Origin of the sequence: Halomonas sp. AOP25-F1-15 (assembly GCF_052378675.1) — a bacterium.
In the GTDB taxonomy this organism is placed as follows: domain Bacteria; phylum Pseudomonadota; class Gammaproteobacteria; order Pseudomonadales; family Halomonadaceae; genus Vreelandella; species Vreelandella casei.
Window position 1 is genome coordinate 403,312 of the sequence record NZ_JBQSXV010000004.1, and the last position, 56,602, is coordinate 459,913.

Annotated in this window: 57 protein-coding genes (2 of these 57 running past the window's edge); 20 read left to right on the top strand and 37 right to left on the bottom strand. The window is 56.2% G+C overall.

The window, feature by feature from the left end; translation table 11 throughout:
- The 5 genes in view from dapC to ACT3TF_RS10205 are tightly spaced (at most 59 nt apart) and all read left to right on the top strand, a layout consistent with a single transcriptional unit that may run on beyond the window.
- Positions 1–1,043: the 3' portion of a succinyldiaminopimelate transaminase gene (gene dapC / locus ACT3TF_RS10185; RefSeq protein WP_096282182.1), read on the top strand. Its footprint begins 154 nt before the window's first position; only the last 1,043 of its 1,197 coding nucleotides appear in the window; its start codon lies off the left edge, out of view; the stop codon is at positions 1,041–1,043.
- A 45-nt stretch (positions 1,044–1,088) separates the two neighbouring features.
- Positions 1,089–1,433, top strand: a complete 345-nt coding sequence (locus ACT3TF_RS10190) for a Spx/MgsR family RNA polymerase-binding regulatory protein (protein WP_096282183.1) — start codon at positions 1,089–1,091, stop codon at positions 1,431–1,433.
- A gap of 59 nt (positions 1,434–1,492) precedes the next feature.
- The gene (gene dapD, locus ACT3TF_RS10195) at positions 1,493–2,518 is read left to right on the top strand and encodes a 2,3,4,5-tetrahydropyridine-2,6-dicarboxylate N-succinyltransferase (RefSeq protein ID WP_441684008.1); all 1,026 of its coding nucleotides are present in this window, start codon (positions 1,493–1,495) and stop codon (positions 2,516–2,518) included.
- Positions 2,505–3,677 carry a succinyl-diaminopimelate desuccinylase gene (dapE, locus tag ACT3TF_RS10200; protein ID WP_444672176.1) on the top strand — a complete coding sequence of 391 codons (1,173 nt, stop codon included), beginning with the start codon at positions 2,505–2,507 and terminating at the stop codon, positions 3,675–3,677. The genes dapD and dapE overlap by 14 nt, the downstream gene beginning before the upstream one ends.
- Positions 3,674–4,063, top strand: coding sequence for a hypothetical protein (locus ACT3TF_RS10205; protein WP_096282186.1), 390 nt, complete (start codon positions 3,674–3,676; stop codon positions 4,061–4,063). Before dapE ends, ACT3TF_RS10205 begins: the two co-directional genes overlap by 4 nt.
- A gap of 86 nt (positions 4,064–4,149) precedes the next feature.
- Here ACT3TF_RS10205 and ACT3TF_RS10210 read toward each other — a convergent pair whose 3' ends face one another.
- Positions 4,150–4,689, bottom strand: a complete 540-nt coding sequence (locus ACT3TF_RS10210; RefSeq protein WP_096282187.1) for a cold-shock protein — start codon at positions 4,687–4,689, stop codon at positions 4,150–4,152.
- A gap of 112 nt (positions 4,690–4,801) precedes the next feature.
- Between ACT3TF_RS10210 and ACT3TF_RS10215 the strand changes: the two genes are divergently transcribed.
- On the top strand, positions 4,802–5,050 hold the full coding sequence (locus ACT3TF_RS10215; RefSeq protein ID WP_096282188.1) for a SlyX family protein: 249 nt from the start codon (positions 4,802–4,804) through the stop codon (positions 5,048–5,050).
- 24 nt (positions 5,051–5,074) lie between these two features.
- Here ACT3TF_RS10215 and ald read toward each other — a convergent pair whose 3' ends face one another.
- The 7 genes from ald to radC all read right to left on the bottom strand — a co-directional run bounded on the left by ald (position 5,075) and on the right by radC (position 10,632).
- On the bottom strand, positions 5,075–6,196 hold the full coding sequence (gene ald, locus ACT3TF_RS10220) for an alanine dehydrogenase (RefSeq protein WP_444672178.1): 1,122 nt from the start codon (positions 6,194–6,196) through the stop codon (positions 5,075–5,077).
- A gap of 190 nt (positions 6,197–6,386) precedes the next feature.
- Positions 6,387–6,821, bottom strand: coding sequence for an acyl-CoA thioesterase (locus tag ACT3TF_RS10225; protein ID WP_096282190.1), 435 nt, complete (start codon positions 6,819–6,821; stop codon positions 6,387–6,389).
- A gap of 17 nt (positions 6,822–6,838) precedes the next feature.
- Entirely contained in the window at positions 6,839–8,029 is a 1,191-nt protein-coding gene (locus ACT3TF_RS10230; protein ID WP_096282191.1) for a class I SAM-dependent rRNA methyltransferase, read from the bottom strand.
- 172 nt (positions 8,030–8,201) lie between these two features.
- Positions 8,202–9,062, bottom strand: coding sequence for a bifunctional DNA-formamidopyrimidine glycosylase/DNA-(apurinic or apyrimidinic site) lyase (gene mutM, locus ACT3TF_RS10235; protein ID WP_096282192.1), 861 nt, complete (start codon positions 9,060–9,062; stop codon positions 8,202–8,204).
- Positions 9,063–9,218: 156 nt separating this feature from the next.
- The gene (gene rpmG, locus ACT3TF_RS10240; RefSeq protein WP_096282193.1) at positions 9,219–9,374 is read right to left on the bottom strand and encodes a 50S ribosomal protein L33; all 156 of its coding nucleotides are present in this window, start codon (positions 9,372–9,374) and stop codon (positions 9,219–9,221) included.
- 51 nt (positions 9,375–9,425) lie between these two features.
- Positions 9,426–9,662 (bottom strand): 50S ribosomal protein L28, encoded by a 237-nt coding sequence (rpmB, locus tag ACT3TF_RS10245; RefSeq protein ID WP_096282194.1) that lies wholly within the window; start codon positions 9,660–9,662, stop codon positions 9,426–9,428.
- Positions 9,663–9,957: 295 nt separating this feature from the next.
- Entirely contained in the window at positions 9,958–10,632 is a 675-nt protein-coding gene (gene radC, locus ACT3TF_RS10250) for a RadC family protein (RefSeq protein WP_096282195.1), read from the bottom strand.
- Positions 10,633–10,822: 190 nt separating this feature from the next.
- On the opposite strand from radC, the gene coaBC reads away from it, so the two are divergent.
- The 5 genes from coaBC to slmA all read left to right on the top strand — a co-directional run bounded on the left by coaBC (position 10,823) and on the right by slmA (position 15,673).
- The gene (coaBC, locus tag ACT3TF_RS10255) at positions 10,823–12,142 is read left to right on the top strand and encodes a bifunctional phosphopantothenoylcysteine decarboxylase/phosphopantothenate--cysteine ligase CoaBC (protein WP_444672179.1); all 1,320 of its coding nucleotides are present in this window, start codon (positions 10,823–10,825) and stop codon (positions 12,140–12,142) included.
- On the top strand, positions 12,139–12,597 hold the full coding sequence (gene dut / locus ACT3TF_RS10260; protein ID WP_096282197.1) for a dUTP diphosphatase: 459 nt from the start codon (positions 12,139–12,141) through the stop codon (positions 12,595–12,597). The genes coaBC and dut overlap by 4 nt, the downstream gene beginning before the upstream one ends.
- Positions 12,598–12,654: 57 nt before the next feature.
- The gene (locus ACT3TF_RS10265) at positions 12,655–14,049 is read left to right on the top strand and encodes a phosphomannomutase/phosphoglucomutase (RefSeq protein ID WP_444672180.1); all 1,395 of its coding nucleotides are present in this window, start codon (positions 12,655–12,657) and stop codon (positions 14,047–14,049) included.
- Between the two features lie 96 nt (positions 14,050–14,145).
- Positions 14,146–15,045, top strand: a complete 900-nt coding sequence (gene argB / locus ACT3TF_RS10270; RefSeq protein ID WP_096282199.1) for an acetylglutamate kinase — start codon at positions 14,146–14,148, stop codon at positions 15,043–15,045.
- 19 nt (positions 15,046–15,064) lie between these two features.
- Positions 15,065–15,673, top strand: coding sequence for a nucleoid occlusion factor SlmA (gene slmA / locus ACT3TF_RS10275; RefSeq protein WP_096282200.1), 609 nt, complete (start codon positions 15,065–15,067; stop codon positions 15,671–15,673).
- Between the two features lie 152 nt (positions 15,674–15,825).
- Here the strand turns inward: slmA and rpoH are convergent, their stop codons facing one another.
- The 4 genes from rpoH to ftsY form a co-directional block, all read right to left on the bottom strand.
- The gene (gene rpoH / locus ACT3TF_RS10280) at positions 15,826–16,695 is read right to left on the bottom strand and encodes an RNA polymerase sigma factor RpoH (protein WP_441684021.1); all 870 of its coding nucleotides are present in this window, start codon (positions 16,693–16,695) and stop codon (positions 15,826–15,828) included.
- A 114-nt stretch (positions 16,696–16,809) separates the two neighbouring features.
- On the bottom strand, positions 16,810–17,853 hold the full coding sequence (ftsX, locus tag ACT3TF_RS10285; RefSeq protein ID WP_441684023.1) for a permease-like cell division protein FtsX: 1,044 nt from the start codon (positions 17,851–17,853) through the stop codon (positions 16,810–16,812).
- Positions 17,850–18,518, bottom strand: a complete 669-nt coding sequence (gene ftsE / locus ACT3TF_RS10290) for a cell division ATP-binding protein FtsE (RefSeq protein WP_441672939.1) — start codon at positions 18,516–18,518, stop codon at positions 17,850–17,852. Before ftsE ends, ftsX begins: the two co-directional genes overlap by 4 nt.
- Positions 18,515–19,804 carry a signal recognition particle-docking protein FtsY gene (gene ftsY / locus ACT3TF_RS10295; RefSeq protein WP_444672181.1) on the bottom strand — a complete coding sequence of 430 codons (1,290 nt, stop codon included), beginning with the start codon at positions 19,802–19,804 and terminating at the stop codon, positions 18,515–18,517. The genes ftsE and ftsY overlap by 4 nt, the downstream gene beginning before the upstream one ends.
- Before the next feature lie 90 nt (positions 19,805–19,894).
- On the opposite strand from ftsY, the gene rsmD reads away from it, so the two are divergent.
- Together rsmD and zapB are read left to right on the top strand one after the other, a co-directional pair.
- A complete protein-coding gene (gene rsmD, locus ACT3TF_RS10300) occupies positions 19,895–20,503 on the top strand; it encodes a 16S rRNA (guanine(966)-N(2))-methyltransferase RsmD (protein ID WP_096276026.1) in 609 nt (202 codons plus the stop codon).
- Between the two features lie 138 nt (positions 20,504–20,641).
- Positions 20,642–20,836 carry a cell division protein ZapB gene (gene zapB, locus ACT3TF_RS10305; protein WP_096276028.1) on the top strand — a complete coding sequence of 65 codons (195 nt, stop codon included), beginning with the start codon at positions 20,642–20,644 and terminating at the stop codon, positions 20,834–20,836.
- A 19-nt stretch (positions 20,837–20,855) separates the two neighbouring features.
- Here the strand turns inward: zapB and ACT3TF_RS10310 are convergent, their stop codons facing one another.
- The 8 genes from ACT3TF_RS10310 to ACT3TF_RS10345 all read right to left on the bottom strand — a co-directional run bounded on the left by ACT3TF_RS10310 (position 20,856) and on the right by ACT3TF_RS10345 (position 28,831).
- Complete coding sequence (locus ACT3TF_RS10310; RefSeq protein ID WP_096276030.1) at positions 20,856–21,308, bottom strand: GNAT family N-acetyltransferase; 453 nt, start codon at positions 21,306–21,308, stop codon at positions 20,856–20,858.
- Complete coding sequence (locus tag ACT3TF_RS10315; protein ID WP_096276032.1) at positions 21,298–22,167, bottom strand: hypothetical protein; 870 nt, start codon at positions 22,165–22,167, stop codon at positions 21,298–21,300. The genes ACT3TF_RS10310 and ACT3TF_RS10315 overlap by 11 nt, the downstream gene beginning before the upstream one ends.
- Positions 22,164–22,472 (bottom strand): BolA family protein, encoded by a 309-nt coding sequence (locus tag ACT3TF_RS10320; RefSeq protein WP_096276035.1) that lies wholly within the window; start codon positions 22,470–22,472, stop codon positions 22,164–22,166. Before ACT3TF_RS10320 ends, ACT3TF_RS10315 begins: the two co-directional genes overlap by 4 nt.
- 42 nt (positions 22,473–22,514) lie before the next feature.
- Complete coding sequence (locus ACT3TF_RS10325) at positions 22,515–23,918, bottom strand: MFS transporter (RefSeq protein ID WP_096276037.1); 1,404 nt, start codon at positions 23,916–23,918, stop codon at positions 22,515–22,517.
- 231 nt (positions 23,919–24,149) lie between these two features.
- Positions 24,150–24,530, bottom strand: coding sequence for a hypothetical protein (locus ACT3TF_RS10330; RefSeq protein WP_096276039.1), 381 nt, complete (start codon positions 24,528–24,530; stop codon positions 24,150–24,152).
- A gap of 84 nt (positions 24,531–24,614) precedes the next feature.
- Positions 24,615–26,153, bottom strand: coding sequence for a lysine--tRNA ligase (gene lysS / locus ACT3TF_RS10335; protein WP_096276041.1), 1,539 nt, complete (start codon positions 26,151–26,153; stop codon positions 24,615–24,617).
- Positions 26,154–26,187: 34 nt separating this feature from the next.
- A protein-coding gene (prfB, locus tag ACT3TF_RS10340; protein ID WP_096276043.1) for a peptide chain release factor 2 occupies positions 26,188–27,286 on the bottom strand; the annotation gives its coding sequence in 2 pieces (ribosomal slippage) (positions 26,188–27,210 and positions 27,212–27,286; 1,098 coding nt in all).
- A 165-nt stretch (positions 27,287–27,451) separates the two neighbouring features.
- Positions 27,452–28,831, bottom strand: coding sequence for an OmpP1/FadL family transporter (locus tag ACT3TF_RS10345; RefSeq protein WP_096276045.1), 1,380 nt, complete (start codon positions 28,829–28,831; stop codon positions 27,452–27,454).
- 279 nt (positions 28,832–29,110) lie between these two features.
- Here ACT3TF_RS10345 and ACT3TF_RS10350 point away from each other — a divergent pair, with 279 nt between their 5' ends.
- A complete protein-coding gene (locus ACT3TF_RS10350; protein WP_096276047.1) occupies positions 29,111–29,539 on the top strand; it encodes a MerR family transcriptional regulator in 429 nt (142 codons plus the stop codon).
- Entirely contained in the window at positions 29,536–31,821 is a 2,286-nt protein-coding gene (locus tag ACT3TF_RS10355; protein WP_444672182.1) for a heavy metal translocating P-type ATPase, read from the top strand. Before ACT3TF_RS10350 ends, ACT3TF_RS10355 begins: the two co-directional genes overlap by 4 nt.
- 60 nt (positions 31,822–31,881) lie before the next feature.
- Here the strand turns inward: ACT3TF_RS10355 and ACT3TF_RS10360 are convergent, their stop codons facing one another.
- From ACT3TF_RS10360 to ffh, 11 genes are all read right to left on the bottom strand, one after another.
- The gene (locus ACT3TF_RS10360) at positions 31,882–32,511 is read right to left on the bottom strand and encodes a YitT family protein (RefSeq protein WP_444672183.1); all 630 of its coding nucleotides are present in this window, start codon (positions 32,509–32,511) and stop codon (positions 31,882–31,884) included.
- 53 nt (positions 32,512–32,564) lie between these two features.
- Positions 32,565–34,376, bottom strand: coding sequence for a single-stranded-DNA-specific exonuclease RecJ (locus tag ACT3TF_RS10365; RefSeq protein WP_444672198.1), 1,812 nt, complete (start codon positions 34,374–34,376; stop codon positions 32,565–32,567).
- A gap of 7 nt (positions 34,377–34,383) precedes the next feature.
- The gene (gene thrC, locus ACT3TF_RS10370) at positions 34,384–35,772 is read right to left on the bottom strand and encodes a threonine synthase (RefSeq protein WP_444624424.1); all 1,389 of its coding nucleotides are present in this window, start codon (positions 35,770–35,772) and stop codon (positions 34,384–34,386) included.
- Positions 35,773–35,778: 6 nt separating this feature from the next.
- Complete coding sequence (locus tag ACT3TF_RS10375; RefSeq protein ID WP_096276055.1) at positions 35,779–37,095, bottom strand: homoserine dehydrogenase; 1,317 nt, start codon at positions 37,093–37,095, stop codon at positions 35,779–35,781.
- A gap of 81 nt (positions 37,096–37,176) precedes the next feature.
- The gene (locus ACT3TF_RS10380) at positions 37,177–37,980 is read right to left on the bottom strand and encodes a DsbC family protein (RefSeq protein ID WP_192536227.1); all 804 of its coding nucleotides are present in this window, start codon (positions 37,978–37,980) and stop codon (positions 37,177–37,179) included.
- A complete protein-coding gene (xerD, locus tag ACT3TF_RS10385; protein ID WP_096276059.1) occupies positions 37,955–38,836 on the bottom strand; it encodes a site-specific tyrosine recombinase XerD in 882 nt (293 codons plus the stop codon). Before xerD ends, ACT3TF_RS10380 begins: the two co-directional genes overlap by 26 nt.
- Positions 38,837–38,987: 151 nt before the next feature.
- The gene (gene rplS, locus ACT3TF_RS10390) at positions 38,988–39,344 is read right to left on the bottom strand and encodes a 50S ribosomal protein L19 (RefSeq protein WP_096276061.1); all 357 of its coding nucleotides are present in this window, start codon (positions 39,342–39,344) and stop codon (positions 38,988–38,990) included.
- A 173-nt stretch (positions 39,345–39,517) separates the two neighbouring features.
- On the bottom strand, positions 39,518–40,279 hold the full coding sequence (trmD, locus tag ACT3TF_RS10395) for a tRNA (guanosine(37)-N1)-methyltransferase TrmD (protein WP_441684552.1): 762 nt from the start codon (positions 40,277–40,279) through the stop codon (positions 39,518–39,520).
- A gap of 98 nt (positions 40,280–40,377) precedes the next feature.
- The gene (rimM, locus tag ACT3TF_RS10400) at positions 40,378–40,947 is read right to left on the bottom strand and encodes a ribosome maturation factor RimM (protein ID WP_096276063.1); all 570 of its coding nucleotides are present in this window, start codon (positions 40,945–40,947) and stop codon (positions 40,378–40,380) included.
- A 60-nt stretch (positions 40,948–41,007) separates the two neighbouring features.
- Complete coding sequence (gene rpsP / locus ACT3TF_RS10405; protein ID WP_096276065.1) at positions 41,008–41,256, bottom strand: 30S ribosomal protein S16; 249 nt, start codon at positions 41,254–41,256, stop codon at positions 41,008–41,010.
- Between the two features lie 247 nt (positions 41,257–41,503).
- Positions 41,504–42,931 (bottom strand): signal recognition particle protein, encoded by a 1,428-nt coding sequence (gene ffh / locus ACT3TF_RS10410; protein WP_096276067.1) that lies wholly within the window; start codon positions 42,929–42,931, stop codon positions 41,504–41,506.
- Between the two features lie 259 nt (positions 42,932–43,190).
- Between ffh and ACT3TF_RS10415 the strand changes: the two genes are divergently transcribed.
- Positions 43,191–43,988, top strand: a complete 798-nt coding sequence (locus ACT3TF_RS10415) for a cytochrome C assembly family protein (protein WP_441684526.1) — start codon at positions 43,191–43,193, stop codon at positions 43,986–43,988.
- A gap of 118 nt (positions 43,989–44,106) precedes the next feature.
- On the top strand, positions 44,107–45,381 hold the full coding sequence (locus tag ACT3TF_RS10420; protein ID WP_444624421.1) for an HlyC/CorC family transporter: 1,275 nt from the start codon (positions 44,107–44,109) through the stop codon (positions 45,379–45,381).
- 26 nt (positions 45,382–45,407) lie between these two features.
- Here the strand turns inward: ACT3TF_RS10420 and ACT3TF_RS10425 are convergent, their stop codons facing one another.
- Both ACT3TF_RS10425 and ACT3TF_RS10430 read right to left on the bottom strand, forming a co-directional pair.
- Positions 45,408–46,073: a 1-acyl-sn-glycerol-3-phosphate acyltransferase gene (locus ACT3TF_RS10425; protein WP_096276073.1), complete on the bottom strand. Its 666-nt coding sequence runs from the start codon at positions 46,071–46,073 to the stop codon at positions 45,408–45,410.
- Complete coding sequence (locus ACT3TF_RS10430; RefSeq protein WP_096276075.1) at positions 46,070–46,684, bottom strand: TetR/AcrR family transcriptional regulator; 615 nt, start codon at positions 46,682–46,684, stop codon at positions 46,070–46,072. The genes ACT3TF_RS10425 and ACT3TF_RS10430 overlap by 4 nt, the downstream gene beginning before the upstream one ends.
- Positions 46,685–46,875: 191 nt before the next feature.
- On the opposite strand from ACT3TF_RS10430, the gene ACT3TF_RS10435 reads away from it, so the two are divergent.
- Together ACT3TF_RS10435 and ACT3TF_RS10440 are read left to right on the top strand one after the other, a co-directional pair.
- Complete coding sequence (locus ACT3TF_RS10435) at positions 46,876–47,562, top strand: SOS response-associated peptidase (protein WP_441684527.1); 687 nt, start codon at positions 46,876–46,878, stop codon at positions 47,560–47,562.
- Positions 47,562–50,453: an insulinase family protein gene (locus ACT3TF_RS10440; RefSeq protein WP_444672184.1), complete on the top strand. Its 2,892-nt coding sequence runs from the start codon at positions 47,562–47,564 to the stop codon at positions 50,451–50,453. The genes ACT3TF_RS10435 and ACT3TF_RS10440 overlap by 1 nt, the downstream gene beginning before the upstream one ends.
- A gap of 43 nt (positions 50,454–50,496) precedes the next feature.
- On the opposite strand, the gene sbcB is transcribed toward ACT3TF_RS10440, so the two are convergent.
- The 4 genes from sbcB to minC all read right to left on the bottom strand — a co-directional run bounded on the left by sbcB (position 50,497) and on the right by minC (position 54,061).
- Positions 50,497–51,990: an exodeoxyribonuclease I gene (gene sbcB, locus ACT3TF_RS10445; protein ID WP_444672185.1), complete on the bottom strand. Its 1,494-nt coding sequence runs from the start codon at positions 51,988–51,990 to the stop codon at positions 50,497–50,499.
- Positions 51,991–52,084: 94 nt separating this feature from the next.
- Complete coding sequence (gene minE, locus ACT3TF_RS10450) at positions 52,085–52,336, bottom strand: cell division topological specificity factor MinE (RefSeq protein ID WP_096276083.1); 252 nt, start codon at positions 52,334–52,336, stop codon at positions 52,085–52,087.
- Positions 52,333–53,151, bottom strand: coding sequence for a septum site-determining protein MinD (gene minD / locus ACT3TF_RS10455; protein WP_096276085.1), 819 nt, complete (start codon positions 53,149–53,151; stop codon positions 52,333–52,335). The genes minE and minD overlap by 4 nt, the downstream gene beginning before the upstream one ends.
- A 154-nt stretch (positions 53,152–53,305) precedes the next feature.
- Positions 53,306–54,061: a septum site-determining protein MinC gene (gene minC, locus ACT3TF_RS10460; protein WP_444672186.1), complete on the bottom strand. Its 756-nt coding sequence runs from the start codon at positions 54,059–54,061 to the stop codon at positions 53,306–53,308.
- A gap of 188 nt (positions 54,062–54,249) precedes the next feature.
- Here minC and ACT3TF_RS10465 point away from each other — a divergent pair, with 188 nt between their 5' ends.
- On the top strand, positions 54,250–56,602 hold the 5' portion of the coding sequence (locus ACT3TF_RS10465; protein ID WP_444672187.1) for a DUF349 domain-containing protein. It continues 467 nt past the right edge of the window; only the first 2,353 of its 2,820 coding nucleotides appear in the window; its start codon is at positions 54,250–54,252; the stop codon falls past the right edge of the window.

Consider the following 56,602-nt stretch of genomic DNA (forward strand, 5'->3'; position numbering starts at 1 on the left):
TGGCGCATCAGCTGGAAATGGCCCGCTACCCGGCCACTAACGGCCTGCCTGCACTGCGCCAAACGATTGCTGCCTGGGCAGCCCAGCGTTTTCAATTGCGCGAGCTGGATAGCGAGCGCCACGTAGTGCCGGTTAACGGCACGCGAGAAGCTATCTTCGCCTTTGTTCAGGCGGCGCTGGACCGCACCCGCCCGGCCAAAGTTGCCGTACCCAATCCGTTTTATCAGATTTACGAAGGCGCGACGCTGTTAGCCGGTGGCGAGCCGCTTTACCTGGACTGCACCGCTGAGAATGGCTTTCGACCCGACATTAGCGCGGTGCCCGCCGCCACGTGGCGCGAGGTGCAGATCGTCTTTATTTGCTCGCCGGGCAACCCTACCGGTGCGGTCACGCCTCTTGATGAGTTCAAGCAGCTGATTGCGCTGGCTGATGAACATGATTTTATTATCGCCTCCGATGAATGCTACTCGGAGCTGTATCTTGACGAAGCCGCCCCACCGCCCGGCCTGTTGCAGGCCTGCGCAGAGCTTGGGCGCGACGATTACCGGCGCTGCGTCGTCTTTCATTCGCTTTCCAAACGCTCCAACTTGCCAGGGCTGCGCTCTGGCTTTGTGGCGGGCGATGCGGCATTACTGACGCCCTTTAAGCGCTACCGTACCTATCACGGCTGCGCAATGTCGCTACCACTGCAACATGCTTCTATCGCCGCCTGGCAGGATGAACACCACGTGCGCGCGAATCGCGACGCCTATCGCGAAAAGTTTAGCGCCGTTACCGGTGTACTCGCACCCGTAATGGACTTTCCGGCGCCAAAGGCTAGTTTTTATCTATGGCCTGCGGTACCGGGCGGTGACGACATCGCCTTTACCCAACGCCTATTCGCTGAGCAGCACGTGAGCGTTTTGCCCGGCAGCCTAATGGGCCGTACCGGCAGAAGTGGCAAAAATCCCGGAGCCGGCCGTTTGCGATTAGCGCTGGTCGCTGAGTTAGCGCCCACGCTTGAAGCGGCCCAGCGAATTCGCCAGCTGATAGAGCTCGGTTAACAGTGATTACTCACCGCGCCCTTATTTAACGTTCTTGGAGGTCGTATGCGAACGCTCTACATTATCAATAATTGCGACACTTGCCGTAAGGCACAAAAAGATTTAGAAGCGAAAGGTATTGCCTTTAAAAGCTATGATTTACGCAAAGATGGCCTTTCAGCGAGCTTGCTTGAGCACATCCTTGAGCGCGTAGCACTAGTGGAGGCAATCAATAAGCGCAGCAAAACCTGGCGCGAGCTTTCCGATGAGGAGAAAAACTACGACGCCAACTCGGCTCGCCAACTGCTGATCAAACATCCGACGCTGCTTAAGCGGCCGCTGCTCGAAGTAGACGACGCCACCATTTTAGTCGGCTATCGCGAGGGCGATTACGACCAGCTACGCGGCTAGCCGCGGCCACACACTGTTTATTTTTACGACCCTTTTCCCTAACCACAGGACGACGACTTATGCTGAGCTTTGCGCTTGGAATCGGCACTCAAAACACTCAGGGCAACTGGCTGGAAATTTATTACCCGGCGCCACTGTTCAACCCAGAAGCGAGTCTGGTGGAGGCCGCGCAACAAGCGCTAGATGCGCCTAAGGGCAATGCCGCCATCAGCTTTCTACCCGAAGACTGCACGCGGCTGGCCAAGGCGTTAGAAGCCGCCGGCCATTCTGCCCAAGCGGAGCTTGCTGAAGCGCTTTCTGCCAGCCAGCGCCCGCTGGTAGCCATGTTCCTGGACACAGACCAAGCTCCGCAAACCGTGCCTGAGGTGTATTTAAAGCTGCACCTACTGTCGCATCGCCTAGTCAAGCCTCATGGCCTCGATCTCACCGGCATGTTTGGCCTGCTGCGCAATATCGCCTGGACCAACGAAGGCGCGATTGATATTGAAGAGCTACCAACGCGCCGCCTGAAGGCGCGCATGGCCGGCCGCGCGCTGTCCGTTGACTGCGTTGACAAGTTCCCCAAAATGACCGACTACGTGGTGCCCACCGGCATTCGCATTGCTGACACCGCCCGCGTGCGTCTGGGCGCTTATTTGGGTGAAGGCACCACCGTCATGCACGAAGGCTTCGTCAACTTCAATGCCGGCACTGAAGGCCCTGGCATGGTTGAAGGCCGTATTTCAGCCGGCGTCATGATCGGCAAAGGCTCTGACCTTGGCGGCGGCTGTTCGACCATGGGCACGCTCTCCGGCGGCGGCAATATGGTTATTAAGGTCGGCGAAGGCTGTTTGATCGGCGCCAACGCAGGCATCGGCATTCCGCTAGGCGACCGCTGCACGGTAGAAGCAGGCCTGTATATCACCGCGGGGTCTAAAATTACGCTTTTGGATGAGCAAGGCCAAGAAGTGGATACCATCGCTGCGCGCGAGTTAGCCGGCCAAGATGACCTGCTATGGCGCCGCAATTCACAAAGTGGCCGCATTGAGTGCCTGACCAATAAAAGTGCGATCGCCCTCAACGAGGCGCTGCATGCCCATAACTGAGCCTGAATCACTGTCGCCCACGCTCACGCTCGCCTTTGAGCTGCTGCGCCGTGCGTCGGTCACGCCAGACGACGAGGGCTGCCAGCCGTTGATGATCGAGCGCTTAGAAGCGCTCGGTTTTCATATTGAGAGCCTGCAGTTTGGCGATGTGCAAAATTTTTGGGCAATACGCGGCCATCACGGCCCCGTCATAGCGTTCGCGGGGCATACCGACGTGGTCCCCAGCGGCCCGCATATCAATTGGCAGCATCCGCCATTTGAACCCTGTATCGACGACGAGGGCATGCTCTGCGGCCGCGGCGCTGCCGATATGAAAGGCAGCCTGGCCTCAATGCTGACAGCGGTTGAGCGTTTTGTTACCCGCTACCCTCAGCACGATGGGCGAATTGCCTTTCTGATTACCTCCGACGAAGAGGGCCCCGCAGTGGATGGCACCCGTGCGGTGGTTGAGCATTTACGCGAGCGCAATGAACGCCTTGATTATTGCATCGTCGGCGAGCCTTCCTCTACTGAGCGCCTGGGCGATGTGATTAAAAACGGGCGCCGCGGCTCGCTCGGCGGCGTACTGCACGTCAAAGGCATTCAAGGCCACGTGGCTTACCCGCATTTAGCGCGCAACCCTATTCATCAAGCGATGCCTGCGCTAACGGCGCTCATCAACGAGCACTGGGACGCTGGCAACGATTTCTTCCCGGCCACCAGCTTTCAAATATCTAACCTTCGAGCGGGCACAGGCGCCACCAACGTGATTCCTGGCGACGTGGAGGTGGTATTTAACTTCCGCTTTTCCACCGAGGTGACGCACGAGGAGCTCAAAACGCGCACACACGCTATTTTGGACCAGCATGCGCTTGAGTATCAGGTAGACTGGACGCTCAATGGCGAGCCATTTTTGACTGCAGAAGGCGAGCTTGTCGATGCGGCCATTAAAGGTGTTGAAGCGGTGACTGGCCTGAGGCCCACGCTTTCAACCAGCGGCGGCACGTCTGATGGCCGCTTTATTGCCACCCTGGGCGCGCAAGTGGTCGAGCTAGGACCGCTTAACGATACCATCCACAAGGTCAATGAGCGCGTTCGCGCCAGCGATCTAGACGATTTAAGCCGGATTTACGAAGCCACGCTACAGGCGCTGCTCACACCCGGCGAGGCAAACGTATGATGGAGCGTTACCCCGATATAGAAATTTACCTGAAGAGCATTTCGCTTGACGCACTCAATGCGTGGCTTAAAAGCTCGCTGATAGCACCGCCGCTTAGCCCAGCCGGTAAAGGCCAGTGGAAAACCCGCGGCCAATATCAGGGCGACTGTGTACCGGTTTTATTGGTTGATAGGGCTGCGGATGGGTTTGCTAGCCTTTGGTTTGATAGCAACCATACCCCCTGGCTAACCGACCAAGACTGCGCCCAGCAGGCAGCCGAAGCGCTGCAAACCGAGGTGCGCTGCTCGCTAGGCGGCTGGCATCCTGGCGATGACCCTGATCGCTTTTGGCAAGTATTCCCGGGCGGCAAAGAAGGTGAAATTGCGTGGCCAGATTCGGGCCGCTGATATCAGGCTCACTAAACCACCCAACGAGCTAAACGCAAACGACCCCGCCAAGGCGGGGTCGTTTGCTATCAAATAAGTGGTTAAACCTACTCGATAATACTCACATCGTCAGCTTGCAGGCCACGCTCATTTTTTATCACGTGGTAACGCACAATTTGACCTTCTGCCAACATACGCGGGCCACGACCACGAATGGCGCGAAAATGTACAAATACGTCTTCGCCATTGTCGCGGGTAATAAAACCGTAACCTTTGTTAGTGTTGAACCACTTTACATCACCTTCTTCACGGCCATCATTGGGGTCGATGATGTCTTCTTCCTCATCATCTTCCAAAGGAGCCGCCTGGGGCGGGCGCGACGCTGACTTGGAGCGTGCCATAGCGTCTGACGCCACCATTGAAGGCGCAAGCGCCGCTGATGCCAAGGTGCCGAGGAACAAAACAATAAAACACCCTATAGCAACGGCAATATACACACCGCTCATACCACTGATGGCTAACTCGGCCAACCATAGCTCAGCGAGCGCACTATCGGTTAGATGAACAATCCCCGCCAGCAGAAATGGCGTGGGGGCGGACAGTAATACACTGATTAAGAAACAGCGAAACACAACTTTTGGGTTCATAGAAAAAGAAAGCTCTCTTGTTGTATGGGTAACAGACGAAGGACAATACCCGAACTATCAGGCCCACTCCCAATAGCACCGGCATACTACTACATAAGGCTGCAATGTTATCATGACCCACGAATTAACGCCTGCTGAGCTAACTCAACTTCTTGAATCGTTAGAAAGTCGTCTCGCCTACCAAGAACACTGGCTGGACACGCTAGACCAAGCGGTCGTGCAACAGGAGCGGCGCCTGGAAAAATTAGAGCAGCTCAGTGGGCTAATGCGCGAACGCCTGCGCGAGCAACATCAGGCACTCCAAGATAGCGAGCCCCAGGGTGGCCGACGCCCTGAGGATGAGCTGCCTCCGCACTATTAAACCGACGGCCAGCGGGTGGACGGTTTAACTGGCGCTGATGACGCTGGCGGGATCAACACCATCAAGACCAAACGCTTGCGCCACCGCAGGGTACGTCACTCGCCCGGCATGGACATTAAGGCCCGGCAGAAAATGCGGGTCATCACGCAGCGCCTGCTGCCAGCCTTTATCTGCCAGCGCAATCACAAACGGCAGCGTTGCATTGGTTAGCCCTTGGGTAGAGGTCCGCGCTACCGCACCGGGCATATTGGCCACGCAGTAGTGCACAATGCCATCAACGATGTAGGTCGGCTCGGCGTGCGTCGTGGGTTTGCTGGTTTCAAAACAACCGCCCTGGTCAATCGCGACATCGACCAATACGCTGCCGGGCTTCATATTAGCCAGCATATTCCGAGTGATTAATTTGGGAGCGGCCGCACCAGGCACCAGCACTGCGCCAATGATCATATCGGACTCACGCACAGCGCTGTCTAATGCGTCGGTAGTTGAATAAACCGTTTTAATGCGCCCCTGGTAACGATCGTCCAGCACTTCTAGCCGGGCCAGCGACTTATCCAGAATGGTGACGTCAGCACCTAGCCCCAGCGCCATACGGGCCGCGTTTTCGCCGACCACGCCTCCCCCAATCACGGTCACTTTGCCCGGCGCAACGCCAGGGACACCGGGCAGCAGCACGCCAGCGCCCCCCTGGGCTTTTTCTAGGCTGTGCGCACCGGCCTGAACGGCCATTCGACCGGCCACCGTGCTCATCGGCGCCAGCAGCGGCAGGCCGCCACGCGCGTCGGTAATGGTTTCATAGGCGATACAGGTCGCGCCGCTTTCCATCAGCCCACAGGTAAGCGTTTGTTCAGCGGCAAGATGTAGGTAGGTGAACAGCGTATGCTTCGCGGTGAGCCGTGCCACCTCCTCCGACTGAGGCTCTTTGACCTTAAGAATCAGCTCTGCACCGCGCCACAGCGCCTCTACATCGGTTTCTATCTGCGCTCCGGCGGCGTGATAGTCGTCATCCGCAAATCCCGCACCCTCACCGGCACCGGCCTGAACACTGACGTGATGGCCACGCTCGACTAGCTCGCGTGCGCCGGCGGGTGTTAAAGCCACTCGATATTCATGATTTTTAATTTCTTTAGGGATGGCGATATTCATTGGCGGCTTCCTTTTTTATGTAACGTCGGCGCTCAGCAGAAAAATTAGCTCTGTTAGGCAAACTACATCACCCCTAACGTTGACCACCAGCCCAGAAAATAAAAACAAAAAAAACGCCGGTTAAGGCGTTTTTTAGGAGAAAAATCTAGCGAATGCCGTTTCTACACGAAAAATTCAACTTGTCCCTGCGTCACTCCACCACCACCGCGCCGCCATAGATACGCCGATACTCATCGGGCAGCCGCTTGGGCCGCCCCGTACTAAGCGCGACACAGGCAAAGCGCGTGCGTGCGTTTAGCAACGTTTTGCCATCCCGCGGTCGCTTAAGCTGAAAACGCCGGGTCAAACTGAACCGCTCATCACAATCGACAATCCAGGTCGCCAACAGCAGTTCGTCGCCTGCAAAGGCGGGCGCGAGATAGTCCAGCTCGTGGCGATGAACCACCATGGCACGATCAAGCTTACGATAACGCTCAAGCGACAGCCCGAGCGCCTCCGAGTGCGCCCAACTGATCTGCTCAACCCAGCGCAGATACTCGCTGTTGTTGGCGTGCTGATAGGCGTCAATCGCCTCATCAGCCACGCGGATATCAATCATGAAGGGATCAGGCAGCGCCCACTCCATTAGCTTTTTCCTTTCGATTAATCGCGGAACACACGCACGCCGAGTGCTTTTAGGTAAGACGTTTCTGGGATAGCCGGGTGTACCGGGTGATCAGGCCCTTGGTGGCCCTGGAAAATCACCTGGCCTTGACGGTCTTGGTGGCGTACCGCGCCACGCACGACATCCATTAGCCGATCATTCGCCAAGTGCATAGAGCACGAGGCGGACATCAGCAGGCCATCGCGACCCAGTAGGCGCATAGCTTCGCGGTTTAAGCGGGCATAGGCACGCTCGCCGTTGGGAATATCTTTGCGCTTTTTGATAAACGCAGGCGGATCAAGCACGATGACATCAAATTGCTCACCGTCTGCTTTCAAAGCCGCCAGGGCTTCAAAAGCATCGCCCTCACCCACGGCAACCTGCTCCTGAACACCGTTCAGCTCGGCGTTGCGAGCCACTTGCTCAAGCGCTGTCTTGGAAGAGTCTAAGCACAGCACATCTTTGGCACCGTGAACCGCGGCCTGAACACCCCAGCCACCCACGTAGCTGAACACGTCCAGTACGCGCTTACCCGACACTTGGCGATTGAGCCACTCGCGGTTCACCCGGTGGTCAAAGAACCAGCCGGTTTTCTGGCCGTTAATAACCGGCACAGCAAAGCGCGCGCCGTTCTCTTCAAGCAAGACTTCGTCAGGCAAAACGCCTTTGATCACTTCAACGTGAGCCTCTAACCCTTCCTGACGACGCCCGCCGGTATCGTTACGGAAGACGATCACTTCAGGCTTGATGACTTTTTCCAGCGCATCAACGATCTCATCTGCCAATGCCTGCATGCCGGCAGTATTGAGCTGAACGACGACCACATCGCCAAAGCGATCAACCACCAAACCTGGCAGCAGATCCCCTTCGCCGTGGATCAAGCGGTAATAGGGCTGGTCATACAGGCGCTGGCGCAGAGCAAGCGCTTGGTTAAAGCGGTGCACAAACAGCGAGCGGTCCAAGCGCATTTCGGGATCGCGTGACATGACCCGCGCCGCAATAAGCGAATGAGGATTCACATACGCCACCGCCATGACTTTGCCGTTGGAAGCTTCTACCAGAGCGGTTTCGCCTGCCGCAAAGTTTTTCAGCGGCGTCTCTTTAATATCGACCTCGTTGGAGTAGATCCAAAGATGTCCCGCTTTAAGGCGGCGGTCAGCGTGTTTATTTAGGCGCAGGCGTTGGGTCACAAAAATCTCCAAAAGCGCTGTTTTAGCGCTTTGTCTTAAAACGTTGCCTTAAAACTTAGGCTTGAAAAACCTGAGGCTTAGAAAATCTTAGGCTTAATAAAACCTAGGCATGGCAACAAACTTGAATAGGGCAATCATTTGAGGTGCAAAACAACAGTATTAGGGGCGGCCATTAGTGCTGGCAGCCGGGACAGAACACGCTGGCGCGCTGGCCAAGCGTAATGCGGCGCAGTTCAGCACCACAGCGAAAGCACGGCTGGCCATGGCGCCCGTAAACCTTCAGGCGCTGGGCAAAGTAGCCCGGCTCACCCTGGCCGCTCACAAAATCGCGTAGCGTAGTGCCGCCTTGAGTAATCGCAGCGGCCAGCACCTCTTTTACCGCTACCGCCAGCTGCTGATAGCGCGCGAGGGACACGCGGCCCGCTGCGCGCCGTGGATCAATACCGGCCATAAATAACGCCTCGGCCGCGTAAATATTCCCGGCGCCAACCACTACCTGGTTATCCATCAAAAACGGCTTAACCGCCACCCGCTTGTTGCGCGAGAGCGTGTATAGCCATTTACCGTTAAACGCATCAGACAGCGGCTCTGGTCCTAAGTGCGCAAGGCGCTTATCCAGCGCTGCATCCTCTTGCTGCCAATCCACAAAGCCAAAGCGGCGAGGATCATGGTAGCGCAACACATAGCCGCTGGCAGTCACCACATCGACATGGTCATGCTTTTTAGGCAAGTCCCCCACCCTAGCAATACGCAGGCTACCCGACATACCTAGATGCCATAGCAGCGTTGCATCCGCTTGTTGCGCGGTATCACGTTCGCCTTCTGGCGCTTGGCCAGCGTGAATGGGGATCTGCAAATATTTAGCACGTCGCGTCAACACGCCAATCCGCGCGCCCACCAACCTCTCAGCGAGATCCTCTGGCACCGGCACACGCAGCCGTGGCTGCCGCACCAACACCTCGGTAATTTCCTGGCCCTCAATATAGGGGGCTATCCCGCGTCGGGTCGTTTCAACTTCGGGGAGTTCGGGCATATTTGGACACTGTACCGGCCTATTGATGACAGCCTTGTGAAAGTGGCAAAGAGACGCATGTAACATGAAAGACATGCATGCAAAAACCCGGCTTGGGGCCGGGTTTTTGAACAGGCGCTAGCCTGCAGTGAAAGCCGATCTTCATCGCAACAGCGATTACTTGATCTTAGCTTCCTTGTACATAACGTGCTTACGGACGACCGGATCGAATTTTTTGAATTCGAACTTGTCCGGCGTGTTCCGCTTGTTTTTATCAGTGGTGTAGAAGTGACCTGTACCGGCACTAGACACCAACTTGATTTTATCGCGCATGGTTTAATCCTTCCAAAATGCTTGGTCCGAAACGCTTGGCCAAAAGCTGGCTTAGATAGCGTCGCCGCGCTTACGAATACCAACCAAAACTGCGTCGATACCGTTTTTATCAATAATGCGCATTCCTTTGGTAGAAACGCGCAGCTTGACGAAGCGGTTTTCAGACTCAACCCAAAAACGATGGGTGTGCAGGTTTGGCAAGAAACGACGACGTGTCTTACGCATTGAGTGTGAAACGTTATTTCCAGTTACCGGACGCTTACCGGTAACCTGACATACTTTGGACATGAGAGCCTCTCAACTGCTTGGCCAGGATATAATAACCTGAGTGTTCAAAACTGTCGGGCAAACCGGAGCAAGGAAGGCGTCGACGCGGTTAACCGGCCAAGCTTTATCCAAATCCGTTATTCAACCCAAGTTTAAAGGTGGCACTTTATACCAGAGCACCTGACTAGCAGCAAGCTAAACCGACCCAAAAGGCTAAAAAACAGCCTTTTTGCTCACAAAACTTAGCAAAACAAGGATGGCGCCATGTTCTACACCGCGAATCTCTTAGCGGCTAAGAACGATGCACCAATTGAGCTTATAGCCAGCCACGCTCGGCAAAAGAGACCACGTCTCCATCCCCCACCACGAAATGATCCAGCACGCGCACGTCAAACAGTGCGAGAGCGTCTTTTAAACGTTCCGTAATACGTCGGTCAGCATCGCTTGGCTCTGCCACGCCAGAGGGGTGGTTGTGAGCCAGGATAACGGCGCCAGCGCTAAGTTCTAACGCGCGCTTGGCAACTTCGCGGGGGTAAACAGATGCGCTGTCTAGGGTACCGCGAAACAGCGATTCATAGCGAATAATTCGGTGCTGAGTATCTAAAAAAAGCACCGCAAATTCTTCATGCCCTAAATGGCGCAGCTGTGAACTCAAATAGTGACGTACCAAGGCAGGTGACGTTAGCGCATTGCCGCGTGCCAACTGACTGGCCAAATGACGTCGCGACAACTCAAGCGTCGCCTGAAGCTGGGCATACTTAGCACTGCCCAATCCATGCGCGGCGCAAAAGCTTGCCTGATTAGCCTCTAGCAGGGGCCGCAAGCCGCCAAAGCTGCTGAGCAGGTCTCGCGCTAAATCAACCGCCGAGCGCCCTTGCACGCCAACGCGCAGGAAAATCGCCAGTAGCTCTGCGTCGGAAAGCGCCTGAGCGCCGTTATTTAATAATTTCTCTCGAGGCCGCTCACCTTCCGGCCAGTGATTGATTCCCATGACACCTTCCTGCCTTCATCTTTTTTGTGCGTATTGATATCCGCCTTATTGAGAATAGCCGCCCACAGACAAACCTCATTAAAACTAGCCCGGATAATGCTAGCTTAACCTTGTTTACCCCTAGCATGCCAAATCACGATGCCAATGGTATGGTAAGCCTCCTCACGAACGCTGACGTGGATCACTGCTCATGGCTTCTGGTACTTCAATAAGCGCGCCTGACAAGGCGTCGACGCTCACGGGAAAGCGCGTGCTGCTAGGGGTTAGCGCGGGTATCGCGGCCTATAAAAGCGCTCTTTTGGTGCGCTTGCTTAAGCAAGCAGGCTGCGAGGTACGCGTGGTGATGACCAGCGGGGCACAGGCGTTTATTACGCCACTAACGCTGCAGGCGCTTTCTGGCGAGCCGGTGCGCACGTCCTTGCTCGACCCTGAGGCCGAAGCGGGCATGGGGCATATTGAGCTAGCGCGCTGGGCAGATGTCGTGCTGATTGCACCGGCCACCGCCGACTTGATCGCACGTCTAGTACACGGCATGGCCGACGACCTGCTCACTACGCTGTGTTTAGCGTCTGATGCGCCTAAACTCATTGCCCCGGCGATGAACCAAGCCATGTGGCGCCATCCCGCCACACAGCGCAACGTAGCGCAGTTGGAAAACGACAAATGGCAACTGATAGGCCCCGCTGCCGGCGATCAAGCCTGTGGCGATGTCGGCCCTGGCCGCATGAGCGAGCCTGACGCGATTTTTAGCGCGATTGTCGACCTATTTATGGCATCTCCCGCCACGCCACGCCCTGCAGCGAGTGCTCCTCATATTGTTATTACGGCGGGCCCTACCCGTGAGCCGCTCGACCCCGTGCGCTACCTCTCCAATCACAGCTCGGGGAAAATGGGCTTCGCGCTGGCCGCTGCGGCGGCGCTTGAAGGCGCCAACGTGACGCTAATCAGCGGTCCAGTTGAGCTACCCACACCAAAAGGCGTCACGCGTATTGACGTAGAGTCTGCCGAACAGATGCACGCCGAGACTCAGCGGCTAGCGCCCCGCGCCGCGCTGTTTATTGGCTGTGCCGCCGTCGCCGACTATCGCGCCGCGGCCCCCGCCGAGCACAAACTCAAAAAACAGGAAGCGGGTGATACGCTTACCCTGACCCTGGTAAAAAACCCTGACATTATCGCCAGCGTCGCGGCACTGCCTGCTGAGCAGCGTCCGCTTGTGGTCGGCTTTGCTGCCGAAACCCAGGACATCGAGCGCTACGCACGTGACAAGCTGCAGCGCAAAGGGCTGGACATGATCGTCGCTAATGACGTCTCTTTAGCCGGCCTTGGCTTTGGCAGCGACCAGAACGCTGCTTGGCTACTGTGGCGCACGCCTCAAGGCGTTGAAAGTCGATCAGAAGCGCCCCAGCCAAAAACACAGCTGGCTGGCACCATTATTCGTCAAGCGCTCGCCCTACTAGCGACACACACAGCTGAAAAATCATCTAACACCGCTTCTGGAGACATCCTATGACCGCCCGACCTCGGCTACAGTGCAAACTGCTGGATGAGCGACTAAACGACTATTTGCCAACGTATGCCACCGAAGGCTCCGCAGGCATGGATCTTCGCGCCCTGCTAGATGAGCCGCTAACATTAGCCCCCGGCGAATGTCAGCTCGTACGCACCGGCATTGCCATCTATATTGAAGACCCTGCCCTTGCGGGCATGATTTTGCCGCGTTCGGGTCTGGGGCATAAGCACGGCATCGTACTGGGTAACTTGGTCGGCTTAATCGACTCTGATTATCAGGGTGAGCTGATGATTTCTGTCTGGAACCGTGGCCAAAGCGCGTTTACGCTCGCGCCCTTTGAGCGTCTAGCACAGTATGTGCTTGTGCCTGTTGTACAGGCCGAACTCTCTCTTGTGGACGCTTTTGAAGATTCTTCACGCGGCAGCGCAGGATTTGGCAGCACCGGCAGTCAGTAGCATTTGGCGGATAACGCCGCGATGAGCAACGCATGTTGCGTTTAGCTAGGAAGCCTTATGAATGCACAAACCGTACCCGCTTCGATTTTTCGCGCCTACGACATTCGCGGCATTGTTGACGACACGCTGACAGAAAGCACGGTCGAGATGATTGGCCGCGCTGTGGGCTCCGAGGCGGCCGCACGCGGTGAGTCCACGGTGGTGGTGGCCCGCGACGGGCGTCTTTCCGGCGCGCGGCTGCAAGCGGCCTTAATGCGTGGTCTAAACGCTGCAGGGCGCAACGTCATCGACATTGGCATGGTGCCCACCCCGGTGCTTTACTTTGCTACGCATCTGCTAGAGGGTACCCAGTCGGGCGTCATGGTGACCGGCAGCCACAATCCGCCAGATTATAATGGCTTTAAAATTGTGCTGGGCGGCGAGACGCTTTCCGGCGATGCCATCACTGCCCTGTTCGAGCGCATCCAGTCGGGCGAGCTAGTAGAGGGCCAAGGCAGCATCACTCAGCAAGATATTCGCGAAACGTACTTAGCGCGTATTTTAGGCGATGTTCGCCTCAGTAGGCCGCTAAAAGCCGTTGTCGACTGCGGCAACGGCGTCGCCGGAGAGCTGGGGCCACAGCTGCTGTCGCGCCTAGGCGTGGAGACAATTCCATTGTTTGCTGAGATCGACGGCAACTTTCCCAATCACCACCCGGACCCTGGCAAGCCGGAGAACATGCAAGATCTGATACGCAAGGTTCACGAAACCAGCGCTGATATTGGCCTTGCCTTCGATGGTGACGGCGATCGTCTAGGCGTTGTGACGCCTCACGGCCAGCTAGTTTTTCCCGATCATCTACTGATGCTATTTGCCACCGACATGCTCACTCGCCAGCCTGGCGCCAAGGTCATTTTTGACATTAAGTCCACGGGCAACCTGGTGAAAGTAATCAGCGAAGCAGGCGGCGAACCGGAAATGTGGCGCACCGGGCACTCGCTGATCAAGGCGCGCATGAAAGCAACGGGCGCCCTACTGGCAGGTGAAATGAGCGGGCATATTTTTTTCCAAGAACGCTGGTATGGTTTTGACGATGGCCTTTATGCCGCCGCCCGACTGATTGAGATTTTAGCTAACCAATCTGACGACGCTGATACGCTCTTCGCACAATTCCCCCAGGACGTGAGCACCCCGGAAATTAATATTGCGGTGACCGACGCTAACAAATTTTCTATCGTGGATAAGCTTGCTCGCGAGGGCGACTTCGGCGAAGGTATCAAAACCACGCTGGACGGCATTCGCGTCGACTATGCCGATGGCTGGGGGCTGTGTCGAGCCTCTAACACCACGCCTGCACTGGTGATGCGCTTTGAAGGCAAAGACGATGCCGCCCTAGCGCGCGTCAAAACTGTTTTTAACACCGCGTTATTACGCGCCGCGCCAGAGCTTAAGCTCGCCATTGAAGAAAGCTAGGCGCCGAAGGGATCGTGTGCACCAAGAAAGCACGGCCCTTATCACTGCATCAGCACAAATGTGATCAGCATAAAAACGTTCGCAAGGGACAACATAATGAGTTCAGCCAGTAGCGACCCCCAGGTCGTTGTGGAAGTGCTTTCTGAAGCACTTCCCTATATCCAACAGTTTTCCGGCAAAACCGTCGTGGTCAAATACGGCGGCAATGCGATGACTGAAAGCACCCTGATAGACTCCTTTGCACGCGATATCGTGTTAATGAAGGAAGTCGGTATCAATCCAGTGGTGGTGCACGGTGGCGGCCCGCAAATTGGCGACCTGCTAAAAAAGCTCAACATTGAGTCACGCTTTGTGAACGGCATGCGCGTCACCGACTCGCAAACCATGGACGTCGTTGAGATGGTTCTAGGCGGCCTGGTCAATAAAAGCATCGTCAATCTCATCAACCAGAGCGGCGGCAAGGCGATAGGCTTAACGGGTAAAGACGGCGCACAAATTCGTGCCCGCCAGCTCAAAGTTGAGCACCAAAGCCCCGAAATGACCGCGCCTGAAATTATCGACATTGGTCACGTAGGGGAAGTCGAGTCGATCTCAACCGAGCTAATCGAGATGCTCGCGGCTCGCGACTTTATTCCGGTGATTGCCCCCATCGGCGTTGATGCAAAAGGCCACAGCTACAACATTAATGCCGACTTAGTGGCCGGCAAGATTGCCGAAGCTCTTAATGCCGAAAAATTAATGCTGCTCACCAATGTGGCCGGCTTAATGAATGCCGAAGGCGAAGTACTTACTGGATTAACCACTTTCCAGGTAGATGCCCTAATCGCCGATGGCACGATTTATGGCGGCATGCTGCCCAAAATCCGCTGCGCTCTTGATGCCGTTAAAGGCGGTGTGAACAGCGCACACATTATTGATGGTCGCGTCCCCCACGCAGTGTTGCTAGAAATCTTCACCAATGCTGGGGTAGGCACTCAAATAATGGACGCGTACTAACCGCGACGGAGGGCACTTTATGAGTGATGACCAAAAGCCTCGCCGTCGCGAGCAAATTCTTCAGGCGCTGGCATTGATGCTTGAAGAGGACAGCGGAAAACGCATTACCACGGCGGCCCTGGCGCGCCAGGTGGGAGTATCCGAAGCGGCACTCTATCGCCACTTTCCTAGCAAAGCGCGCATGTTTGAGGGGCTGATCGACTTTATTGAAGAGAGTATTTTTGCCCGGATTACGCGCATTTTAGAAGACGTACCCGATGCCACCACGCGCTGCGGCACCATCCTTGCGCTGCTACTAGGCTTTGCTGAAAAGAACCCTGGCCTTGCTCGCGTGATGGGGGGCGACGTGCTTACTGGCGAAACCGCTCGGCTGCGCCAGCGCGTCAATCAGCTGTTTGAGCGCCTAGAGACGCAGCTAAAGCAGATCCTCCGCGAGGCAGAACTTCGCGAAGGGCTGCGGCCCACCATTCCGGCCCCGGCAGCTGCTAACCTGCTAACAGCCCAGGCAGAGGGACGCATTTCGCAGTACGTGCGCAGTGACTTTAAACGCCTGCCGACCGAGCACTGGGAAGATCAGTGGTCATTGTTGTCGGCTCACTTGCTACGCGCCGTCGCACTCCCTGCCTAAGCCAACGGGACGCGAGCCTTGCCCCATAAAACTTACCCATAAAAAAACCGGCCCTGCTTTTAAAGAGGGCCGGTTTTTTGTATTACACATACCATACTGCAACTTACGATATTGCAGCTTACGGTATTTAAACTTACGTTAGTTAAACCTAGCTATGCAGCAATGGAATCTTCACCCATTTTCAAGCGCAGCTTTTTCATGGCATTTTTTTCAAGCTGACGAATACGCTCTGCACTCACGCCGTAAACGCCGGCCAAATCATGCAGCGTTTCTTTATTTTCGGCTAACCAGCGGCGCTGCAAGATATCTCGCGAGCGATCGTCCAGCCCTTCCAACGCCAGTTGCAAACGACGCGTGGAGTCTTCTTCGAAATTGCTGTCTTCCAGCTGTGTTGCCGGGTCTGACGCAGCATCATCTAAAAAATGCACCGGCGCTTGATAAGCGCTGTCGTCATCGTCGCTCGGCGAGCCGTCAAACCCAGCGTCGTAAGAAGAAAGGCGGCCTTCCATATCGCGAACAATTTCAGGCTTAACGTCGAGATCTTTAGCAATAGCGGCGACTTCGTCGTTGTTCAACCATGCTAGGCGCTTCTTAGCGCTGCGCAAATTGAAAAACAGCTTACGCTGAGCCTTCGTCGTGGCGATTTTCACAATGCGCCAGTTACGCAGTACAAATTCGTGTATTTCAGCTTTGATCCAGTGCACCGCAAAAGAAACCAGCCGAACGCCGTGGTTGGGATCAAAACGCTTGACGGCTTTCATCAAGCCAACGTTACCTTCTTGAATTAGATCCGCTTGCGGCAACCCATAACCTGAATAACTGCGGGCAATGTGCACAACAAAGCGCAAATGCGACATAACTAAACGCCGAGCGGCTTCTAAATCGCCTTCATCGTGCAAACGATAGGCAAGCTCGCGCTCTTCATCGGCCGTTAATACCGAAATACCATTGACCGCGCGGATATAACCGCCCAGATCGCCGCCGGGTGAAAGCTGCCCCACCGGTAGAAGACTAGTGCTCATGTGCAGGTGGTCTCCCCTGTAAACCATCGTGGTTGACGTAGCACGCCTTAATTAACTTATACATTCAGACCCGATTGTGTGGATAAGGTTCAAAGCCTTTGCCACCCAACGGCATCATCTTGGACGAATACTTGAGAGATGGCGAGTCACCGCCAGCCAAGCGCCCAACCAGCCTAGTAGTGTACTGCAAGATAGCAGAATTGTAGAGCCTGTCACATCAAGTTGAGGCAAGGAGAAGCTCGCGCCGTAGCTTGCGGCCAGTGCCGCCACCGGCAGTGATAGCCAATGATTGCCCACGCCGAGTAGCCCCAGTGCTAACAGGCCGCCACCGACACCGTACCAAGCGCCACTATATAAAAATGGCCGCCGAACAAAAGCATGAGTAGCGCCAATCAGCATGACAACTTCAATTTCTCGGCGGCGGCTTTCTACGGACAAGCGAATAGTATTGCCAACCACCAGCAGCACCCCTAAACCGAACAGCGCTCCTAGCGCCAGGGCAACGCGCCGGCCAAGCTCGGCTAAGTTTCTGAGCCGCTCGACCCAGGCTAAATCGACTCGCACCTCATCAACGCCCGAAAGCGCTTCAAGCGTGTTAGCCAGCTGCTGCATGGCTGCAGGGTCAACGCTTTCTGGTCGCACTACGATGCTAATCGGCAGCGGATTATCGTCCAGGCCAGCCAGCGCATCATCAAGCCCCAGCGCCTGCTGAAATTCCACCATACCCTGGTCCGCGCTGATCAACTGTGTCTCAAGCACACTCCCCTCAGCATTGACGGCTTCTTCAATCCGCAGAGCCTGTGCGTCATCAGCGGCCAACTCTAGATACATCGTTAGCGTTGCGCTCTCATCAAGCTCCGCATCTAACAGGCGCGCGCTATCTAACGTTAGCCAGAGAGCGGCCGGCAGCACCAGCGCAATAGCAATGGCCAGCATTGTTAGTAGATTGCCAACCGGGTAGCGCACCAAGCGATAGAAGCTGTCTCCTGCCATGCTGCGGTGGTGACGACCCCAGGCCCGCAGGCGGCTTGAAAAGCGCGCCTGATGCGACCTGGCGCCTCGCTGCGAAGGTTTATTATCAGGTGCTTTGACGGGCGACCTGCGCGGCGTTTTTAACGCCGCTCCTTGGCGGCGCCTGGGAGTAGCCGATGGCTTCATAGCGCCCCCTCGTCGCCCACGAGACGACCGTCACTCAAGCGCAGAATACGATGACGCAGTCGTGCAATCAGAGCGAGGTCGTGGCTAGCAATCATGACAGTGGTGCCGATGCGATTAAAATCCTCGAACAGCGCCATGATATCCGCCGAAAGCTGAGGGTCTAAGTTACCCGTTGGCTCGTCCGCCAGCAGCAGCGCGGGCTTATTGACCACGGCGCGGGCAATGCCCACCCGCTGCTGCTCACCGCCAGACAGCTCTATCGGCAGCGCTTTCTCACGGTGCAATAACCCCACCTTATCTAGCGCCGCACGCACTCGACGAGCGGTTTCGCGGGATTCAATCCCTTGGATATCCAGCGGCAGCGAGACGTTGTGAAAAATACTGCGGTCAAAGAGCAGCTGGTGGTCCTGAAAGACGACGCCAATTTGGCGGCGATAAAACGGCACCTGACTGGCATGCAGCTGGGCAATATCGTGACCGGCCACTATGACACGCCCGCGACTGGGCTTTTCAAGACGCATGATTAAGCGCAACAGTGAACTCTTACCCGCGCCGGAATGGCCGGTAAGAAATACCATTTCACCTCGACCGACACGAAAATTGAGGTGCGCTAGCGCTTCAAAACGGCCGCCATAGCGCTTTCCCACATGCTCAAAAGCGATCATGCGCTGACATCATCCTCTTGACGGTCAAACAGCGCATGCACAAAATCACTGGCCTCAAAGGGGCGAAGATCATCAATGCCCTCCCCCACGCCAATAAAGCGAATCGGCGTTCCTAGCTGCTTAGCCAGCGCGAAAATAATGCCGCCCTTGGCGGTGCCATCCAGCTTGGTCAAGGTGATACCGCTGATAGGCACGGCATCGTTAAAGGTACTGGCCTGAGAAATAGCGTTTTGCCCAGTTCCCGCATCGAGTACTAGCATCACCTCATGAGGGGCGCTGGTATCTAGTTTCTGCATCACCCGGTGGACTTTTTTCAGCTCTTCCATCAGGTGGCTTTTGTTATGTAGCCGGCCGGCGGTGTCGGCAATCAGCACATCGACACCGCGTGCTTTGGCAGCAGCTACCGCGTCATAAATAACCGAAGCGCTATCGGCACCGGTATGCTGGGCAATCACCGGCACGCGGTTACGGTCGCCCCATACTTTGAGCTGTTCAACGGCGGCGGCGCGGAAGGTATCGCCAGCCGCCAACATGACGCTTTTACCTTCACGCTGAAAACGCTGAGTCAGCTTACCTATAGTGGTCGTTTTACCCACGCCGTTAACGCCGACGACTAAAATAACAAACGGCCCGTTGCCCTCTTGATTGCGCGAGCGTTTTTCAATCACAAGAGGTTTGGCGACCGGCTCCAGCATAGTGGTCAGCTCTTCTTGCAAACCACGGTAGAGTGCTTCGGGATTATTGAGCTCTTTGCGCGAGACGCGCGCTTCCAGGCGCCCAATGATCTCTGTCGTTGCTTCAATGCCGACATCGGCCAGCAACAGCTGCGTTTCTAAGTCTTCTAATAGCTCGTCATCGATCTGTTTTTTACCTAAAAACAGATCGGCGATGCCGTCGGTCAAATTAGCGCGGGTTTTGCCCAGGCCTGATTTAATCCGCGCAAACCAGCCTTTTTTGTCACTTTTTTCCGCCCCTGGCTTTTCCTGCAAAACAGCAGGGGGAGCGATTGGCTCTGGCTCTGGCTCTGGCTCTGGCTCTGGCTCTGGCTCTGGCTCTGGCTCTGGCTCTGGCTCTGGCTCTGGCTCTGGCTCTGGCTCTGGCTCTGGCTCTGGCTCTGGCAAAGTATCCGGTGCTTGCGGGGCCTCTTCAACAGGCTCAGGAGGAAGTGCGGGCTCAATTTCCACCTCATCAGCCTGCTCTTGGGTCTGCTCTTTTAACCGCTGCTCTTCTTCTTGAGGCGTCTGCTGTGGATCTTGCTTATTTTTACGCTTAAAAAAACCAAACATGAGTGCTACCCGACAAAAATAGTGAACATTAAGGTTATGCTAACACCGTAACCCAAGACTTTGGATAACTAGCCCGCTACAATCCGCTTCATGACACGACAACGCTCCTCACGCTCACCCACTTCTCGCCGCGCACCTGCTCAGCAGGTTGGCAAGCTGCGCATTATTGGCGGAGAATTTCGCCGCCGCCAGCTACCGGTGTTAGACAGCCCTGGCCTGCGCCCAACCCCAGACCGCGTGCGTGAAACGTTGTTCAACTGGCTAGGCCAACAGTTTTACGGCCAAGCGGTGTTGGATCTGTTCGCAGGCACCGGCGCACTGGGTATTGAAGCGCTGTCACGCGGCGCTGCGTGTGTCGACTTTGTCGAGCGCGACCCGCGCGTATCTGCGCAGCTGTCGGCGAATCTTACCCTGCTTAATATTACCGCAAGCGCAGTACATGTTAACGATGTGCAGGCGTATCTAACGCGAGCGGCAAAGCCGTATTCGCTGGCATTTCTAGACCCGCCCTTTCACCAGCAGTTAGCCGCAGCGTGCTGCCACGCGCTAGAAAACGGTGGCTGGCTAGCCAGTGAGGCAATGATTTACCTCGAAACCGAGACGTCGCTGGCGCCGGACGTGCCTATTAACTGGCAGTTACACCGCGAAACCCAGGCCGGCGAAAGCACCGCACGGCTTTACCAACGTCAATTGCCGTAAACAGCGCTTGCCGCCACGCGGCAGCGGCGTTACGCTCGCCTCATTCGTCCCTATTAGCAAGCACGGCGCTTGTTTCTGGGTACTTATTTTTTGTTAGTTACTTTTTTTGGTGCTCGTTTTTACTCTATGGAGACATGCATGAGCCTGGAACTATTTAATCAGCTTGAACAGAAAGTCACCGATACCGTTGACGCTCTAGAAATGATGAAAATGGAAAATGAAGAGCTGCGCAGTGAAAATGCCAAGTTCAAAGAAGAGCGTGAAGAATGGGAGCGTCGTCTCAACAGCCTGTTAAGCAAATTCGACAGCCAAGATAACGCCAGCGCGTCCTAAACGGCGCATTGGCACGCGACTAAAGCACTCGAGACAGCAATAGCGCGTCCTCACGCCCGGCGGGGCCCTCAACCGCTGGGCAGCTTGGATAGTAGCCCTTTCGTCGCCCGTCTTCGCTAAACCCGCTGCGCTGATAGAGCCGGATAGCGCTAAGATTGCCAACGCGAACTTCCAGCAACAGCCGCTCGCTAGACCATCCTTGAGCTGTCGTTAAGACGGCGCCCATTAGCGCGTCACCCGCGCCCTGTCGACGACACACCGGCAATACGCCTATCGCCTGTAGCTCAGCGTCAAACAGCAGTTGCACCACAATGGCATAGCCTACTAGCGCCTTCTGATGCCATAGGCCCAACACACAGGTTTGCTGACAGCTAAGCGCGGCCTGCAGCTGTGAAGCGCTAATGCCGCTTCGCGCCTGATCCTCCAGCGCGGTGAGTAATGCTAAATCGTCGACCCTCAACTCAGTGATCATCAGCCGCCTGAGGAGTGTCCGCAGGGCTAACCGATGCCCATTGCTGGCCCAACAGCTGAAGCTCAGGCCAAAGATCACGCTTATTGTTCGTATTGTCGAGCAGTGAAGCCAGCGCAGGCCCCTGCCATACCGGCAGCGAAAGCGTATGGCTCTGCCCATCGGCCACGTTTAAGACGCGATCCAAGGTGCCTTGATCGGCGCCTAGCGCTCCCCACCATAGTAGCTGCTCTAATTGCCATCCTTGACGATTTACGCGGCCGGCGACAAAGGCCGCCAAGCCTTCACGGGCTTCATCCAGAGGGTCTTCAACGGCAAAGGCGTTGGTCATCTGCGGCCAAGTAAAGTGCGTGATACTTGGCGCGACGCTGGGCTGAATACCCGCCGCATAGAGTAGATTGATCAATAGCTGCTGCTCTGAGGTGCTCATTTCACCTGCGTGCAGCACCAGCCAACGCCCGTCAACACACAGGCAGGAAAGTGAAAATGCGAGCGGCTTAGCGGGCGCTGCATCAGGCGCAGCAACAGCCTCTGCGGGCTGAGAATCTGGCAGCGCTGCTGGAACCGGCGGTTCGCCCGCGTGCTTGGCTTGCCCGGGTTGATCGTTGGTCAGCAGAGCGCGAATCGCGGAGGGCGAAGCGGTTACATCGCCTGGCACTGATAACTCGGGCGCCGCTCGCCTTGGCGCCGGGGCATCATCCAACAACGCCTGCAGGCGCTCACGAGGCGGCGTCGGAGCGGGCGCAGACTCCTCCCACTCACAGGCCTCGGTGGGCAGTGCATTCGGTAGCTGATATTTAGCGGCCCAGGCCGTAATGCCCATAGCATCAAGGTAGTGCCGCCGAATAACTTCTTGTGTCACTTTTCGCCGCCATGGCAGTTCGGTGAGTTCGGACGTTCGCCGCCCCGGGCCTGCCACTCGCTGGCGGTATAAAGATGTAATGCCAGCGCGTGAACCGGGCCAGAAAGCTCATCAGCCAACAGCGCATAGATCTGCTGATGGCGCTTCACCGGCATCATGCCGCTGAAAAGTTCGCTAACCAGCGTCACCTTGAAATGAGTTTCAGAGTTAGCGGGCACGTTGTGCATGTGGCTTTCGTTCTCAACCTGCAGCACGTCAGGCGCTAATGCCGTTAACTTCTGCTCAATTTGTGTCTGCAGCGTCATGTCATTTCTCCTAGAGATCAGAAACCGTTTCATTGTACCCGCTTAGTGACCCGCCGACGATGCCCGACGGGCGTGTAACGCGCGGCGAGCCAGCGGCATACGTGCCACGCTTGCCAGTAATGCCAGCAGCGTCGTTGCGGCCCCTAGCCATAGCGTTACCTGAACCGGCCAACCCAGCGCCAGCGCAGCCCCCACTATCGCCACGCCAAATGACTGGCCAACGGTACGCGTCGTGCTCATCACGCCTGACACATTCGAGCTGCGCTCTAATGGCAGGCTGCCCATCATTTCGCGATTATTGGGCGGCTGGAACAGTCCAAACCCTATCCCACATAGCGCGGTGCGCCACAGGCTGCCCGCCACTCCGGTTGATTCATCCACTAATGCCAGTGCAATCAGGCCAACAATTAATAGTCCTAGCCCCGTGCTCGACAGCACGCTGGGGTTAATCCGGTCCGCTAAACGCCCTGCAATCGGCCCCACCAACATGATGGCAAGCGGCCAAGGCGTGAATAGCCATGCGGTTTCCAGCGGCGTAAACCCCATCTGTTCTTGGTAGAAAAAAGACAGCGCTACAAACGTCAGCCCTTGGCCAATAAACGCTAGCCCAGAGGCCGACACCGCTAGCGTAAAGCGCATCTCAGAAAAGACGCTAAGCGGCAGCAGCGGGTAAGGTGCGCGGCGCTGACGAATAATAAATCCGCCGCAAGCCAGCACTGCCAGCAGCGCCCAGCCAGCGCTTTGCCAAATCGGCACGGCGTGGCCTACGGCGTCCATGGCGATAAATAGACTGGCCAGCATCACCATGGAAAGCAGCGCGCCGGCCACATCAAAGCTGCCTTTACGCGGCTTTTCGCGGGGCAGCGCGCGGCTCGCTAGCCAGAAAGAGCACATGCCCAGCGGAACATTTAATGCAAACAGCCAAGGCCAGTCGGCGAAAGATAAAATCACTCCGCTCAGCGTAGGCCCCGCGGCGTAGCCACCCGCGACCACTAACGCGCTGAGGCCAAGCGCACTGCCGAGCAAGCGCGAAGGAAAAATCGCCCGATAGAGCGATGGGCCTATCGACAATGTCGCCGCGGCGCCTAGCCCCTGGCAGGCACGAAAAACAAGCAGCGTTTCCAAATTACGCGACAGCGCCGCCCCTAACGAGGCCGCAACAAAGATCCCTATTCCGAATAGATACAGCCGGCGGCGAGTAACTAGCTCACTAATGCCTGCAAAGACGAGCAGAAAAGCGGCGCAGACTACCTGAAAAAGATTGGTAATCCACACCGCACGCGAAGCGGGCACATCTAAATCGGCGGCAATGGTCGGCAGCGCCAAGTTAATCATCGTGGTATCGACCACCGCCATTAAGGTACCGGTGACCAGCGCCAGCACCGCCAGAGCGCGCTCAGGGCCTGGCAGGCCATCGTCTCCGGGGCGGCTTTCAAACAATCGCATAGCGAAGTTCCTAGAGGAGCGTTCCTTAACGAAACGGCTAAAACAACACAGTTTTTAGAATCATAGTTTTTAGAAACACAGCATTTAGAAGCACAGTATTTAGAAACAAAGAAACCGGCCTTAGCCGGTTTCAAAGTGCGCCAATACTAGGCTCTGCCTCAAACGTCGGCGAGTAAGGATTAGGCCTAGCGCAGCGCGTTTTAAAGCGCCTATACCGTTCGAATGCTACGCCTACTCACTATCTAACAGCAGCGCGTCATCTACTTCTGATATTTCAAGCGCGGTTTCATCATCAAGATCAATCGCTAGATAGCTGTGCTCGACGCGCACAAATTCTTGAAACAGCGCCCAATCGAGTTTATCCGGCCACTGGCCCTCATCCTCTTCCCACGCGCGCAGCTCCGTTTCGAGAATGTCCACGTAGCGGTCGCGCACAAACGTTTCCAGCGCTTCCGGCGTATCCATCTCAGGAATCAGGTAAATGGTACTTTCACGTTCGACGTCGTCCAAGGTCAGGTCGTCGTCTCCCATGGTGGGTTCCAGCGCGTTGATCCAGTCCACAAAGGGCTGGGTCGGCCTGACGCTCAATGCGGAGCGGTTAAGCAGTTTCATGGGATTCTCCTCGCCGTCGAAACGTTGACCATTATGGGCGCTATAACGCGCCCTTACCAACTTTTCATCCGCTATAGAATTTGTTTAGTCCACTTCAGGGCGCATTGCAGGGAATAGCAGCACGTCACGGATAGAGGGACTGTCGGTAAATAGCATGACGAGACGGTCGATACCAATGCCCTCGCCTGCGGTAGGCGGCATACCATACTCCAACGCGCGGATGTAATCGGCGTCGTAATACATTGCCTCCAAGTCACCTGCGTCTTTTTCCGCTGACTGGGCGCGGAAACGCTCGGCCTGGTCTTCGGCGTCGTTGAGCTCCGAAAATCCGTTGGCGATTTCTCGGCCACCAACAAAGAACTCAAAACGATCGGTAACGAAAGGGTTAGCATCATTACGCCGCGCCAGCGGGCTGACTTCAGCCGGATACTCGATAATAAACGTCGGCCGATCGAGTTTGTGCTCAGCGACTTCTTCAAAGATCTCTGTTTGCACCTTACCCAGGCCCCAGCTCTCTTTGACCTTGATACCGAGCTTCTCAGCAGCCGCTCGCGCAGCCTCTAGTGAATCTAAATCGCTGTCAGCAATGCCGTCGCCGTGATCCAAAATCGCCTGACGCAGCGTCAAACGATCAAACGGCTGCCCAAAATCATAGCTAGTGCCCTGATATTCAATCACCGCGCTGCCCAGCACTTCTTCGGCTGCCGTGCGCAACATCGCTTCGGTCATATCGATCAGGTCGCGATAATCCGCGTACGCCCAGTAGAATTCCACCATGGTGAATTCTGGATTGTGGCGCGTCGACAGACCTTCATTGCGAAAATTGCGGTTAATCTCGAAGACTTTTTCAAAACCGCCCACCACTAAGCGTTTGAGATAAAGCTCCGGCGCAATACGCAGATACATGTCGATATCCAGCGCATTATGGTGCGTGATGAAAGGACGCGCTGCGGCACCGCCAGGAATCGGCTGCAGCATGGGCGTTTCTACTTCCATAAAGCCGCGCGTTTCAAAGAAGCGACGCATGGAGCTGATCACCGCGGCACGGGTTTCAAACACCTTACGCGACTGCGGATTCATAATCAGATCCACATAGCGCTGGCGGTAGCGGGCCTCCATATCAGTCAAGCCGTGAAACTTATCTGGCAGCGGACGCAGGCTCTTCGTCAGTAGCTGGGCCTCTTTCATCATGACGTACAAATCGCCCTTACCGGACTTGTGCACGGGCCCGCGAGCGGCCACGATGTCACCAATATCCCAGCTTTTAATATCGTCTAGCACATCAGCGGGCAGGCCTTTTTTATCCACATACAGCTGGATTTGTCCGGCCACGTCCTGAATAACGATAAACGGCCCGCGCTGACGCATGACTCGCCCCGCCACCGAGGCGTGATGATCAAGCCCCTCAAGATCCGCCTTTTCTTTATCGCCCAGCTTATTTTGCAGCTCGACGGTTAAGCTATCGCGGCGAAAATCATTTGGAAACGCACTCTTACCCTGCTCGGCGGCCAGTTCACGACGCGCGGCAAGCTTGGCCCGGCGCTCGGCGATCAGATGATTTTCCTGGTGTTCAGAGCCATGTGTTTCAGAGCCATGCTGCTCAGACGCGTCTTGGTTAGCCATGTGGCACCCTGTTGATAATCAAACCGTTAAAAAATTACAAACCCTGCTTGAGACTAGCGACGATAAACTGATCAATATCCCCGTCGAGCACCTTATCGCAGTTGCTGGACTGCACGCTGGTACGCAAATCTTTGATGCGCTGATCGTCAAGCACGTAAGAGCGAATCTGGCTACCCCAGCCGATATCCGCTTTTGAATCCTCGGCTTCCTGCTTGGCTGCATTGCGCTTTTGCATTTCGTGTTCCCACAGCCGTGCTTTCAGCTGCTTCATAGCAAAGTCGCGGTTAGCGTGCTGGCTACGCTGCCCTTGGCAGGCCACGACGATGCCGGTTGGCTCGTGAGTGATCCGTACCGCAGAATCGGTGGTGTTAACGTGCTGCCCGCCGGCGCCGCTAGAGCGATAGGTATCAACGCGCAGATCCGAGGGATTAATCTCAACCTCGAAGCTGTCGTCAATTTCCGGCGATAAAAAGACCGATGCAAAGGAAGTATGCCGGCGGCCGCCTGAGTCGAACGGGCTTTTGCGCACTAAACGATGCACGCCAGTTTCTGTACGCAGCCAGCCAAACGCATAATCGCCCTGGATATGTACCGTTGCCGACTTAATACCGGCCACTTCACCGGCAGAAATTTCGCTGATATCGGCTTTAAAGCCGTGGCTTTCCGCCCAGCGCAGGTACATGCGCAGCAAAATATTCGCCCAGTCCTGCGCTTCGGTGCCGCCAGAGCCAGACTGAATATCCAGATAGGCGTTATTTTGATCCATATCACCAGAAAACATGCGCCGGAACTCAAGCTTTTCAAGCGCAGCCTGCAGGCTGTCTAGCTCTTTGCGCACTTCATCAACCGTGCCTTCGTCGTCCTCCATTTCAGCCAACTCTAGCAGGTCTCGGCTATCGCCTAAGCCCTGGTCGAGATCATCAATGGTGGCCACAATGGCCTCAAGAGAGGCGCGCTCTTTGCCCAGTTTCTGCGCATAGGCCGGATCGTTCCAGACATTGGGGTCTTCCAGTTCGCGGGTGACCTCTTCTAGCCGATCTTGCTTTTCGGCATAGTCAAAGATACCCCCTAAGAACGTCTGTCCGCTCAGACAGGTCCTTGATCTGGTTATGAATCGGGTTGGTTTCCAACATGGGATTGCCCTAGCGTGGTCTGCATCGGATCGTACAGAGGTGTATCGATCAGAAAAGCGCATAGTGTAACGAAAGCCGACCCGCCCCGCATCCAATGGCCAGCGTCAGGGCAATAAAAAACCCGGCGTGCGCCGGGTTTCGATAAGGCTTAGCCTTCTCTGTGGCTTAAAAGCGATAGGTCAGCTGAGCGCCAAAGCCATGGGCTTCGTTTTTGTAGTCTGCCGAATAATTCGCTCCACCGATGGCCGCGCCCCCCGTGGCAGCGCTGGCTAGCAGGTCATTACGCTCCTGCTCCACAAAAGTGCCGCGCTCAGTCAGGTAAGAGTACGCAAAGTCTAGCGTCATGTCAGGCGTTGGGCTCCAACCTGCCCCCAGCGAGAAGATACGCCGATCATCCGAAGGAATACGTACGCTGCGGTCTTCATCATTGGTCGGCGTAAAGTCCAGTGACACCCCTGCACGCAACGCCAAGGTAGGCGTTAGCTGATATTCACCGCCGGTGGCAAATGCCCATGCGTTTGAATAATTTTGTGGCTCTTGAGTGATTTGGTCGCCCTGACTGCCTCTGACCAAAATCTCATCAAATTGACTCCAGCGCACCCATGAAGCGCCAAACATCAACTTAAGACGATCCGTCATCTGCTGCGTCAGCGAGAGGTTAACCGTCTCAGGCGTGGTTAGATTGAGGCTTGCTGAATCAGCACGCACCACGTTACCCATAGGATCGGTCGCACTAAAACTGCCTTCCAAGTTGTAATCTACTTTTGAGCGGTAAGTCAGACCCAGCGTCGTTTCAGCTACCGGGCGATAAATAACGCCTAAGTTATAACCCCACGCCTCGTCGTCACCCTCAACGCGCGAATCGATATCGCCAGCGGCATCAAAAGCGGGGCTTGAGGGCAACTGGCGGCGCAGCTCGCCTTCTACCCGGTTATAAGTAACACCAGCGCCGACCGCCCATTGATCGTTAAAGCGATAAGACACCGTCGGCTGGGCACTGACTACCGTCACTTCGGTGTAATCACCAAAGTAGCGGCCTTGGAAGTCATCTTCATACTCGGTTTTAGAGCCAAACGGCGCGTACACCCCAAACCCAAACGCTAGCTGATCAGTAACGGGCTGTGCATAGAAGGCAAAGGGAATGAAAGTACCCGGCACCATATCGCCATCGTTACCGCCGGGAATACTGCCCAGAGGAATTTGATTGCCATTAGGCGCACCGCCGAGGGCAACGCCGGAGTCGATATTACGGGTAGCCTCCACATTTGAAAGATCCGTATTTACATTTAAATAGGTTCCACCCACGGTGATTTGGGCACGATCTAAAAATGACATGCCCGCCGGGTTGCCATAAACAATAGAGGCATCGTTGATGTTAGAACTGCGCCCAGCATGGCCGTAACCCTGCCCGCTTACGCTCTGTTCGTTGATTTGATACCCGCCCGCGTGGGCTTGGCTGGCGAAGGCGGCTGTGATGGCAGCAGCCAGGGTGAGCTTATTAAATTTATTGCTCTTAACTTTATTATTCTTAAATGTATTGTTCATAGCGAGCCTCTCTTCCCAATGATCCGATGGATACAGACGATCCAACTTCGTTATTTTTTACATGACTGTTTTCTCGCAACTACGCTAAAGGATCAAGAGTAAACGAGCGTTTTATTTCATTTTTCGCTTATACATTAGTCGTACGATCGTTTTAAATCAGTGTTTTAGTTATTTTCACTCATTCACTAAGCCTAGCTTGACCTGTGTGTTACCCATAGGTTTTACACTTAAAAGCATGATGCAATCCAACGATTCGCTTATTAGATGAGGGAGACGGCCATGAAAGTGAATGAGCTTGCCAAACGTGGCGGCGTCACCGCAGAGACCGTGCGCCATTACGCCCGCGAGCAGCTGCTGGCCCCGCAGCGCCACCCGGATAACGGCTATCAGCTGTTTTCAGATACCGACTTAGAGCGGCTGCGCTTTATTCAGCGGGCGCGCAAGCTAGGTTTTAGCGTCGCTGAAATCCGCGACATACTTTCCCACGCCGACCAGGGCGACTCCCCCTGCCCGCTGGTGCGTGATCTGCTCACCAGCCGCCTACCTCTCATTCGCGCCCGCATTGCTGAACTGGAAGCGCTGGCCGAGCGCATGGAGCATGCCCTCGTGAGCTGGCAAAACATGCCCGACGGCACGCCTGACGGACACAGCGTATGCCGCTTGATTGAAAGCTTTCCAGCGCCAGCGTCTAGCCAGGAGACACCATGAGCAACTCGTTGAGCGTCATCCGCGATGCTACCGGCAATGCCCAGCACACGGTGAAAAAGCAGCGTTTAGCGATCAGCGGCATGTCCTGTGCGGGCTGTGTAAAAAGTGTTCAGAAAGCGCTTGAGCATACCGATGGCGTCGACACCGCCAGCGTGAATTTCGGCACCCACTCTGCGCAGGTAGTTGGCAGCGCGGAAAGCCAAGCATTAATCGCCGCCGTTGAAGCGGCGGGCTATAGCGCGGCACCTATTGTGGACATGGCTGACGCCGAGCGTACTCGCGCAGAGCAAGATGCCAAGACCTATCAGCAGCGGCTACGCGGCAGCGCTGCTTCTCTAGCCTTAGCGATTCCTCTCATGCTTAGCATGTTCTTTTTTCACCCTCACCCAGTGGGCATGGGGCGTCTTTATTGGCTAGTCGTTGGCCTGCTCACGCTAGCCGTCATGGCCTTTCCCGGGCGTCACTTCTTCGTCAATGCTTGGAAGAGCGTAAAACATCATCAGGCCAATATGGATACGCTGATTGCCATGGGAACTGGCACCGCCTGGCTTTACTCCATGGCAGTGGTGCTGCTCGCACCGTGGCTACCGGAGGTGGCTCAGGGTATCTATTTTGAAGCCTCTGCGATGGTGATCGGGCTGATTCTGCTCGGCAATGCCCTGGAACTACGCGCGCGCGGTCGTACCAGCAATGCTTTAAAGCGCCTACTCGATCTGCAAAGCCGCACGGCGCGGATTATCCGCGACGGCCAGGAGCAGGAGGTTGAGATTGATGATGTGCGCACAGGCGATCATATTCGGGTACGCCCCGGCGAACGCCTACCGGTAGACGGCCAGGTGACCGAAGGCCAAAGCCATATTGATGAGTCCATGCTTACTGGCGAACCGGTGCCGGTTGCCAAGCACGTTGGTGATGACGTCAGCGCTGGCACGGTGAATGGTCGTGGCGGGCTGGTGTATCAAGCAACGCGAGTAGGCGCCGACACTCGGCTTGGGCAGATTACCGAACAGGTGGCGAGTGCCCAGAACTCGCGCCCACCGATTGGCGAACTCGCCGATCAGGTCTCCAGCGTATTTGTCCCTTCGGTCATGATCATTGCCGTGCTCACGGCGCTGACCTGGTTCAACCTGGGGCCGGCACCGCTGGTCATCCATATGCTGGTCACGGCGACCACCGTGCTAATCATTGCCTGTCCCTGCGCGCTGGGCCTGGCAACGCCCATCTCGACCATGATCGGCGTTGGCAAAGCGGCAGAGTACGGAGTACTGGTGCGCAACGGCGAAGCGCTGCAAACCGCCAGCAAGCTCACCACGCTAGTCGTCGATAAGACCGGCACGCTGACCCAAGGCAAGCCCAGCGTCACTGATGTACAGATGTTTGACACCGAGCAATCCACCGCACTGGGATGGGTGTTCGCACTGGAGCAAGGCTCCGAACATCCGCTGGCAACGGCGCTGATGTATTACGCCGAAGAACATAACGCTCCAACCGCTGAGATTGAGCATTTCGATAGTGTGACCGGGGGTGGCGTGAAGGCGCAAACTGCCGATGGCAAATCACTATTACTGGGCAATGCTCGCCTACTGACGGAAGCGGGGGTGGATCTCCATGCGGGTGAGGGCCAAGCCCGCACTCTGGAAGCGCAGGCCCGCACGCTGGTGTACTTAGCGATAGATGGCAAACTGGCCGCCCTGTTTGGTATTAGCGACCCTCTGCGTCGCGACACCGTGGCCGCCATCAAACGTCTACAAAAAGACGGCTTGACCATTGTGATGCTCACTGGTGATAACGAGCACACCGCCAAGGTAGTTGCTCAGGAAGTGGGTATTGACGAGTATCGTGCGGGTCTATTGCCTGAAGACAAGCACGCCGAGATTGAGCGGCGTCAAAAGGCGGGAGAAATCGTTGGCATGGTGGGCGATGGCATTAATGATGCGCCCGCCCTGGCCCGGGCAAATGTAGGCTTTGCCATTGGTCAAGGCACCGACGTAGCGATTGAGAGTGCGGGCATAACGCTAATGCGCGGCTCGCTACACGGAGTGGCATCCGCCATTGAGATAAGCCGAGCAACGCTGCGTAATATCAAACAAAACCTGGTGGGCGCGTTTGGCTATAACCTGCTGTGTATTCCCATCGCCGCCGGCGTGCTCTACCCGCTCACCGGCACTTTGCTCTCGCCAATGATCGCCGGAGCAGCGATGTCGCTCTCTTCCATCACCGTGGTGAGTAACGCTAACCGTTTACGGCTATGGAAATCAGACAACCCGGAGATTGCCTCATGAGTATATTGGTTAACCTAGCAGGGCTGGGTGCCATCGCGCTGATTGTGTGGTGGTTCTGGCTCAGCTGACGCCGATATAGCGCCCTGGCTTATGATTCAAGGCGATAATCAGATTGAGCGTCAGCGCCCCCAGCACCGAGTAGCCCACGCGATCTAACGGTAGCTGTGTCAATGCAATCAGTAAAATGACGCCATCGATTGCCAGTTGAACATAGCCTGCGCGCAGGCCGTGTTTATCCTGTAGATAAAGCGCCAAAATATTAATACCACCAAGACTGGTGCGGTGGCGAAATAGCATCAGCATGCCAATGCCCATTAACGCACCACCCATTAGCGCAGCATAGAGCGAAGGCACGTTAGCAAACTGCACCCAGCCTTGGGTGAGTTCCGAAAACAGCGAGACCAAACCAATCGCAGCAAAGGTACGCAGCGTGAAACTCCAGCCCATACGCTTAACGGCCAAATAATAAAACGGCAGGTTAATGGCAAAAAAGTACACCCCAAAGCCCCAGCCGGTGACGCTACTGGTCATATAGCTCAGCAACAGTGCCAGACCCGCGGTGCTGCCCGTGAGAAGCACCGCATGGGTGTAGAAGGTGATGCCCAGCGCAACAAAAAACGTGCCCAGCAGCATCGCCATGAGATCTTCATAAGGACGATGCTGGTCTTTGGGTAAATCTTCCACGAGCATAAGGGGCGACCTTACTTGGAGGTTGTTGGGGGTTTACGAGTTTGTGGGACGGTTTAAATAGCGCTGGCGTGTTCGACCATCAATTGAAGTGATTCGCGGCCGCGCCAGCGGTTACGATTAAGCTTATAGGCGCAGTGCAGCGTATCCCCCACGCTGAAACCAGGCAGCTCACCGGGCGTTAAAGCACGAAACCAGATGGCTTTGCAGGTTACCGGACCGGTGGAAAGCTCCAGCATCAGATGCGAGCCCTCGGCACCGACCGGGCGCAATGCCTCTACGATAAAGCGCCCTTCAAACAGCGGTGGATCAAATTCACGTCCGTAGGGGCCGAGCATTTCAATCTCTTTTAGCGTTGTCAGCGAAAGCTGTGCGGTGGAAAGCTCACCGTCGGTCCATAAGCGCGGGTAAAGCGTTCGCCCTCCCAACTGCTCGTTGACTGCCTGCAAGAAAGCCGCCTTAAAAGCATCAAGCTGGCTCCGAGGCACGCCAACGCCCGCTGCGCCACTATGACCACCAAAGCGCGGCAGCGCCTCGGGAGCAAGCTCATAAGTACGCTGCAGGGCATCGCGCAGATGCAGCCCATCGATTGAGCGACCAGAGCCGGTGAGCATGCCGGGGGTCGCGGCCTGGGTAAGCACCAATGCCGGGCGCCCGTAGGCCTGCACTAATCGCGAGGCAACGATGCCCTGCACACCAGGGTGACCATCTTCCAGCAGCACTATGACGGCAGGCTCGTCAGCGGACAGTGCACTCACCGCCAGGGTGCGCGCTTCGGCAGCCATATCCGCCTCAATGGCCTTGCGCGACTGGTTATCCTGATCCAACACGTCGAGCTGACGATTGGCAACGGCATCACTTTCAGCAAGCATAAAATGCAGCGCCGCGTAGGGATCATCAAGCCGCGAACGCGCGTTGATACGCGGCCCCATCTGAAACGCCAGTGTCTCGGCATTAAACGGCACGCTGTCAGCGCCTAAGCGCGTGGCCATAGCGCGCCAGCAGGCCGCATCCATACGATTAATCAGCGTTAAACCTTGGCTGACTACCGCACGATTCGCGGGGCTGCCGCCCAGCGAAACACAGTCAGCTACCGTGCCTAGCGCCACGTAGGAAAGCCAGGGCGAAAGCTTGGGCGTCGCCTCAGAAAGCGCCCCCCACTCGATCAATACGCCGCGTGCAAGCGACATCAACAGCCATGCCACCATACACCCGGCAATCGTTTTGTCGGGATAGTCACAGTCATTGCGGGTCGGATTTACACAGGCATAGGCCGACGAGGGCGGGCCCTCCACCGGCAGCGCGTGGTGGTCGCTGACCACTACATCGATACCCGCTGCTTTGAGGCGTGCAATACGCGGCTCATCGGAGCTACCGCAGTCGGCAGTGATCACCAGCGTTGGAAAAGGCTTAAGTGCGAGCGTGCGTTCCACCAGCGGCAGACTAATGCCGTAGCCGTCGTTAATACGATGGCCAATCAAACTGTGCAATTTGCCTTCCGGCACGCCGAATAGCTCCACTAGCGTGCGCCGAATCACCACGTGCGACGTGATTCCGTCGACGTCGTAATCGGTAAGAATGCCAATGGCCTCGCCTTCGGCGACCGCCTGGGCGATGCGTTCGGCGGCGCGGCGGCCGTCGACAAGCTTCTCAGGGTGAGCCAAATACCGCAGGCTGGGTGCGATTAACGGCGCAAGCTCACCGCTATAACCCGGCAAGCGTGAGGCTAGCAAGCGCGCCTGCAGCTCACTTAGGCCCTCTGCTTGCGCGCGAGCGTAGAGCGCCTCGTCCAGTGGACGAGGCTCCAAGCGCGGCCTGGTTGTACTAGGGGGCAGCGTGTCGTTAGACAATTCATTCACGGCGTTCATTAACGGTTCAACGACGATGTTCAGCGACATACTGCTGCACGGCGGCAAGCTCGGCGGGCAGCACGGTGTAACGCTCTTCGCGCTCAAGCAAATCGTCCATGTGCGGCGGCAACGGCACGCCGAGGAAGCCCGCTTTCACCACGGCTTCGGCAAATTTGGCCGGGTGCGCAGTCGCCAGCGTAATCATCGGCGTTGATTGGTCCGCACGGGCACGCTCAGCGGCCCAATAGCCGGTAGCGGTATGCGGATCAAGCATTTCGCCCGTACGTTTATGGGCGTCACGGATCGCTTCCAGAATGGTTGTATCGTCCACGCTGTAGCTTGCAAACTTCTCGCGCAGCTTGGCCAGCGGCGCATCCGCTAAGGCGGTAGGCTCCTGCTGGAAACGTTCAAGCAGCGCCGCCACGGCCAGGCCGTCGCGGTCATAGGCGTCAAACAGCAGGCGTTCAAAGTTAGACGACACCACGATGTCCATGGAAGGCGCTAGCGTCGCCGCCAGCTCTTTTTTGGAGAAGTCGTTGGCCGCTAAGGTGCGATGCAGAATATCGTTGGCATTGGTGGCAATGATGAACTGCTTCACCGGCAGCCCCATTTTGTAGGCCATGTAGCCTGCAAATACGTTGCCAAAGTTAGCCGACGGTACGCAGAAACTCACCTCACGATGCGGCGCGCCTAGCGCAACGCCCGACGCAATGTAGTAAACGATCTGCGCCATAATGCGCGCCCAGTTGATCGAGTTCACCGCGACCAGGCGAGTCCCGTTCAAGAAGGTTTGATCGGCGAAGCTCGCTTTCACCATCGCCTGGGCGTCATCGAAATTGCCCTCAATGGCAATATTGAAGACGTTGTTGGCCAGCACCGAGGTCATTTGACGACGCTGCACTTCCGACACGCGGTTGTGCGGGTGCAGGATAAAGATATCCAGGTTGTCGCAGTGGCGGCAGCCTTCAATCGCCGCCGACCCAGTATCGCCAGATGTGGCTCCCATGATCACCGCGCGCTCGCCGCGCTTTTTCAGGAAGTGATCCAGCAGGCGACCTAGCAGCTGCAGCGCTACGTCTTTAAACGCCAGAGTGGGGCCATGAAACTGTTCAAGCAAAAAGTGATTGGCATCGAGCTGCTTGAGCGGCACTACCGCATCGTGATTAAACGTTGCGTAGGCTTCGGTAACGATACGCTTGAACGTCGCATCATCGATTTCGCCATTCACAAACGGCTTCATCACCCGAAAGGCGATCTCGGCATAGGAGAGCCCGGCCATATCGGCGAGCTCTTCGCGGGAAAACTCAGGCAGCGTTTCTGGTACGTACAGCCCACCATCACTGGCCATACCGGTGAGCACTACTTCTTCAAAAGACAGTGCGGGCGCCTGCCCACGCGTGCTGATATAGCGCATCTTGGCTTACTCCCCTTCGTCCAGGCTTTCCACACGAATACGCGTCAGCGGCCCAGCGATATCAGCCATTGCTTCGATTTCACGAATGGCTTCGTTCATCTGTTTCTCTTTGGTGCGATGCGTCAGCAGAATAATCGGCACCAGCTCGCCTTCGGTGGCTTCTTTTTGAATCAGCGCCTCGATCGAGATGCCCTGCTCAGCAAGAATGGTTGCCACGCGTGCCAACACGCCTGGGCGGTCGACGGCCAGCAGGCGCAGGTAGTACGCCGTGGTGATATCTTCCATCGGCATGATGGGCAGCTGGCTGACATCGTCATCGATACCGCTGAACGCCAGATAAGGCACGCGATAGCGGTGATCCGTGGCGATATCCCGGGCCACGTCAAGTAAGTCGGCAACCACTGCCGACGCTGTTGGCTCAGCGCCAGCACCCGCGCCGTAGTAAAGCGTTGGGCCAACCGCATCGCCCATGACCGCGATGGCATTTTTAACGCCATGCACATTGGCCAGCAGGCGCTCTTTGGGGATCAGCGTGGGATGAACACGCAGTTCAAGCCCTTGGTCGGTGCGTTTGGAGATACCCAAGTGCTTGATGACATAGCCTAGATTATCGGCCTGCTCAATATCTTCAGAGGTGATTCGCGAAATGCCTTCGGTGAAAGCGCGCTCAAACTGCAGCGGCACGCCATAGGCGATAGAGGCCAAAATAGTCAGCTTATGCGCGGCGTCGATGCCTTCCACATCAAAAGTGGGGTCGGATTCGGCGTAGCCTAACGCTTGTGCTTCAGCGAGCACGTCTTCAAAGGCACGGCCTTCGTCGCGCATATGGGTAAGAATGTAGTTGCCGGTGCCGTTGATAATGCCGGCCACCCATTCGATGCGGTTGGCACCTAAGCCTTCGCGCAGCGATTTAATCACGGGAATGCCGCCGGCAACGGCGGCTTCAAATGCCACAATCACGCCCTTTTCATGGGCGGCTTTGAAAATTTCATTACCGTGCACGGCAATCAACGCTTTATTGGCCGTGACCACGTGCTTGCCATTAGCAATGGCGGTCAGCACGAGTTCGCGAGCCATATCGTAGCCGCCAATCAGCTCAACCAGGACATCCACATTGGGGTTAGTGGCAACTTCAAACACGTCAGAGGTGGCATTGATGCCGGTAATATCGCAGTCAGGGTGAATACTGCGGTGAGCGACCTGTTCAATCACAATAGGACGGCCAGCACGACGCGCAATATCGTCGGCATTGCGGGTCAATACGTTAAAGGTGCCGCCACCGACAGTGCCTAAACCACAAATACCTACTCTTACCGGTTTCAAAATACTTCCCCTTTCACAGTTCGCACCCGTCAGTGTCGGGTCTTAAATTTGGAGTCTCAGCAGTCGTTGCTGTCGGTGACGTTATTCGTCGTCTAAGCCTAACATGGCGGTGAGCCGCTCGGGGGGCACAAATCCAGGCACTAGCTGCCCATCAGGTAAAATAATGGCGGGCGTACCCTGCACACCCAATGCTTTGCCCAAATCATACTGCCCGGCGACGGGATTGTCGCAGCTTGCCGAGCTAGCAATACTCTGACCTTCTTTGGCCTGGGTCATCGCTTCGCTGCGGTTATCCGAACACCACACCTGCTGCAGAGTGGTGGCAGCGGCGCTATTCATACCGGCGCGAGGAAAGGCCATGTAGTGAACGGCGATACCGCGCTCATTGAGCTCGGGAATAGTGTCGTGCAAACGCGCGCAGTAAGGGCAGGTCGGGTCAGTAAACACCACGATGGTCGCCTTAGGCTCTGCGGCACCGCGGAATACGACTCGCTCGCTTTCCGGCACGGCCGCTAACGCATCGGCGCGCTCTTGGTTTTGCGCCTGTTCCGTTAAGTTAATCAGCCCGCTGGGCGCATTTTCATACAGGTCGCCAAGCAAAAAGTAGCTACCGTCAGCGTTCGAGTAGAAGGACTCGCCACTTTCCAGCCGCACATGATAGATACCATCCATGGGCGTTTCAGTAACCGCTTCGACAGGCATCGATTGACCATTAACGCTCAGTGAGCCAGCTAAACGGTCTGCCACGTCATCGGCTTGAGCAGCCACAGGCAATAGGCTACCCGCTATCAGCAGCGTCATCATTGAGAAAGGAGACAGTAAAGGCAGTGCTAAAAAATGGCGTTGACGCATCATCAATTCAACCTCGTGGGTGGTGTTCTGCATGTAAGCTTTCCAAGCGCGCTTGGGCTACATGGGTATAAATTTGGGTCGTCGACAAGTCGCTATGACCCAGCAACAGCTGTACGACTCTCAAATTGGCCCCATGATTCAATAAATGGGTCGCAAATGCGTGACGTAGCGTATGCGGTGACAGCGGCCGGGTAATCCCAGCCGTTATCGCATGAACTTTAATGCGGTGCCAAAACGTTTGCCGTGTCATGGCTTTGTCGGCGCGCCCAGGAAACAGCGCCGGACGCGTTGGGTCGCTCATTAAGGCAAGCCGCGCGGTCTGCATGTAGTGAGCTATCCAATCGGCGGCCTCTTCGCCCATGGGCACTAGGCGATCTTTATCGCCCTTACCGCGTACCCGCACCACCCCTTGGCGAAGATTGACCGCGTCACCGGTGAGTCCTACCAGCTCAGAAACTCGCAGGCCACAGGCGTAAAGCAGCTCAAGCATGGCGCGGTCGCGTACTCCTAGCGGCGTATCCGTATCGGGCGCCATCAGCAGCCGCTCTACCTCGTCCTCATCCAGCGTGTTGGGCAATCCGGGGATCACACGCGGCAGCTTGATATCCGTTAGAGGATCGCTCGCCACCTGATTATTCAGACGGCCCCAGCGGTAAAAACTACGCAAGGTCGATAGTAGCCGGGCGGTGCTACGTAACTGGTAGCCTTGCTCACGGCGGCTGGAAAGCCATTCTCTGAGCCGCTCAGGCGGCGGTGCCAACAGCGCCTCACCGTGCGTGTCCAGATGATTTTGCCACGCGGTTAAATCACGTCGATAGGCCGCTAAAGTATGGTCGCTAGCCCCTTGCTCTAACCACAGGGCATCCAAAAAAGCATCAATAACGCTCATACGTTAGCCATCTCCCGGCGCCTGCTTTAGCGTGACTACGCAAAGCACCTGCTCTATAGACAAAACCCCGCCCCGCAAAGCGGTGACGGGGTTTTGGTATCCAGACGCTACGCATGTCCGAAAACAGCGAGTGCCTGTGGAACAGTGGCGATTAAGCCAACTTTTCCTTGATACGTGCTGAACGACCGCTGCGCTCGCGCAGGTAGTACAGTTTGGCTTGACGCACGTCGCCGCGACGTTTGACTTCAAGCGAGTCAACTAACGGGCTGTAGGTCTGGAAAGTACGCTCAACGCCAACACCGTGAGAAATTTTACGCACGGTGAATGCGGAGTTCAGGCCACGGTTACGCTTACCGATGACCACACCTTCAAATGCCTGAAGACGCTCGCGAGTACCTTCTTTTACTTTTACCTGAACGACAATAGTATCGCCGGGGGCAAAGGGAGGAATTTCTTTGCCCATTTGCTCAGATTCGATCGCCTGGATCACTTTGCATTTACTGCTCATCATCATACTCCTGAATAACGTAATGGCTTGACCGCTCAATCATGGGAGGCGGAAGCCGTGATCCCGGCGCTCGAAACAAGCTGCGCGGGAGTCGTTATGGGTGACACAGGTACGCAGGCTTGCTGCCTTGTTCGCCCTGCACCGCCGCCCTGGCCTACTGAGTGGGCAAACGCCTACTGAGTGGACAGCGCGTGTTCCTCGATAAACTCATTCAACAGCTTGCGCTGTTCGGCATCTAACGGCCGCCCTTCTAACATATCCGGACGACGCTGCCATGTCCGGCCTAGCGACTGCTTTAACCGCCAGCGCTTGATGGCTGCATGATTACCGCTTAACAGCACATCGGGCACTTGGCGCCCGTCAATAACCTCTGGACGGGTGTAGTGCGGGCAGTCTAACAGACCGTCATTAAACGAGTCTTCGACAGCGGAATCCTGATGGCCCAGCACGCCGGGAATCAGCCTTGCCGCCGCATCAATTAGCACCATCGCTGGCAGCTCACCGCCGCTCAGCACATAGTCACCAATTGACCATTCTTCATCGATGTCACTTTCTACCACGCGCTCGTCAATGCCTTCATAGCGTCCGGCCACGACTACTAGTGGTCCGGCACAAGCTAGTGCTTGAACGCCCTGCTGATCTAGCTTACGCCCTTGAGGCGACAGGTAGATCACCGTCGGCACTTGGCCGGTGGCTTGCTGTGCCCGCTCACGGGCTGCAAAAATCGCTGCGCGCAGGGTATCGACTTTCATCAACATCCCAGGACCACCGCCATAGGGGCGGTCATCAACGCTGCGGTGGCGGTCAGTGGCATAATCCCGCGGATTCCAAAATTCCAGTGCGATACGCTGTTTATCTACCGCTCTGCCGACCACGCCTTGTTGCGTTAGCGCATCAAACATCTCGGGAAACAACGACACCACACCAATCCACATTGCAGGCGTTGCTAGGTTTTCACCAGTGACCGGCTCACTTGAGTCGGACGGCACATCATTGTTCAGCGTATCCAACTCGCTCAGCTTACTCAGCTCTCTCAAAACTCAGGATCCCAATTGACGACCATGCGGCCCTCGTCGAGACTGATTTTGACAATGACATCGTCTGGTAAAAACGGCAGCAGCCGCTCACGCATGTCGATCGCATCCTGATCACCGCGAACCACCATGACATCGTTGGCGCCAGTTTCAAACAGGTAGCTTACCCGCCCTAGCCGCTCGCCGGCCTGAGTGAAGACCGCCATGCCTTCAAGCTCATGCCAATAGTATTCATCGTCAGAAAGCTCGGGCAGTGCTTCTTTAGGCATCAGAATGTCCGTTTGGGCCAATGCTTCAGCCGCATCACGGTCATCAACGCCCTGCAGTTGCACCACAACGCCTTTGCCCTGCCGACGTCCCTGAACAATGCTTATGCGCTTAAGCGTTTCGCCTTGGCGCAACCACCATTCCGGGTATTCGAGAATGCTGTCCATCGGGCTAGTATAGGAATACACCTTCAGCCAACCTTTCACCCCATAAGGGCTAGTCAGCTTGCCTAGCACCACATGCGTGTCGTCAGTTTGGCTTAGTTCTTGGCTTAGCTTTTGACTCAGTTCAGAACGCGTCATTGACGACCTCAGCTACCTAGCACTCAACTAATTTCACACAGCAAGTCTCACACAGCAGGCTTATGCCTGTTTGCGTGCTTCTTTAACCAGCTCAGCAACACGACCAGAAAGCTGGGCGCCTTGGCTCTGCCAGTGAATAACGCGGTCTAGGTCAACGCGCAGACGCTCTTCCTGACCACGGGCTACCGGGTTAAAGAAGCCGATACGCTCGATGAAACGACCGTCGCGAGCGTTACGAGAATCAGTAACGGTCAGGTGGTAAAAGGGACGCTTCTTGGCGCCACCACGGGCCAAACGAATGGTAACCATACGATAACTATCCTTCGGTTGAGGTTACGAGAGTGTGTTTCTAGCGCTTAGCGCCGTCGGAACACTCGTCGTGCTACATGCTATATAAAGGCCTTCATTGATGGGCGCTGCTGCCACGCTTTACGCGCTTTTAGGCAACACCCACGCATGAAGAGGCCGCATTCTACGCAAATGCGCTCTGCTTGGAAAGCCTGACAGCCAGAAAACTCAAAGGCCGTCAACCTTACCCAGCGAGCAGATGCCTACTTTAACGCCGCGGCAATCCACCGGGGCCGCCCATACCGCCCATGCCGCCGGGGCCGCCCATTCCACCTGGGCCACCCGGGCCACCGCCGCCCATCATGCCTGACATGCCGCGCATCATTTTCTGCATGCCGCCCTTCTGGCCGGCTTTTTTCATCATTTTCTGCATCTGCTTATGCTGCTTGAGCAGACGGTTAAGGTCCGGCACTTGCAGGCCTGCACCGGCGGCAATACGGCGCTTGCGCGAACCGTTGATCAGGTCGGGCTTACGGCGCTCTTTAGGCGTCATGGAGTTAATCAGCGCTTCAAGCTTGCCCATCTCTTTCTCAGGGCCTGGGCCTTGGGCCATCTCGGCCATTTGCCCCATACCGGGCAGCTTACCTAACAGGCCACCCATACCGCCCATTTTTTTAAGCTGCTGGAGCTGGTCGCGAAAATCTTCCAGATCAAAGCCATCGCCCTTCTTAACTTTTTTGGCAAGCTGGGCGGCTTTAGATTTATCGACGGTGCGCTCAGCTTCCTCGATCAGCGACAGCATGTCGCCCATACCGAGGATGCGCGAGGCCACGCGGTCGGGATGGAACGGTTCCAGGGCATCGACTTTCTCACCGACACCCATAAACTTGATCGGCTTGCCGGTAATGTGGCGCACTGACAGCGCCGCGCCACCACGAGCATCACCGTCGGCCTTGGTCAGGATCACCCCGGTCAGCGGCAGCGCTTCGCTGAATGCCTTAGCCGTATTGGCGGCATCCTGACCGGTCATGGCATCGACCACAAACAGCGTTTCCTGAGGCGAGACTGCTTTATGCAGCGCCTGGATTTCCGCCATCATCGCTTCATCAATCGCCAGGCGGCCGGCGGTATCGATCAACACTACGTCGTGAAACTGGATCTTAGCGTGCTTGATCGCCGCTTCGGCAATCGCGACCGGCTGCTGATCAGAGCGAGACGGGAAGAAGTCTACCTCGACCTCTTTCGCCAACGTTTCCAGCTGGTCGATAGCCGCCGGACGATAAACGTCGGCAGACACTACCAGCACTTTTTTCTTCTCGCGCTCACGCAGATAGCGAGCCAGCTTAGCCACAGAGGTGGTTTTACCCGCACCCTGTAGACCCGCCATTAATACAACCGCGGGGGAGCCTTTAAGCACGAAGCCATCGTTAGCTTCGCCCATGATCGCTTCCAGCTCTTGCTGAACGATCTTGACGAACTGCTGACCGGGCGACAGGCTTTTGGATACTTCCTGCCCAACGGCCCGCTCGCGCACGCGTTCAATAAACTCCTTGATGACCGGCAACGCTACGTCGGCCTCAAGCAGTGCTCGGCGCACTTCGCGTAAGGTGTCTTTAATATTGTCGTCGGTCAGGCGAGCCTGGCCTTTGATCGACTTTAGCGTCTGGGAAAGACGCTCACTAAGATTCTGGAACATGGGGCCTCTCTGCCTCCGTCACTGCCGTCGGCGCGCACGCCCTGGACTGATGTGCCGCGATTATACGCGTTCACGCCCTGAGTCTCCATGGGGCGCATTGACGATCATGAGAGCCAGCACGCTATTTTCGTATACGCGTGCACGGCTGTGCGATATGGCTTGGATTCGTTATAGTAGCGGAGTAGGTTTTGGCCGCAACCGCTCTTAACGTCGTTTACTTATTTAAAGCAACGCGCTGCAAGGCGCACGGATAGCATCAATGCAGGCGCTCCCTTTCGCCACGATGGCCTTTATTCTCTATGTCGCCGCTGCCATTTGGCAGGGCATGACATTGTTCCGGCGCGTGCCGCCGCGCCAAGGTATGGTGCGCCTAATCGCCGTGCTGGGCCTGTTGCTGCACATCCCCGTGGCGATCAAACTGGTAGGACAATCCCCAGGGCTTTTGCCAGGCTTTTCCACTAGCGCCACGCTACTGATGGCCGTAGCGGTTAATGTGCTGCTCGTGGCTAGCCTGTTCAAACCGGTTTTAAACGCTGGCATTGCACTATTCCCGCTGGCAGGCATTGCGCTCTTGGCAGCCACTTGGCTACCGAATCAAGGGGGTCATACCGGCCTAACGCCCGGCATTTTGCTGCATGCGGTAAGCTCGGCGCTTGCGTTTGCCGTACTGGCGATTGCCGCGGCCCAGGCAGTGCTGGTGGGCCTGCAGAACCAAGCGCTTCGCCACCATCATATACGTGGCATTGTGCAATCGTTACCGCCGCTCACGACCATGGAGCGGGTGCTCTTCGAACTTGTGTGGGCCGGCATTATCTTGCTGACACTCTCCATCGCTAGCGGGCTCATTTTCCTCGACAATCTCTTTGCCCAGCACTTAGCACATAAAACAGTGCTGTCGCTCCTGGCCTGGATAATCTTCACCACGCTGTTGATAGGCCGTTATCGCTTTGGCTGGCGCGGCATGCGCGCCGTGCGCTGGACGCTAGGCGGCTGCGGCTTGCTCGTGCTGGCTTACTTTGGCAGCAAATTTGTACTTGAGATTATACTCAATCGATAGCTACTCAACCGATAACGGCTTAATTGCTGACGAGGCGCAACCACGCCTTTGGTTGTCTTGACACATTACTCGCTACCTTCTAAAAACGAGCCTAATACGCCACAAAGGACCTTTCGACTTGAGCGACGACTTCCCCCTGGGGTTACTGTTCGGCCTGCTAGCCTTACTGATAGTGCTTTCTGCTTTTTTTTCCAGCTCTGAAACCGGCATGATGTCGATCAACCGCTACCGCTTGAGCCATCAGGCTAACAGCGGTGATCGCAGAGCAAAACGGGTTATGCGCCTGCTCACCCGCCCAGACCGCCTGATTGGCGTCATTCTGATCGGCAACAACTTCGTTAATAACTTGGCTGCCTCGATTGCCACGATTATCGCCATTCACTTTTTTGGCGACGTATCAGGGCCTGCCATTTCTACCGCCCTGCTAACCATTACCATTTTGATTTTTGCTGAAGTCACGCCCAAAACCTACGCCGCGATTAAGCCAGAACGCATTGCTTACCCCACGTCTTACGCGCTTGAGCCGCTGCTAAAGCTGCTTTATCCGCTGGTATGGCTGGTCAACGTGATGTCGAATGGCCTACTCAGACTCATTGGCGTTAAAAGCGTTGATAGCGGTGGCGACAACCTAACGCGAGATGAACTGCGCACCGTCGTTCATGAAGCCGGCACGCTGATTCCTTACCGCCACCGCGCGATGCTGCTCTCCATTCTCGATCTGGAGAACGTCACGGTGAACGATATTATGGTGCCGCGCCATGAAGTGCTGGGTATCGATCTGGATGATTCGTTAGAAGATATTTTGACTCAGATTCGCACCAGCCAGCACACGCGACTGCCGGTATATAAAGGCGATATCAATAACATCATTGGCATGCTGCACCTTCGCAATGCGGCACGCTTTCTCTCTCGCGACGAAGTCACCAAAGCCTCGATTGTTCAGGAAGCCCGCGAACCCTACTTTATTCCTGAATCGACGCCGCTACATACCCAGCTACTCAATTTTCAAAAGCAGAAGCGGCGTATCGGCATCGTCGTCGATGAGTATGGCGACGTGGACGGCCTCGTCACGCTGGAAGATATTTTGGAAGAGATCGTGGGCGAGTTCACCACTGACGTGTCCGAAGATGAAGAGATTCATCAGCAGGATGACGGCAGCCATGTGATTGAAGGCACCGCCAATATCCGGGAGATTAACAAAATGCTCGGCTGGCAGCTGCCTACCGATGGGCCCAAAACGCTGAACGGGCTAATTCTTGAGCATCTTGAGGCGTTTCCAGAAGGCCCTGCATGCCTACAGATCGGCAATATGCGTATGGAGATATTAGAGATTCGCGACAACCTCATCACCTCAGCACGCTGCTGGCAGAAAGCTCGCCTGCCACGCCGCTAGGCTAAGGCTCGCCAGCAGAGCATCCTTCAGCGGCGATTGGCGAGGTCCTGATCGGCCGCAGCCTTTAGCGCCCTCACTCGCGCTTCAAGAAACCGCCTTAGCGCCATGTCGTCAGCATCCAGACGGTTTAGCGCTGGCCCAAAGTGCAAACTGACCGGGGCGCGGAAACGCCGGGGGCATTTCTTAAGCGCTTTGCCGCCATGATGAGAGGTCCACGACCCCCACAGACCTGCCAACCCGGCGGGAATGACCGGTACGTCGTCGCGCGCCAGAATCGTCTCTAAACCGCGCCGGAAGGCGTGAATTTCGCCATCGGGGGTTAATCGCCCCTCGGGAAACACCATGACAATTTGACCTTGGCGCAGCGCCTCGCTGACATCATCCAACGCACGCCTTATAGCACCCGGGCTGCGCCGTTCGGACTCAATAGGGATAGCCCCCACCAGCTGAAACCACCATTTAAACCACGGGGAATCAAAAATCGGCTGATCCATCACAAAGCGCAGCGGGCGAGGACTCGCGCCTCCAAGCACCAGCGCATCCATAAAGCTTACGTGGTTACACACCACCAGCGCGGCTCCCTGACGGGGAATATGCTGACGACCGTGCACTTGCAGCCGATAGCAAAGCCGCATTGAAACAAAAATAAGCCAGCGCAACACTTGGCGAGCTGCATTAACCCACCCCGTCACGACGATGCCTCACGGTGACGCAAACCCGCCAGGATGGTGCTCATGAGTTGATCCAACAGTTCATCAACCTTCAACTGCTGGCCTTGCCAGTAGCCCAATCGCTCATTCAGGCCCAGTTGAACAAGGCCGTGCACACTGCCCCACAGAGTACGCCCCAAACGACGTGCCTCAAGATCATCCAGTGCAGGCTGATAAGATTTAAGCGACGCCTCCACCTGCGTAAATAGCGCTTCGATCAAATCGCTTTGGCGCTGATCCAGCTCGCCCTCTTGCGCCAGCGGGTAATCAAAAAGTAGCTGCCAGCGGTAGCAATCCTGCTCAGCGAACCGCCAGTAGGAATGCGCCAACGCGCGCAGCCATGGCTCAGGGGCGTCATCGGCAAGGCTAGCAATGGTGTGCTGTAAGCGGGCTAGCGACTCAACATTAACGTGCTGCAATAAGTTATTAAAGCTGCCATATAGCTTGAGCAGCGTGCTGGGAGCACAGCCGACGTCTCGCGCCAAGGCACGCAGTGAAAGACCATGGACTGGCTGCTCAGCCAACCACTCATCACAAGCGTTCATCACCTGCGAATGGAGGGCATCGGGCGCATGCTGTCTAGGACGGGCCATGGCGATCTCTTAAGGTCAACAACAAACAAGAAGGAAGCCTCGCTGCACTTTAGTCGGAACAACGGGTGATATAGGATACCTTATATCGAACACTGTTTTCGACACTAAAAAACACCCTTTCGTGCTTTATTGCGCGAAGTCTCCCGCTATACAGGTACACTTCCACGACGATTTTGCTAAAGGAGGTAAGTATGACGGGGCGACTGCATGTGCAAAACTTACCGCTGACCCGTTTATTGCCGACGCTCGACACATCTGAGCCGCTGATTGAATCGCCCAACCTTGCGCCTCGACAGCCCATCTCCGCGATTCGCGCTGAGCAGGGCCAGTATCGGCTATCGTCGCTTTTCTGGGGATTAACGCCCCCCTGGCTCGAGGTGCTAGATCATGCGCCTCACTGCGCGCGAGCCGAAACGCTTGAATCTCGAGCAATGTTTCGCGATGCGTTTAACGCACGCCGCTGCGTCATCCCGGTCAGCGGCTTCTATCTATGGAAAAATCAGCCGCGCAGCAAGCAGCCTTACTTGGTCACCCAGGTATCACGGGCGCCGCTACTGCTAGGCGCGCTATGGTGCCGCTACCACACCACGCTAACGGCGTTTAGTGACTCAGCCGCGCTCATCACCGTGCCCGCCAATGTTCTTTTATCACCGCTGACCGACCGCTTGCCGGTGGTCATCCCAAGCCATGCGCTATCCGCATGGCTTAACCCGGACACCGACTCACAAACGCTTAATTCACTATTAGCGCCGGCGCCTTTGGAACTGTTAGGCGCTTTTCCGGTATCTAAATATGTCAATAATCCCGCCTATCAGTCACCGGCCTGCGCCCATCCCACCGGGTCGATGCTGCGCTGGGCTGTGTCTCAGGAGCTGTAATGTTGCGATCTTCTAGTTTAATGCACTGGCGCGCTCTGCCTCAGCGCGCGCTGCTTGGTTTTTTTGTGAGCCTCGGAATAGCCTCTTGCGCGCTAGCCGATGATAGTGACACCACGGCGACTGGCGCTACTAAAGACGCGATTAAGGACACAATCACTCCGATCATCAGCCCTTATGACAGCCGCGACTATCGCGTTTTGACGCTGGAGAATGGGCTCAATGTGCTTATCGTCAGCGACCCAGAAGCAGACAAAGCGGCCGCATCAATGAACGTTCGCGTGGGCAGCGCTCAAGATCCTGACGATCTTAAGGGATTAGCCCATTTCCTTGAGCACATGCTGTTTTTAGGCACCGAACCCTACCCCGAATCGGACGGCTATCAGCGCTACATTTCGGATAACGCGGGCTCTCATAACGCCTTCACCGCTCAGCAAGACACCAATTACTTCTTTGACATTGAGCCATCGGCGCTACCCGGCGCACTAGACCGCTTTAGCGAATTTTTCCTTTCACCGCTGTTCAATGCAGATCATTTAGCCAGCGAGCGTAATATCGTTCACTCGGAGTATATGGCACGTATTCGCGATGAGTCCCGACGCGAAAACGATGTGCTTAATCAGCTACTTGACCCTGATAATGCGACGACGGGCTTTGCCGTGGGAAGCCGTGAAACGCTCGCCAGCCCGCCCGAAGGTGAAGCAACGCTGCGTGAACGGGTTATTGATTTTTATCACCAGCATTACGACGCCAACGTCATGAATCTTGCCATTGTCGCACCTCAGCCGCTGGACACGCTGGAAGAGTGGGTGGCCGAACGCTTCGCTGACATTCCCGACAACGACTTAAGCGTGCCAACTATTGATGCGCCGCTCGTGGATGCTGACACCCTGCCCCGCTATATTGAGCGCCAGTCGCTGCAAGACCGTCGCCAGCTACGCTTTTACTTTCCCGTCCCGGACCCTACCGATGACTACCGCACTAAACCGTCGCAGTTGATCTCACACCTGCTCGGTGACGAGGGCGATGGCAGCCTACTGGCCGTCTTAAGAGATGCAGGGCTTGCCGATGGGCTTTCCGCCGGCGTTGGCCGCGGTGACGGTAACGATGCGCTGTTCACCGTTTCCATCAGCCTGACACCAACAGGCGCGGAGCGCTTGGATGACATTCAAGCCACGCTATTTGCAGCGGTTGAGCAGTTGCGCAACGACGGCCTTAACGCTTGGCGCTACGATGAACAGAAAAGCCTTAACGAGCAGGGCTTTCGCTTTCAGCAGCACGGTGCCCCTCAGCAGGAGGCCACTCAGCTTTCCATGAGCCTGTCGCGGTATCCCGTAGAGGACGTGCAGTATGCGGCTTATCGCATGGACGGTCTGGACGCAGAGCGTCAGCAGGCTTATCTAGATGCGCTCACGCCGGGTAACATGCTGCGCTTTTATTCCGCACCGGATATTGAAAGCGAGACCATATCGCCGTGGTTCAATACGCAGTGGAAAGAACAGGAACCTGGCACAGCGGGCCAAGCACTTAGCGGCTTAGCCCTACCCGCCCCCAACCCCTTTATTGCCAGCGATTTGACGTTGCTAGAAGGCCAAGACGAACTGCCTAGTGTACTAGTAGAAACCCCCACGTTTAGCGCTTGGCACATGCAGGATGCGCGCTTCAACACGCCCAGCGTTGAATGGCGAGTCAGCTTACAAAATCCCACTACAAGCTACTCAGCGGAAGAAGCCGTTCTCACCCAGCTGCTCGCCGGATGGCTCAACGACAGCCTCAACGAATCGCTTTATCCTGCATGGTTAGCGGGCCAGGCGTTCAGCGCTTACCCACACGCCCGAGGCATGACGCTGTCTTTCTCCGGCTGGCGCGATGGGCAAACGCCGCTCATTGAACAAGCACTGGACCAATTGGAGAACGCCCACATCGGTGACAGCGCCTTTGAGCGCGTGCGCTACCAACTGCAGCGCGAGTTGCGCAACGCCCCTCAAGGCGCTCTTTACGGCCAAGCCAGCAGTACTTTGGGCGAAGCCTTGCTAACACCGCAATGGTCTAACGCGCAGCTCCTCACTGCTAGCCAGCGGTTTGATCGTCGCCATCTGGAAGATTTCCGCGAGCGCTTTCTAAGCGACCTTTATGTCGACGCAATGGCGGTTGGCAATACCGACGCAGCGCTAGCGCGAGAACAGGCACAGCTAATACGTGACCGGCTACAGCCCCGCCTGACCCGCGACGACATTGCCACGCTAACGCCGCTGGCCGTAAGTGATGAGCCTAGCGTATTGCACCCTGACAGCTCACGGGATGAGTCGCTGGTGCTGCGCTATTTACAAGGTCGTGACCAAACGCCTGAAGAGCAGGCAGCAACGATGGTCATCGCCCAGTGGCTGGAAACGCCGTTCTACCAGCAGTTGCGCACCGAGCAGCAGCTTGGCTACATCGTCAACGCCGGCTATTCACCGCTGCTCAATGCGCCAGGCATCGCCATGATGGTGCAATCTCCCGATACCGATAGCGACACTATCGCTGAGCGTATGGATGCGTTTCTTGAAGAAGCTGGCCAGCGCCTTGCCCAACTGAGCGACGAAGAACTAGCCCCCCACCGCCAGGCGATCAACACCCAGCTGCGCCAGCGAGATACCAGCCTCTCAGGCATGGCCAACCGCTACTGGCAGGCAACGGCATTGGAAGACGTACGCTTTGATCGACGCAGCCAGTTAGCCGACCTGGTGCTGAACGTTAGCCTTGACGATATAAAGACACTTTGGCCATCGCTGCGGGCACATACTCTGGACGTGCGCTTTAACCCCGGCGATAAACCCAGCAGCAACATCGAAGCCTACAGAGCAGCGCTTTCAGCACTGCCTACGGTTCACAATGAGCAGAGCAATCCTTAACGCTTAGCCATCAAGCGCTAAGGAGGATCTCACTACCACCGGCTCAGGCGTCAAATGCCTGGGCCGGCATCATTGCCTCTACAAACATCACCAGCTCTTCTAGAATTTGCCTTTCACGATCGCTGAGCGTTTGCTGATTGTATTGGGCAATTTCGCGCGCAAATGCCTTAAGCGTAAAGCCGGCTAAACCTGGGTCGTTGATGCGCATCCAGCGAAACGCCTCCCACTGCTCTCGCTCGTCGCCTTCCAGGGTGTCTGGGTAGCTGCGGGCACGAAAGCGAAACAGCATCTCTTCCAGGCGCGCATCTTGAAACGCAAAGCGCTCGCCCACTAGATCCCAGGGCTCCATGGTGCGCGCACGCTCCATCTGCTGACGGTCTGCGGCGGAGAAAAAGCTGCCCGAATAAAGCATTAGATCAGGATCCTGCGAGCCGTCGTCGTAGCCTGCACTAAACACCTCTGCGACTTTTTCTGCTATGCCGCTGGCATCGCGCAGCGTTTTCCAGTGCTGCCGACAGGCTGCAACATCGAGCCCTAAACGCGTGACGATACTGCCGTACTCGCCCTGCTGCGGCCCCTCAACGTCTTTCAAAGCACTGGCGGGGAAAACCACCGGGCAGCGATTGATATGAATTACTTTCAAGGGAATCCGTGCTTCGCCTTCGGTCAAATCCTGCTGACTAACAAACACGCGGTCACGAATCTGTTGTGCTGACATGCTGAGCAAATCATCAGGATCAACGCTTAAGTCGTAGACAATCACGCCGTTTGGATTGGAGGGGTGCTCGGCTAGCGGCATCACCAATGCGCTACATCCGCGGCTTGCAGGGTAGCGGCGCGAGATGTGCAGCAGCGGCTTGGCGTTAGCTAAGTCGAGCTGGTGAGCAACTGCACGCTTACCGCGCAGACCGAGTAGATAATCAAATAGCTTTGCATTACGTGCCCTAAGTAAGCGGGCCAGCGCAATCGTCGCCCGCACGTCGGCCACCGCGTCATGGGCGCCCTCATGGGCAATACCGTTGGCCGCGGTTAAGTGTTCAAGCTTAAAACTAGGCGCGCCGTCTTCGCGCAGCGGCCACTCGATACCGGCCGGGCGCAGTGCATAAAAAGCGCGCACAATATCGATTAAATCCCAGCGGGAATTGCCGTTTTGCCACTCGCGCGAATAGGGATCAAGCAGGTTGCGATAAAACAGATGACGCGAAATCTCATCGTCAAACCGCAGGCTGTTGTAACCCACCACGCAGGTACCAGGCTCGCTCATATGGCGCTGAATTTGGCCTGCAAACTCTGCCTCAGGGAGGCCATGACGCTGGGCTTTTTGGGGGGTAATGCCGGTGATCAAACAGGCAGTGGGATGGGGCAAATAGTCATCGGCTGGTTTGCAGTAAAGCTCTATCGGCTCACCGATTTCATTTAACTCGGAATCCGTACGCAGCGCCGCGAATTGAGCAGGACGGTCGCGTCGCGGGTCAGCCCCGAAGGTTTCATAGTCATGCCAGAGAAAACTGGCAGGGGCAGCATTGGGTGGCGCCATGAATAAACACTCCGCTGGGCAATGAAAAGCCCAAGCCTAGCACACCCGCCACCCCTTTCGCCGCGTCTTCAGCGCTTTGACTCAGCGCTTGACCTCAACCCTTAGGCAGAGTGACGTTCAGCTCCAGCACGGAACAGTTATCTTCACTGTCCAGCGAAATCTGAATCGCATCGTCGTCTACCTTAACGTAACGACGAATCACCTCTAGCAGCTCGCGCTCAAGCAGCGGCATATAATCCGGCTGACCGCGCTGACCACGCTGATGCGCGACAATGATTTGCAAACGCTCTTTTGCCACCGAAGCGGATTTCCTGCGCTCACGCTTCAAAAATTCCAGTAATTTCATCGACGACCTCCCCCGAACATGCGGCTCAGTAGACTTTTGCGCTGCACCTCATGAAAGCGCAGCGGTATGTCTTCACCGAGCAAGCGCGATACCGTATCGCTGTATGCTTGGCCTGCATCGCTAGAGATATCGTGCGTAACGGGTACGCCCTGGTTAGATGCGCGTAGCACGGCTTCTGACTCAGGAATTAAGCCCAGCAAATTAATTGCTAGAATTTCGCGAATATCGTCCAGTGTCAGCATGTCACCAGAGGTGACTCGTTCAGGGTTGTAACGCGTCACCAACAGGTGCTCTTTAATAGGGTCTTCACCCTGCTCTGCGCGGCGCGTTTTAGAGGCCAGCAGCCCTAAAATACGGTCTGAGTCGCGCACTGACGAGACTTCAGGGTTGGTCACTACAACCGCTTCATCGGCAAAATACATAGCCAGCTGCGCGCCGCGCTCAATACCCGCGGGGGAATCACACAGAATGAAATCGAAATCTTCTTTCAGCTTCTCCAGGATTTCGGCAACGCCTTCCTGGGTTAACGCATCTTTGTCGCGGGTTTGTGAGGCCGGCAAAATAAACAAATTTTCAACGCGCTTATCGCGAATCAACGCCTGATTCAGCCCTGCTTCGCCTTGAATAACGTTGACTAAGTCGTACACCACGCGACGCTCGCAGCCCATGATGAGGTCCAGATTACGCAGACCTACATCGAAATCGATGACGACGGTTTTTTTACCACGCAGCGCAAGCCCTGTGGCTATTGCTGCTGCACTGGTGGTTTTACCAACCCCTCCTTTACCAGAGGTCACTACAATTATTTTGGCCAAAGGTCACTTCCTTCTTGAAGTCATTTGTCGTGAGCGCGAGTGATCAAGCGCTCTACGCATAACGGGAACGTCAATGTTATCAACTTGCCACACTGTAACGGATAGTGTCTTCGGCGTCGCTAGGCGTAAAGCGCCTGCCCGCGGTCGCACCACATTAACCGAGTGGCTTAATTTCAAGCTGTTCTTTTGTAAAGTGAACTTCTGCTGGCCGCCCCAGCAGCTGTGAATCAATATCTTCCATGCGCTTGTAATTACCCGCCACGGATAACAGCTCCGCCTCAAGTTCACGGCAGTAAATACCCGCCTGAATATTGCCGTGAATACCCGCTAAAGCACGACCACGCAGCGCGCCATACACATGAATACTGCCGGCGGCTAGTACCTCCGCCCCGGCATTGACGGCGCCAATCACAACCAGATCTCCCTCAGAGGCACTGACCTGCTGCCCCGAACGGACAGTGCCACGGAAAAGCCGTGTACCAAGTGCAGCCGCATCTGACTGCTCATTTTGTCTTGTCGCGTCTTCAGCGGTTACTTCATGCACTGGCGTTCTATCGACACTTTCAAGCGCGCGTGCACGGCCTTCTTCAACCGGAGGAAACCAGCCCAGTCCAAGTGCCCATGCCGACTGGCGCACCGGCTCGGTTCCTCCACGCACGGCCACAGGCAAAAGTTTGTGATCCCGACACACAGCACAAATACGCTCAAGGGCTAAGTGGGGTTCATTCAGCTTTTCCACGCTGAGCACAACCGGTGTATGCTGAAAGAATGCGGGGGCCTGCGATAGCTTGCCGGCCAGCTGCAAACGGATACGTTCCGGGTCAGCGCTGCTTAGCTCCATGACGGTCATCGGCAGCATGCCACCTTTGAAGGTAAAGGCCACTGCGGCACTATCCAAGTTAAGGCTCATGGCCGAACTCCATGTCATGTTTAGATTAGATAAAGGTAGCGCACTATTCACGCATTGTGATGTAGAAAATAGTCGCTTACCAGATCATAGTAAGACCAAGCTAAGCGACAGCGCCGGTGACTGCAACCGCCTTGTCGTAGAAGACTGCTTTTTTTTAGCGCTATACACCTCATACAGCAGGATGATCCATGCACGGACTGTTAAGACGCCTGTTCGCCCCTCGGTGGCAGCACCCGGACCCTGAGGTCCGCCGCCAGGCTCTCCAGCGACTCGACCCACAGCATAACGAACAGCGCCAAGCGCTGCAGTCGCTCGCTCAAGATAGCGATAGTCACATTCAGCTTGCCGCGCTGCTCGCCCTTGATGACTGTGCGGGCCTCGTCAAAGCGTATCCACAACACCTGCAAGAAGACGCCTGGTTTAATGCCGTCTGCCAACGGATAAGTGGACGTGAGGGCCATACCGATCTGCAGCAGCGCCAAACACTTATTGAGCAGATCGACGAGCCGCGAGCGCTGAGCGCCGTTGCCTTGCAAGGCGATAATCTCAGTCTGCGCATGAGCGCACTGGATAAGCTCACTGATGACAATGACTTGATTCATCAGGCGTGTCATAACGGCGTGGCGGCCGTTCGCCATCAGGCCGCCGAGCGCATTGAAGACGAAGAAGGGCTGAAGCGGTTACTGAAAGAAGCCCGCCGTGATCGCCAGGTGGTTCGCTTAGCGCGTGATCGCCTTAACCGCCTACGCAGCGACGCTCAGTGGCAGGAAGCCGAAGAGCAGCAGCGAGAAAAGCTGCTTAATCAGCTTGAGCAGCATGCCCGTGCGCCCTGGGAGCCTCTTTACGGCGGCCGTCTCCGCCACCTCCATCGCCAGTGGGAACAGCTTACTCAGCCCGCCAGCGTTGAGCAGGACCAACGTTTTCATCACGCCCTGCTCAGCGGCCGCAAGACGTTGCACGACCACGAAACCCAAAAGCAGGCGCGCCAGCAAAGTGCAGAGCAGCGCGACGAAGCCGAAAATACCCGCGAGCAGCTGCTTGAAGGTATCGAAGAGACCCTTGACGGCCTGCGTCATGCCAGCGCCATAACTGTCCAAGATATCGACAGCCTGCGCGCCCAGCGCCAGCTTCTAGGCCAGCGCTGGCAAACGCTGTCCGACATGCATCCGCCTAGCGACACCCTCCGCCAACGCCATGCAAGGGCCATTCAGCACTACGACCAGTGCTTAGAAACATGGCAACGCTGGAGCGCTACCAGCCCTGCTATCGAAATTGCCCTGGGCAATGGCGATCACTCGGATTTGGCAACGCTGGTTGCTCAGTGCCAGTGGCCCGAAAGCTTTTCGTCGCCAAGCTTACTGAGCCGCGCCCAGGCGGCTCTCAGCGCGGAAAATGCCGCCCCGGCACAGCCGACCACTGAAGATACGGCCACAGTAGAGACCCATGCGGCGGAGCTGGATACATTTGAGCAGTTGCTAGAACGCGGTGCCTTTAAGAGCGCTAGCCGGCTTCACCAGCGGCTTAAACCCAACATAGAAGCACTAGAAAGCATCGCTGCCCAGCCTCTCAAAGTACGTTTAAAGCATCTTGCCGCCCGACTTGCAGAGCTTCGCGATTGGCGTGGCTTTGTCGCCGGGCCAAAACGAGAGCAGCTGTGCGCCAGCATTGAAGCACTGGCCAGCGATCTGCACATGGACGAAGAAGCGCTCGACCGTCATCATCGCCAGCTGGTCAAAGAGTGGAAATCCCTGGGTGACGCGGCGGCTAATCGAGAGCAGTCCGCTCGTTTTCGCACCGCTTCAGACAGCATTCATGAACGCCTGGCCCCTTGGCGGGATCAATTGAGCGAAGAGCGCGCGGCCAACCTGAAAGCTCGCGAGACCCTTTGCGATCAGCTTGAAAGCCTACTGGAACAGCCCGCAGAAGATGCTGACCCCGATATACTTCGACAGATTCGCGATAAAGCACGCCATCAATGGCGCCATTACAGTCCCATCCCGCGAGAAGGCTCTGAGGCCGTAGGGCGTCGCTTTGGCGTCATTCGTCATCGCCTGCAAACGCTGATAGACCAGCGCGCTGAGACCATCGCATCACAAAAATTGGCGCTGATTAGCCAAGTCGTAGCGCTGCGCAGCGACGATAGCCAGCCGCTGGCACAGCGTATCCATCTGACGAAACAGCTTCAGCACCAGTGGCGTGCACTAGGCCGTGCGCCTAAGGGTGAAGAGCAAGCGCTTTGGAAAAACTTTCGTCACGAGTGCGATCAGCTCTTTGCCCAGCGCGATGCGCATAAAAACGAGCAGGCCGCGCGTCAGCAAAAACAGCTGGATGATATGCAGACGCTAATTGACCAAATGGAGAGCTGGCAGCCCATTAACGTCAGCGAGGCGACCAGCCTAGACAACTTCCTCAAGCAGGCCAGCCAGCTAGAACCGCTGCCACATAATCGACGTAGCGAAGGCATGCAGCGCCGCATGAGCGGCATAGTCCGCGCGCGACGAGAGCGCTTGAACCGTCTTGCGATCGCCGATACGGTCCAGC

Bases quoted from the DNA above. Each gene is read 5' to 3' on its own strand.
- ACT3TF_RS10190 (WP_096282183.1), top strand. From the start codon at position 1,089: ATGCGAACGCTCTACATTATCAATAATTGCGACACTTGCCGTAAGGCA.
- dapD (WP_441684008.1), top strand. From the start codon at position 1,493: ATGCTGAGCTTTGCGCTTGGAATCGGCACTCAAAACACTCAGGGCAAC.
- dapE (WP_444672176.1), top strand. From the start codon at position 2,505: ATGCCCATAACTGAGCCTGAATCACTGTCGCCCACGCTCACGCTCGCC.
- ACT3TF_RS10205 (WP_096282186.1), top strand. From the start codon at position 3,674: ATGATGGAGCGTTACCCCGATATAGAAATTTACCTGAAGAGCATTTCG.
- ACT3TF_RS10210 (WP_096282187.1), bottom strand. From the start codon at position 4,689: ATGAACCCAAAAGTTGTGTTTCGCTGTTTCTTAATCAGTGTATTACTG.
- ACT3TF_RS10215 (WP_096282188.1), top strand. From the start codon at position 4,802: ATGACCCACGAATTAACGCCTGCTGAGCTAACTCAACTTCTTGAATCG.
- ald (WP_444672178.1), bottom strand. From the start codon at position 6,196: ATGAATATCGCCATCCCTAAAGAAATTAAAAATCATGAATATCGAGTG.
- ACT3TF_RS10225 (WP_096282190.1), bottom strand. From the start codon at position 6,821: ATGGAGTGGGCGCTGCCTGATCCCTTCATGATTGATATCCGCGTGGCT.
- mutM (WP_096282192.1), bottom strand. From the start codon at position 9,062: ATGCCCGAACTCCCCGAAGTTGAAACGACCCGACGCGGGATAGCCCCC.
- rpmG (WP_096282193.1), bottom strand. From the start codon at position 9,374: ATGCGCGATAAAATCAAGTTGGTGTCTAGTGCCGGTACAGGTCACTTC.
- rpmB (WP_096282194.1), bottom strand. From the start codon at position 9,662: ATGTCCAAAGTATGTCAGGTTACCGGTAAGCGTCCGGTAACTGGAAAT.
- radC (WP_096282195.1), bottom strand. From the start codon at position 10,632: ATGGGAATCAATCACTGGCCGGAAGGTGAGCGGCCTCGAGAGAAATTA.
- coaBC (WP_444672179.1), top strand. From the start codon at position 10,823: ATGGCTTCTGGTACTTCAATAAGCGCGCCTGACAAGGCGTCGACGCTC.
- dut (WP_096282197.1), top strand. From the start codon at position 12,139: ATGACCGCCCGACCTCGGCTACAGTGCAAACTGCTGGATGAGCGACTA.
- ACT3TF_RS10265 (WP_444672180.1), top strand. From the start codon at position 12,655: ATGAATGCACAAACCGTACCCGCTTCGATTTTTCGCGCCTACGACATT.
- argB (WP_096282199.1), top strand. From the start codon at position 14,146: ATGAGTTCAGCCAGTAGCGACCCCCAGGTCGTTGTGGAAGTGCTTTCT.
- slmA (WP_096282200.1), top strand. From the start codon at position 15,065: ATGAGTGATGACCAAAAGCCTCGCCGTCGCGAGCAAATTCTTCAGGCG.
- rpoH (WP_441684021.1), bottom strand. From the start codon at position 16,695: ATGAGCACTAGTCTTCTACCGGTGGGGCAGCTTTCACCCGGCGGCGAT.
- ftsX (WP_441684023.1), bottom strand. From the start codon at position 17,853: ATGAAGCCATCGGCTACTCCCAGGCGCCGCCAAGGAGCGGCGTTAAAA.
- ftsE (WP_441672939.1), bottom strand. From the start codon at position 18,518: ATGATCGCTTTTGAGCATGTGGGAAAGCGCTATGGCGGCCGTTTTGAA.
- ftsY (WP_444672181.1), bottom strand. From the start codon at position 19,804: ATGTTTGGTTTTTTTAAGCGTAAAAATAAGCAAGATCCACAGCAGACG.
- rsmD (WP_096276026.1), top strand. From the start codon at position 19,895: ATGACACGACAACGCTCCTCACGCTCACCCACTTCTCGCCGCGCACCT.
- zapB (WP_096276028.1), top strand. From the start codon at position 20,642: ATGAGCCTGGAACTATTTAATCAGCTTGAACAGAAAGTCACCGATACC.
- ACT3TF_RS10310 (WP_096276030.1), bottom strand. From the start codon at position 21,308: ATGATCACTGAGTTGAGGGTCGACGATTTAGCATTACTCACCGCGCTG.
- ACT3TF_RS10320 (WP_096276035.1), bottom strand. From the start codon at position 22,472: ATGACGCTGCAGACACAAATTGAGCAGAAGTTAACGGCATTAGCGCCT.
- ACT3TF_RS10325 (WP_096276037.1), bottom strand. From the start codon at position 23,918: ATGCGATTGTTTGAAAGCCGCCCCGGAGACGATGGCCTGCCAGGCCCT.
- ACT3TF_RS10330 (WP_096276039.1), bottom strand. From the start codon at position 24,530: ATGAAACTGCTTAACCGCTCCGCATTGAGCGTCAGGCCGACCCAGCCC.
- lysS (WP_096276041.1), bottom strand. From the start codon at position 26,153: ATGGCTAACCAAGACGCGTCTGAGCAGCATGGCTCTGAAACACATGGC.
- ACT3TF_RS10345 (WP_096276045.1), bottom strand. From the start codon at position 28,831: ATGAACAATACATTTAAGAATAATAAAGTTAAGAGCAATAAATTTAAT.
- ACT3TF_RS10350 (WP_096276047.1), top strand. From the start codon at position 29,111: ATGAAAGTGAATGAGCTTGCCAAACGTGGCGGCGTCACCGCAGAGACC.
- ACT3TF_RS10355 (WP_444672182.1), top strand. From the start codon at position 29,536: ATGAGCAACTCGTTGAGCGTCATCCGCGATGCTACCGGCAATGCCCAG.
- ACT3TF_RS10360 (WP_444672183.1), bottom strand. From the start codon at position 32,511: ATGCTCGTGGAAGATTTACCCAAAGACCAGCATCGTCCTTATGAAGAT.
- ACT3TF_RS10365 (WP_444672198.1), bottom strand. From the start codon at position 34,376: ATGAACGCCGTGAATGAATTGTCTAACGACACGCTGCCCCCTAGTACA.
- thrC (WP_444624424.1), bottom strand. From the start codon at position 35,772: ATGCGCTATATCAGCACGCGTGGGCAGGCGCCCGCACTGTCTTTTGAA.
- ACT3TF_RS10380 (WP_192536227.1), bottom strand. From the start codon at position 37,980: ATGCAGAACACCACCCACGAGGTTGAATTGATGATGCGTCAACGCCAT.
- xerD (WP_096276059.1), bottom strand. From the start codon at position 38,836: ATGAGCGTTATTGATGCTTTTTTGGATGCCCTGTGGTTAGAGCAAGGG.
- rplS (WP_096276061.1), bottom strand. From the start codon at position 39,344: ATGAGCAGTAAATGCAAAGTGATCCAGGCGATCGAATCTGAGCAAATG.
- trmD (WP_441684552.1), bottom strand. From the start codon at position 40,279: ATGTGGATTGGTGTGGTGTCGTTGTTTCCCGAGATGTTTGATGCGCTA.
- rimM (WP_096276063.1), bottom strand. From the start codon at position 40,947: ATGACGCGTTCTGAACTGAGTCAAAAGCTAAGCCAAGAACTAAGCCAA.
- rpsP (WP_096276065.1), bottom strand. From the start codon at position 41,256: ATGGTTACCATTCGTTTGGCCCGTGGTGGCGCCAAGAAGCGTCCCTTT.
- ffh (WP_096276067.1), bottom strand. From the start codon at position 42,931: ATGTTCCAGAATCTTAGTGAGCGTCTTTCCCAGACGCTAAAGTCGATC.
- ACT3TF_RS10415 (WP_441684526.1), top strand. From the start codon at position 43,191: ATGCAGGCGCTCCCTTTCGCCACGATGGCCTTTATTCTCTATGTCGCC.
- ACT3TF_RS10430 (WP_096276075.1), bottom strand. From the start codon at position 46,684: ATGGCCCGTCCTAGACAGCATGCGCCCGATGCCCTCCATTCGCAGGTG.
- ACT3TF_RS10435 (WP_441684527.1), top strand. From the start codon at position 46,876: ATGACGGGGCGACTGCATGTGCAAAACTTACCGCTGACCCGTTTATTG.
- ACT3TF_RS10440 (WP_444672184.1), top strand. From the start codon at position 47,562: ATGTTGCGATCTTCTAGTTTAATGCACTGGCGCGCTCTGCCTCAGCGC.
- sbcB (WP_444672185.1), bottom strand. From the start codon at position 51,990: ATGGCGCCACCCAATGCTGCCCCTGCCAGTTTTCTCTGGCATGACTAT.
- minE (WP_096276083.1), bottom strand. From the start codon at position 52,336: ATGAAATTACTGGAATTTTTGAAGCGTGAGCGCAGGAAATCCGCTTCG.
- minC (WP_444672186.1), bottom strand. From the start codon at position 54,061: ATGAGCCTTAACTTGGATAGTGCCGCAGTGGCCTTTACCTTCAAAGGT.